Origin of the sequence: Microbacterium sp. (assembly GCF_041641055.1) — a bacterium.
Taxonomy (GTDB): domain Bacteria; phylum Actinomycetota; class Actinomycetes; order Actinomycetales; family Microbacteriaceae; genus Microbacterium.
Genome location: NZ_JBEPZB010000012.1, coordinates 57,672 through 101,096 on the forward strand (window position 1 = coordinate 57,672; position 43,425 = coordinate 101,096).

A 43,425-nucleotide genomic window follows, 5' to 3' on the forward strand; every position below is an offset into this window, starting at 1 on the left:
GCTGGCTGCCGGCTCGCCCCGGTCAACAGCTCCGCGAGGCTTGCCCCTTGTTGCCGAGCCTCCGCCCAGCTTTCGGTGCGTGTACCTGGACCGCCTTCACGAATCCGGGTGACCGCGTCACCGATACCGAACACGTGGGGGACGACAGTCCCTGCCTGAACGACGTGGCCGTCGACGTCGACCAACAAGGCTCCCTGGGTGAGGAGACCACTATCCTCCAGCCAAGCGACGGCAGGACGGGCACCGACGGCGCTGATGAGAACGTCCCCCCGGAGCACGGGCCCGTCTCGGAGCTCCACCTCCCACCCGCCGTCGGTGGCGCTGATGCGAGCAATGTCGGCTTCCCAGTGACATGCCACGCCTGCATCCGCAAGCCAAGCCGACGTCTCCTGGCCGAGGTGACCGGCCAGCAATCTCTCCAGAGGGCCGGCGGCTCGGTCCAGGAGCGCGACTTTGGACCCGCGGGCAGCGAGCGAAGAGGCGAGCTCGACGCCGATGGCACCTGCACCGATGACGACTGCGGACTCACCATTGGCAGTGCGTTCGCGTAACCTACGCGCATCGGCGGCGCTTCGCAGCACGGTGGTGTCTTTCGGCTCGATAGGCAGCCGTGCGGCGCTCGCGCCGGTGGCGATAACGAGCTGGTCGAACGGCACAGCACCTACCTGCCCGTTGGGGTACTCGACGCGTACAACCGATGATGAGGTATCAACGCTCGTAGCGCGCGCACGAACGAGCTCCGCATCCAGGTCGCTCCAGTCAACCGCGATATCTTCCGCCTCCCCCTCGATGAGGTAGTGCTTCGACAGTGGCGGCCTGTCGTACGGGGCGTCGGGATCGCAGTCGATGACCCTCACCTGCGTGCTGTTACCGAGTTCTCTCAGCCGTTCGATGAACGCCGTGGTCGCCACGGAGGCGCCGACCACGACCAGCGACTCGCTCACACGCCCTCCGTTTCGATGAGCTTGATGGCGCGCTCAGGGCAGTTTCGGATGGCCTTTCGCGTGTTCTCCTCCTCGAAAGCACCCTCCCGTCCTTCCACTACGTGTCCGTACCCCTCATCGTCGATGTAGAAGGTCTCGGGAGCGATCATGAAGCATCGCGCGTGCCCCTGACAGCGCGCCGGATCCACCCAGATCTTCGTCAAGTCACTCACCTCCCGACAGGCGCAACCGCAGCGGCCCGACGCCATGCCAGGGCTCGTCCTCGGCCAACTCGAACTCCGGGATAGTCGCCAGGAAGTGCTCAAGCGAGATCACGACTTCCTTGCGCCCGAGGTTCGATCCCAGGCAACGATGAATTCCGCCGCCGAAAGCGAGGTGCCGATTGTTTTCTCGAGTGATGTCGATCTCGTTCGGGTTGTCGTAGATCTCCGGATCCCGGTTGCCGGCACCGAACACCAGCACCACGCGCTCGCCAGCCTTGATCTCCTGCCCTCGAACCGTGGTGTCCTGCTTGGCGGTGCGCGCCATCGCCTGAACGGGCGACAGCGTGCGAAGGAACTCCTCAGCGGCATCCATGATTCGGTCGGGCTCGCGACGCAGAAGTGCCTGGGCCTCCTTGTTGCGCGCGAGGTACCACAGCGAGGAGCGGATCGCCCAGGCTGTGGTGTCCAGGCCCGCGAGGAACAGCAGATACCCGTACGAGACCAGCTCGTCATCTGTCAGCGGTCGCCCGTCGATTGTTGCGTTGAGCAGCTCGCCGGTGATGCCGTCGAGTGCCTTGCCGGCGCGCCCGTCGTCGATGAGACGCTGCACGTAGGCGACGAGGTCGTCCCCCGCGGCTTTGGCCTTCTCGGGCGACTTCGTCCGCTCGTAGATGATGTCATCGATCCACTGGTCGAAGAGAGGCCAGTCCTGTTCTGGGTACCCTGCGAGCCGACTGAAGATGATCGTCGGGTATGGACGAGCGAAGAGAGCAGACACGTCGACGACATCGCTATCCGCGAATGCCGACTTCACCTGGTCCGACAACTCGATGGCGGTGGTGTGCATCCCTGGTTCGAGCTTGTTGATTGCCATCGGAGTGAACATCGGAAGCAGCAGCTTGCGAAATCCCGCGTGCGTGGGCGGGTCAATGTCGATTGGGATGAGGGGCATCTCCGTGCCGAACGATGGCAACAGCATCGACGGACCTACAGACCACGTCTCGGGGTCCTGCTCCGCATCGAAGATGTCTTCGCTCTTGGAGATGTACCAGAACCCGCCGTACTTCGAGCTGTGCCCGACCGGCTTCGACTCATGCATCTTGGCGTAGTCATCAAAGATCGTGTCGAGGGCCTTGCCGTGGAAGTCGAATTCCGCGAGGGTCTCGTTGTCAGACATGAGCCGGTTTCCTTTCGGTATACGCGCTCGCCCGGCGAACGAGGTCGTCGAACAGAGCATGGTTGTCTGGTGAGGTAAGGAAAAGATGCTCGGGGTGCCATTGCACCGCGATGAGGTTCGCGGACGGGTCTTCGAACGCCTCGACCACTTCACCTGCACGAGCGGTCACTGTCAGCCCCTCACCAAGACGCGCCACTGCCTGGTGGTGATAGCTGTTCACAGCCATACGCTCTCCGACGATGCCCGCGAGGAGAGAGGTCGGCTCGACGGCGATCTCGTGATCCGCTTCGTTCGAGGGGCGGGTCTGCCAGTGACCGTCTAGGTGCTGGATAAGCGTGCCGCCGCGCAGGACGTTGATGAGCTGCAGGCCGCGGCAGATTGCCAGGATCGGCAGGCCCCTTTCGCGGGCGTCTCGGACGAGGGCTGTCTCAAATCGGTCCCGAAACGGGCTGACCCCGTAAACGGTCTCATCCGGGGCCTGCCCGTACATCTCCGGCGACAGGTCGCCGCCGCCTGTGAGAAGGAGCGCATCGAAGCCGTCGAGCAGGTCCTCGGGGATCGTCTCCGTCGCCGGAAGGATTGCTGGCCGGCCGCCCGCAGAAACCACGGCCTCGGCGTAACTGAGAACCTGGAGTGTGGAGTCCCGTGGACCGAACGCGGATTGCTGCACGCTCCGGTCGGCGGTGACTGCGATGAGTGGGCGAGGCATCAGTAGATCGTCCAACCACCATCGACGAACAGAGTCGTACCGGTCACCCAGCTCGACTCGTCCGAGGCGAGGAATGCCACGCCGTTGGCGACGTCCTCGGGCTTGCCGATTCGCCCCATCGGGGTGCGCTCGAGCAGCCAGTTGCGCACCTCTTCCTTTCCGAGCGCCTCCGCCGTGAACGGCGTTTCGATGAACCCCGGGGCCACGGCGTTGACTCGGATGCCCGAGGAAGCGGCCTCGACAGCCAGGGCGCGAGTCAGCTGCAGGAGGGCGCCCTTGGAAGCGTTGTAGTGGATCTGGGGGTGGCCGCTCGAGGAGATGACGATGTGCGCTTCCACCGAGGTGATGTTCACGATGGAACGCGTGTGGTCGCCTTCGCCCGCTCGCAGGAGACTGTACGCCTCGCGGGACACGATGAACGGACCGGTGGAGTTCACGGCGAACACCTGATCCCATTCCGCGACGGACAGCTCCTCAAAAGTGCCGAACTTCACAATGCCAGCGTTGTTGACCAGTACGTCGAGGCGCCCGAACTCGTCGGCGACCTTCGCGAAGCCGGCGCGAACGCTGTCCTCATCGGCGACGTTCGCCTGAATGTTGATGACGTTGTCTCGTCCGCCGAACACGGATTCGAGAGCCTCCAAGTTCAGGTCGATTGCAGCGAGCGACGCCCCCTCGTCGAGGAGCTTCTCTGCGATGGCGCGACCATTGCCAGATGCGGCTCCCGTGACCGCGGCGAAACGTCCTTCAAGTCGATTTCCCATATTCGTTCTCTTTCTTGGCTCGTTGTGGATCAGATGTGCTCGAGGTAGCGGGAGGTCTCCCAATCGGTGACAGCCTTGTGGAACTGCTGCACCTCCCACTGGCGGGTCTCCGTGTAGTGGCGCACGAATTCCTCACCGAAGTACTCCTTCGCCAGGTCGCTGTCCGCGAAGACAGCGGTAGCTGCTTCCAGCGTGTGCGGCAGACGGAGAGCGGCGTTGCCGTCTTGCTCGTACGCGTTGCCAGTCACTGCCGCCGGCGGGGTGAGTGATTTCTCCAGCCCGCTGAGACCGGAGGCGATGTTGGCGGCGAGGACCAGGTAGGGGTTGGCGTCTGCTCCCGCAATGCGGTTCTCTACACGGGCGGCAGCACCTGCGGACGGGATGCTGCGGATGGCGACGGTGCGGTTGTCCACACCCCATGTGGCGCTGGATCCCGCCCACTGCCCGCCTTCGACTCGCTTGTAAGAGTTGACGGTCGGCAGGTATAGGGCGGTGAAGTCGCGGGAGCCGGCGACGAGTCCGGCGAGGTACGCGCTCCCGATGCTGCTCAGCTCACCAGGCGTCGTCGGATTTGCGAAGAGTGCGTCCTCGTCCTCGGCGCTAACCAGGCTCTGGTGCACGTGGCCCGACGAGCCCGCCTGCCCCGGGTTGACCTTGGCCATGAAGGACGCGGTCATTCCGTGCGCTGCAGCGATCTCCTTGACGGTGTGCTTGAGGAGAAGCGCGCTATCGGCGGCTTGGATGGCGTCACCGTAATGGATGTTGACTTCGAACTGGCCTGCGCCATGCTCGCTGTTGCTCGCCTCGATGAACACGCCCTGCTCCGCCAATTGGTCGCGGATGAGGCCGATCACGTACTCGGTGCCCGAGTCTCGATAGACGCTGTACGTGTGGTTGCCATTGGTGATCGGCTCAAGGTCTCGCCAGTTGCGGCGTGCGAGTTCACGAGGAGTCCCCTCGAACAGGTAGAACTCGAATTCGTACGCGCAGATCGGGGTGTACCCGAGGGCTACAGCGCGGTCGACGACACGCCGCAATACGCCCCGAGGCGACTGCTCCAATGGAGTGCCATCGGGGTTGTGCAGGTCGCAGATAACCGATGCGACGCCCGGCTCACCGGGAACGAGTCGGAGGGTCGTCAGGTCAGGCCGCAGGTTCACGTCGGGGTAGCCGGTGTGCCAGCCAGTGAAGGTGAGGTTCGGGATGCTTGCATCCTCGATGTCCCAACCGAAAAGGATGTTGCAGATGTTCGTTCCGACTTCGTACGCGGACTCGACGAAGTACTTCGCAGACAGGCGCTTGCCACGCCAGAGGCCGTCGATGTCGGGTGCACCGATCTTGATGACCTTGATCCCGTGCTCGGCGACGAACTCCTCGACGTAGCGCTTCGGATCTTCGATCAGAACCTCATTGTTCATGTGCCCTGCCTTCCAGCTTGCATTGATGGTGAGTATGAAGAGCGTGCAGCGAGGCTATCGGCGCTGCTAACGCCTCGATATGTGCGCCGCGCACATCGTTCCTAGTTTCGCGGTGCACGCCGTACGGGGATCCCGCGTTGGGAAACGACGACGCCCGAGCGAGGCTGTGGCCTCGCTCGGGCGTCGTCATGACCGGTGCTCAGTGTCGAGCGGGAGCTTCTCCTCCGACCGTGGCATCGAGCGCGTCGGGCAGCTCCTCCTCGTCGTAGATCTTGCCAATCCGGGCATATTCCTCCGGTCGGCGCTTGCGCAGATAGAGGGCGTAGACGACGCCAGCAAGGGCGATGAGCAGAACGTACAGCGGAATCAGATTCACGACCACCACGTCCGCGCCGGCAAGGAATGGGATGTAGACGACAAGCAGTACCAGGACGATGGCTTGTGCGACGACACCGATAGCGGGGGCGACGAGCGTCTTCCACGTTGCGCCGGGGCCGGAACGGCCAACACGGTTGAAGTAGAAGATGACAGCGAGCGAGACCAGCAACTGCACGAAAACAACGCCGGCGGTGCAGAAGATCGGCAACCAGCCTCCCAATTGCAGAAGCGGATCCGCGCCGCCAAGAGCGAAGAGAAGGATGACGACGACCGCGATGGCCGCCTGGACTCCGTTAGCCACATAGGGCGACTTGTGCTTGTCGTGCGTACGTCCGAGAGCTGCGGGCAGGATGCGGTCGCGCCCCATGGAGAAGAAATACCGGGAGGCGTTGTTGTGGAAGGCGAACGCACACGCAAAGAAACCGGTGATGACGAGGAAGTCCATCAGCACCCGCATGAAATGCCATGTGTACATGTCGGCGAGGACGAAGTAATAGTCGCCGACGAGGCTTCCGGCCTGCTCCATGGTCTGATCACCGAATCCGACGATTCCGGCGTAGGCCGCGAAGCTGTAGAACACGCCCAGGGTGATCACAGCGATGTACGTTGCTCGAGGCACAGACTGCTTCGGGTCGGTGGTCTCCTCTCCGTAGATCGCCGTGGTCTCGAAGCCGATCCACGACCAGAACGCGAAGAAGAAGCCGATACCGATGGCTGGCGCTGCCAACCATCCTGCCGGGTTGAATACCTCTGGCATCTGCCCCTGGGCGCCGCCCTGCACGATGACCGCGGTCGCGACGAAGAACACCACGAGGACTTCGAGACCGAGGGCCACACCGAGGATCTTGCCGGTGAGGGTGACCTTGAAGTACGAGATCACGAACATCAGGATGACACCTGCGACGCTGCACACCCACCACGGGACAGCCCACCCGAAGTAGTTCTCCAGCATCGCCGAGGTGAAATACCCGAATCCGCCACTGATGGCGGGCACGATCATGCTGTAGGCGAGCATGACCGTCCACCCCGCGCCCAGCCCAATCGGTCGGCCGAGGCCTTGCGTCGTGTAGTTGTAGAACGCACCCGCAGCGGTGATCCGCTTCGCCATCTGGGCGAAGCCCACTGCGAAGACGAGCAGAATCAGGGTGGCTGCAACATAAGTAAGCGCCGTCGCCATCCCTGCGCCGTTCGCGAACGAGATCGGGATATAGGTGGATACCACCACCAGTGGCGCCGCCGCCGCGGTGACCATCAGGACGATGGTGAAGAACCGGATCGAGCCTTTCAGCAGGTCCGTTGAGACTTCCGCGGTCGCCCGCCGTGTGGAGTTTGTCGCCATTCGGGTATGCCTCTCAGTGCATGTTGCCTGAAACGTGGATACTCCCGTTCAAGAGACCTGAACGCTGTGAACGGCGTCGTTCACTCAATCGGGATGTGCGGAAAGCTACTGAGGCTTGAGACCGCGCGGAGTGTCCCCTACGCCCATGTCGAGGCACCCGTATGTGCGCCCCGCCTATGGATCAGACGCCCGTGTTGGCGGGCAGAGCCCCGCCACCCTCTGCCCGGGTGCGAACGATGTTCGCAAAGCGCTCGGCGAGGGCCTTCGATCCTTCCTTCACAGCGGAGTCGGAGGACTTGAACTCCTCCGTCTGGGAGTCATAGGCCGAGCGGTGCTCCTCTGGGATCAGGGAACGCCAGCTTTCGAAGCGCGCTGGAGAGATCTCTGGATGGAACTGCACCCCCCACGCGGACGAGAGGCGGAACACCTGATGACGATACTTCTCCCCCGTGCCCAGCAGTACCGCGTCTTCGGGCAAGCTCACGATGCCATCAAAGTGCATCGCGCCGGCAAGCAGCGGGCGAGGGAGTCCGGCCACGAGCGGATCGTCCTCGGCCGCCGGCGCCCAATCTACGGCGACGACGCCGCTCTCCAGGCCAGCCTCGCCGCGGCGAACGTGTCCGCCTGTGGCATCGGCCAGTAGCTGTGCGCCGAGACAGATCCCGAGGGTGGGCAGCTCCGTGGCCACGGCTTCGCGCAGCCGCTCCTTGATGCCCTCGAGCCACGGGAACTCGTGCACATCCATCGCCCCCATGCCGCCGCCGAGGACCACGAGTCCGTCCACGTTATCGAGGCTGGGAACGTCATCTCCGTCGTACGGACGCACCACAGAGACATCGACACCTTCCTCGGCGATCCACTCGCCGAGCCGCTCCAGGTCCGCCTTCACATCGGGCTGAATGACAAGCAGACGGGGGCGGCGAGATGTGGTGCTATCGGTCATGAGTGCTCCTTCAGACGCAAAGATGGGCTATCACACACTGCAGCACAAGAGGCCTGAGCGGACATGTGCGCGACGCACATCGTCGAGATGAATGCGGTGCCGATTGCACCGCGCTGAGGCCGAGCATGAGCGTGAGTATTCCTTGGAAGCCCATTGAAGAGCTCCAAGGAGGATGTCGCATGGCACGACTACCGGTCCGCGCCGCGGTACTGCACGCCCCCGGCGCGCCACTCGAACACCGCACGCTGCTCCTCGATGAGCCACTCCATGGTGAGGTGCTAGTGCGGACGGGCGCCATCGGCCTGTGTCACAGCGACCTGCACTACGCAGACGGCACCCTCCCCATGGACCTGCCAGCCGTCCTCGGACATGAGGTCGCCGGTGTCGTCGAGCGTGTCGGGCCCGGCGTGAACCGAGTGAAGATCGGGGACCGGGTCGTCGCCACCGTTACCCCCAACTGCGGGTCGTGCCCGAGTTGCGTGGCCGGTCACGCGACGCTTTGCGAAAGGACGATGCAGCGCCGTTATCGGGACCGGCCGAAGCTGGAAACCGAAGACGGTGCGCCCGTGTCGATGCTGGGCGGAATGGGAACATTCGCTGAGGCGTTCGTGCTCGATGAAGCCTCCCTCGCGGTGGTTCCAGACGCTGTTAGCCTCAATGTCGCTTGTCTCCTCGGCTGTTGCATCAGCACCGGCGTCGGTGCGGTCACGCATGGCGCACGGGTGGGCCCCCGTGACACCGTCGCCGTCATTGGATGCGGCGGCGTCGGTATGGCCGTCGTCCAGGCGGCTCGCATGTCCGGGGCGCAGCGAATCATCGCCATCGATCTACACCCTGAGAAGCTGCTGCTGGCCGCCGAGGTTGGCGCGACGGATGTCGTGGTGTCCGGACCAGCGCAGGAGGTCATCGACGCTGTGCGCGAGATCGCCCCGGAAGGGGTGACGCGTTCGTTCGAAGCGGTAGGACGACCGGAGACTGCCGAGCTTGCTTTCGATCTGCTTGCACCTCGCGGCATTGCCACGATTCTCGGACTCATGCCTGCCGGCAAGCGCATCAGCATCGACGCCGGCGCTCTCATCGAAGGTGACCGCCGCATCCAGGGCGCCTACATGGGAGCCAACCAGTTTCTCGCAGACGTGCCGCTGCTCGTCGAGCAGTACGAGCGCGGCGTCCTCGACCTGCGCGCGATGGTGACATCCGTCATTCCGTTCTCCGATATCAACGCAGGGCTGCAAGCGATGCGCTCCCCCGGGACCATCCGCACGGTGGTGTCATTCGAATGAGAGGAAACGATGTGACGGAGTCAGTACCGGTCGTCGAGACACGATCCTGGATCGATGGCCGCTGGGTCGTACCGGACCACGAAATCGGTTCGCTTCACGACCCGAACACCGGTGCGCGACGTGGCCCACAGCGGGAGAGCTCCCTGGAATCGGTGACAGCCGCCATCACCGCGGCAGACCGTTTGTTCAACGCTCAGACCCTCGACGACGTGGGCCCCGCATCACGCGCTGCAGCCCTCGGAGAGTGGGCGAAACTTCTCGATGACGCAGCCGAGGACATCGCGCTGCAGGACTCGCTGTCCACAGGCAATCCTCTCTCCACGACCCGCATGCTGGCGGGCTCACTCGGGGCACGGGTACGGTCACTGGCCGCTGAGGTGCTGAACGTCGGAGACGGTAAGAATTTGTCTGCATCCGGCCGCACCGTCCGCCTGCTGAACCGTTCCCTGGGGCCAACTCTGATTCTCGCGCCGTGGAACGCGCCGACCTTCGTCGCTGTCTCCAAGCTCGCCGCGGCCTTCGGCGCGGGCTCCCCCTCGATACTGAAGCCATCGGAGTGGACGCCGGCAGGAGCGCAGATCGCCTTCGCGTTGTTCGTCCAGGTAATGGATGCCCGCGGCCTCCCCGCCGCATCCCTGCAGCTGGTTCACGGCGGCGCGATGGTGGGCAGCGCGCTTACTTCGGATCCCCGGGTTCGTGTCATCACCTTCACGGGAGGTCTCGCCGCAGGCCGAGCCGTCGCCCGCGCGGCAGCTGAGTCTCTCGCGAACGTGCAACTTGAGCTCGGATCAAACAATCCCGCCGTCGTCCTCGATGACGCCGATGTGGAGAGAACCGCCACCGACCTTGTCGCCGGCATGACGCGCTTGAACGGGCAGTGGTGCGAAGCACCCGGCAAGATCCTCGTACCGAAATCCTTGCATGACGCGCTCACAGAAGCGCTCATCACCGAGGCGGAGCGCGTTCGGATCCGCCACTCGCTCGATCCCGATTGCGACCTCGGGCCTCTTGCCTACGAAGCACATCGGGACCGCCTCGAGGTCTCCATCGCTGAACACGAATCACGAGGCGCGACGGTGCGCCGCATCGGAACGAGGCCGACGGCCGATGGCTGGTTCTTCACCCCGGCCGTGATCACGGGTCTTCCTGCAGCCGCAGCTTCGGAGGAACTGTTCGGCCCGGCGGTCACTGTGCACTCCTACGACGACGTCGCTGACGCCATCTCCGACGCCAACTCCGCCGGCGGAGGATTGGACGCCTTCGTATTCGGCGCAGATGAGGAGGAAGCGTTGCACGTCGGAGCGCGTCTTCTCGCGGGCGAGGTCAGGGTGAACGGCACCAAGATGGCCGACTTGGCGGGGGAATCACAGCAAACCTTCTGGGGGATGTCCGGGGTGGGCGGTCACGGCCCGGCTCAAGGCGTCGCCTTCTATCAGGGGCGTCGTGTCGTCGGCGTCGACGACCCGTCGCTGCCCATCTAGATCTTCAATTCACAACATCAGCAGAGAAAGCAGAATCACATGATCATTGGCGTTCCCACCGAAGTGAAGAACAATGAGAACCGTGTCGCGGCGACACCTGCCGGCGTCGCTGAACTCGCGGCGCACGGGCACCGCGTCCTCGTCCAAGCCGGAGCTGGTGTCGGTAGCGCGTTCTCCGACGACGAGTACGCAGACGCTGGCGCCGAGCTCATCCCTGACGCGGAGTCGGTCTGGGCAGAAGCGGACATGATCCTGAAGGTCAAGGAGCCTATCCGCAGCGAGTACGCGCTCATGCGCGAGGATCAGATCCTCTTCACGTACTTGCACCTCGCCGCGGACGCCCCACTGACGCGGGCCCTGCTCGACAGCGGCACGACGGCCATTGCCTACGAGACCGTGCAGCTTCCCGACCGCAGCCTTCCGCTGCTCTCGCCGATGTCGGAGGTCGCGGGTCGGCTCTCAACCCAGGTGGGCGCGAACCAGCTCATGCGGTCCCAAGGTGGTCGGGGGCTTCTCCTCGGTGGCGTCCCTGGCACCCCGAAAGGCAAGGTCGTCATCATTGGCGGCGGCGTGGCGGGCGAACACGCGGCTGCGATGGCGCTGGGGCTCGGAGCGGAAGTTACGCTGCTCGACGTGAACCTCGGGCGACTGCGCGCGCTCGAAGCCCGCTTCGACGGGCGGGTCACAACTCTGCGTTCAAGCCCGTACACCATCGCTGCAGCGGTGGAAGACGCCGACCTCGTCATCGGATCTGTCCTTATCCCAGGAGCCAGTGCTCCCAAGCTCGTCACCGACGAAATGGTGGCGCGCATGCGCCCCGGCTCCGTCCTCGTGGACATCGCCATCGACCAAGGCGGGTGCTTTGAGGGTTCCCGCCCCACCACCCACGATGACCCCACGTTCCCCGTTCACGACGCTATCTACTACTGCGTGGCCAACATGCCGGGTGCCGTCCCCCGTACGTCGACTATCTCTCTGACGAACGCAACCCTGCCTTACGCTCTGGCTGTCGCTGACAAGGGATGGCGAGCGGCCCTGGCCGCCGATGCGTCTCTCGCTCGCGGCCTCAGCACTCACGAGGGCGTCCTCACGAACGCGGCAGTCGGCGAAGCTCTCGGGATTGAAAGCGCCGCTGTCGAACAGGTCCTCGCGGCCTGACCGACGTTGTTGCGGGGGCATCGAGCCCCCGCAACCTTGACCAAGGAGGTAACCATGAACCCACCTCGATTCGACGCCCGAGCCGACCTGGGTTTCGCTTGGAGTGTCAAGGACTCTTTCCTTCAATACATTCGCAGCATGCCGGACGGCTCTATCCGCTGGGGCGAGGGAGCATCGGTCACCCGGGACGGTCAGTTCTACTTCCCACTGACATCGGTCAGCCGGACGCCGGCTGGCTTGGACTTGCAGTTCGGCGGTGAGGTTCGGTTCATCGCTCATCGCGGACTGCTCGCTGTCACCCTTGGCAGCCCGCTCATCCGCGTCACTCGAGACACCGCGATCCTCATCAACGGTATCGACGGTGCACGTGACGAGTTGTGTCAGATCGATCTGCCTGCGCAGACTCACGATGATGACGTCCTCATGTGGTTGGACGCCCCTGCGAATCTGACCGCCGCTGGTTCCGAGATGTTCGCGGGAACATACGCGGTGAATGAGGTCATGGCTCCTGTGACGATCCGCATCCCCCTCGGGCAGGACGCGCCCGTCCCCGCAGGCACAACAACGTTGGCAGACGTCTGATCTTCCCGGGTCCTCGCGACCTTTGACCCGGGACCTAGAGGTGCAGCCTGCACCGCTGAGTGAAAGGGAGGGGGAGGTCACTCCCCCTCCTGGCGCTCAGCCAGGACTTGCGGAAAGCGCGGGCGAAACGGCGACCGGCGAGAGATCGGTAGTGACCGCACGGCGCCCTTCGATGGACGCGACAATATACCCCGGGGGTATATTGTTGCGTCATGGCAACAGTGGAAATCACGAAAGAGAATCTGGCCGAGACACTCAGCACCGGCGGCGTCGTCCTCCTCGACTTCTGGGCAGAATGGTGTGGCCCGTGCCGCATGTTCGGGCCGGTGTTCGAAGCCGCCTCAGAGGCGTACCCCGAGGTCGCGTTCGGCAAGGTCGACACCGAGATGCAGCGCGAACTCGCGGCTGGTTTCCAAATCTCTTCGATTCCCACCCTGATGGCATTCCGCGACGGCATCCTCGTGTTTAGCCATCCCGGCGCCCTACCCGCGGCCGGACTGAATCAGGTCGTCGACGCCGTTCAGGGCCTTGATATGGATCTCGTGCGAGCGCGTTTGGCCGAGCAGACGAAGGATGCCTCCTGATGAAGATTGTCGTCGTCGGAGGTGTCGCCGGGGGCATGAGTTTCGCCGCTCGAGCTCGCAGACTGGATGAGTCCGCTGAGATCATCGTGCTGGAACGCGGCAACCACGTGTCTTTCGCCAACTGTGGCTTGCCGTACTACGTCAGTGGAGAGATCACCGAGCAGGAGAACCTTCTCGTCCAAACTCCGGAACGGCTGAAAGCAAGTCTGAACCTCGACATCCGTGTGCGGCACGACGTCGTCGGTCTCGATGCACGAGTGCAGGAAGTACTCGTCCTTACCGATGCTGGGGAACACCGGATCAGCTACGACGCACTCGTCCTCTCCCCCGGTGCGTATGCTGCTCGCCCGGACATCGACGGCTTGGATTCTGCACGAGTGCGCACGCTGCGGACGGTGGAGGACGCTATCGCTCTTAGAGCGGAGGTAGAGGCCGGAGTTCGCAACGCGGTCGTCCTCGGCGCCGGCTTCATCGGCGTGGAAGCGGCTGAAGCTCTTGCCCTGAACGGTATCTCGACGACTCTCGTCGAGTTCGCACCGCACGTTCTTCCGCCCCTTGACGATGAGCACGCATGGCCTGTGACGCAAGAGCTGCGTCGCTTGGGCGTCGATGTTCGCACCGGTGTTGCAGCACAGCGCATCACCGCTGATGACGTCGGCGACACGGTCGAGCTCGAAGACGGCACACTCGTTCACGCTGATCTAGTCGTACTCGCAGTCGGAGTGCGCCCGGACACGGCGCCCTTCGAGAAGGCCGGAATCGCCTGCGAACGGGGCGCGATCATCATCGACGAGCACGGCCGCACCTCCCTCCCGCAGGTATGGGCGGTGGGCGACGCCACCGCGAGCACGGACCCCGTTACCGGCGTCAAGCGCCCCATTGCGCTCGCCGGCCCCGCCAACAGGGCCGGGCGCCTCGTCGCCGACCACATCTTGCGACCGGAACGCGCGCGCGCCATCCCCACCCCGTTGGGCACAGCTATCGTGCGCGTGGGCGAGGTGACCGCCGCGATGACCGGCGCCAACCGCGCGTCCCTTGAGCAAGCCGGAATCCCCTTCCAGACCCTGCACTTGCACCCGAACCAACACGCGGGATACTTCCCCGGAGCGACCGCAGTGCACCTGACGGTCCACATCCGGGAGAACGATGGAGCCATCCTGGGAGCTCAGGCGTCCGGAACCGACGGCGTGGACAAGCGCATCGACGTGATCGCTACCGCCCTTCGCAACCACATGCGCATAGATGACCTCATCGACCTCGATTTGGCTTACGCCCCGCCATACGGTCAAGCGAAGGATCCTCTTAACCTCGCTGGGATGCTCGGTTCCAACGTCCTCGACGGGACGCTGACTCTCTGGGATGCCCGGGATTTGGACCTTGTTCGTTCGACAGCGCTCATTCTTGACGTGCGGACCGACGCGGAAGTGGCCACGGGGATTGTCCCCGAAGCGCTCCACATCCCGCACACCTCGCTGCGCGAGCGCCTTTACGAGGTGCGGGACGCTGCGAACGGGCGCCCGGTGCGAGTGATGTGCGCATCGGGAGTGCGATCCGCGATTGCACACCGGGTTCTTGCGCAGAACGGGTTCGATTCGGCCTCGCTGTCCGGCGGTATGACAACGCTTCGCAGCATCCTTCAGGATCGCGCTGACGATGTCTTGGTCGTGCCGGAATTTGTTCATGGCTGAGAACATCCCGGGCGGGTTGACATGCTCCGCACGACCGGCGGAGCAGATCGCCCGCGGCGTGGTTGTCATGCTTGTCGGCACGTTCGCCGTGGCGCTCGGTTACTCCGCAGCGCCAGCCGTCGCCGTCGCCGCCGTGTCCGTGTCCGTAGGCATGGGATTCATCGCAGTGACGGGCTGGTGCCCGGGAGCATCAGCTCAACACCCTACGGATCGTGTTCACAAGGTAAGCACACGATGATCCCTTACCCGGACGGGCGCTACATCGCTGACCTACCGACACTCATCAACCGAAAGGCCCAACCTCATGACCGTTGACAATCAGGCCGCTCAACGCAAGGTATTGAATCGTCTGCGCCGCGCGCGCGGTCAGCTCGATGCGGTCATCGCCGCGGTGGAAGCCGAAGCGACGTGCCGTGACGTTGTCACTCAGCTCGCCGCGGTCACCCATGCCCTCAATCGCGCGGGTTTCGTCGTTGTTGCAACTGCACTTGAGGACTGCCTGGCGGACCCCGGAAATCCGGACGGCCCCACCGCCGAGGAGCTCGAAAAGTTGTTCCTCACCCTCGCCTGATCCGCTCTCCCCCATTACTACGCTCGCCCGCACGCGAACCGTGCTTGTAGCGATGGCGTACAGCGCAGGGTAGGTCCGCTCTCGGGGCGGTCGCTAGCCGGCACGCGGTCCGAGACCTCCGAACAACTACTCGTGATGCAGCGCGATGAGCGCCGCGTCGTCGCCCTCGGATTGAGCGGGCTCTTGAAGGAACGCTGACTGGTCCGATGTGTCCCGATGCCGCACCGTCTGAACAACGAAGATCGCGACGCCGAGCGCGATGACCGCGAACGACGCCCAGATGTTGGCGGGGATGCCGAGGGGAGCGTCGCTGGTCGGGTCGATACGGATGGCTTCGAGGAAACTGCGACCGATTCCGTACCAGATCAAGTAGACGGCGAAGCTGCGCCCCCAGCCCAGCCGAACACGTCGCTCGAGAAGAACGATCACCGTCGCCCCGATAACGTTCCACACGATCTCGTAGAGGAACAATGGGTGGAAGAGCGTTCCCTCCGGGAGTCCATCGGGGAACATCGAAGACGAGGAAGAGATCTCGAGGCCCCAAGGAAGGGTGGTCGGGAGACCGAAGAGCTCCTGATTGAAGTAGTTCCCGATCCGGCCCGTGGCTTGCGCTAAGAGGAGCCCCGGCGCGAGCGCGTCCGCGAAGGCCCAGAAGCGAACGTTCGCGCGCCGGCAGCCGATGTAAGCGCCGACTGCTCCGCCGATGAGGGATCCGTAGATGGCATTCCCGCCGTCCCAAATGGCGAAGATCGCCCACGGGTCGGCCCCAGGGTAGAAGTAGTCGCCTACGTGGGTGAACACGTGGTAAAACCGTGCGGCCACGATGCCGAGCGGCACGACCCACAGCGCGATGTCAATGACGGTCCAGGGCGGAACACCTCGCGCCCGCAGCCGACGGTCGGTCACTACGACAGCGAGGACGATGCCGGCGATGATGCAGAGCGCGTAGGCATGGATCGTCAGCGGACCCAATGGGAAGCTTGCCCATGACGGGTCGGGGCTCGGAATACTCAGGCGCATCACGTCATTCTCCTCGCTTACGCGATTGATTACCGCCGCAGCCTGGGACGCGCGAGGGAGAGTCTCGCGAAGTGCAGCTTCCCAGTTCTCCGCTGAGAAGTGTTGGGACTCTTCTCGCCCCCTGGGAGAAGAGTCCCAACCGGTAGGAGTTCGGGTCCCCCACCCCACGCGAGCTCCCCGGTACTCGCGCAGAACGTGCGCCGCGGGAAGCGCGTCGTCGCTAGTGGCCGGTGAGCGTTCCGGTCAAGCGTGCTTGTAGCGCCGCCGCGGTGTCGTTCAGCCCGGTGATCGCCACCGTCTTCCCTTGGCGCTCATACTTGGTCACGACCGCGTCCAAAGCAGCGACGGTGGACGCGTCCCAGACGTGAGAGCGGCTCATGTCGATCTCGATCCGGGCCGGGTCTTCCACGTACTCGAACTGGGTGGTGAGGTCGTTGCTCGAAGCGAAGAAGAGCTCGCCGTCGACGACATAGCGAGCTACCGCCGCGTCGTCGTCCACGGTGCGAGTAACGCTGGCGAAGTGCGCGACACGCCGCGCGAACATCACCATCGCAGCGATGACGCCCAGAACGACGCCAATGGCGAGGTTGTGCGTCCAGACCGTAGCGATGACGGTGATCAGCATGACGGCGGTCTCACTCTTGGGCATGCGCCGTAGTGTCCCGGGACGGATGCTGTGCCAATCGAAGGTCGCGACCGAGACGAGAATCATGACCGCGACAAGTGCCGCCATCGGGATGATCGCCACGATGTCACCGAGAGCGAGCACGAGGACGAGCAGGAAGACACCGGCGAGGAACGTCGAGATGCGGGTACGAGCACCCGACGCCTTGACGTTGATCATGGTCTGACCGATCATGGCGCAGCCACCCATGCCGCCGAAGGCGCCCGAGAGCATGTTCGCGACTCCCTGACCCCAGGCCTCTCGCGTCTTCGGCGAGTGGGTGTCAGTGATGTCGTCGACGAGCTTGGCGGTCATGAGGGACTCGAGAAGACCGACCACGGCCATCGCCAGCGCGTACGGGGCGATGATCCCCAGCGTCTCGAGGGTGAGTGGCACGTTCGGGATAAACAGCTCCGGAAGGCTCTGAGGAAGCTCCCCCTGGTCGCCGACATTCGGGACGCTCCAACCGAAGATGACGACCGCGGCGGTAAGGAGCACGATGGTCACCAGGGGCGCCGGGATGACCTTCGTGACCTTAGGCATAAGGAAGAGGATCAGAAGTCCGACCGCGACGAGCGGATAGACGAGCCACGGCACGTCGAACAGCTGCGGCAGCTGGGCAACGAAGATGAGGATCGCGAGCGCGTTCACGAATCCGACCATTACCGATCTCGGAATGAAGCGCATGAGCTTTGCCACCCCCAGCACGGCGAGCACGATCTGAATTGCGCCACCCATCAGCACAGTGGCGATGAAGTAATCCATGCCGTGGTCACGTGCGACCGGCGCGATGACGAGCGCGATGGCTCCGGTGGCCGCGGTGATCATCGCCGGTCGGCCGCCGAGGAATGCGATAGCGACGGCCATGACGAAGCTACTGAACAGACCCACCCGCGGGTCGACGCCCGCGATGATGGAGAAGGCGATGGCCTCGGGGATGAGCGCGAGAGCCACCACGAGGCCGGCGAGCACCTCACGGGTGAGCAGGCGCGGGTTCTTGAGCGCTTGCATCACCGTTGGTTCGATGCGGTAGCCGGACGCGGTCTCGCGGCGCGGGGTCACTGCAGTCAAAGGCCCTCCTCGGGCTCTGGGCCCACGAGGTGGGCGTCGGAAAGCGCATCAGTGCGCAGGTGTCGGTCAGCCCGACACGGAAGAATGGTGGTCGAGTGCGAGGTCCGCACCCTCACGACAGACTCTAACGTAACGTGAGGTTTGAGAGCGATTCATTGAGGGACGCGAGATGAATGAACAGCGAACAATGCGTATCGGCGAGGTCGCCGAGCAGACCTCGTTGTCGTTCCGTACGCTTCGCCACTATGACGACATCGGCCTCGTCTCGCCGTCCGCCCGCACGGAGGGCGGCTTCCGCCTGTACACCGAGACGGACGTCGCACGACTCATGGTCATCCGCCGCATGAAACCACTCGGGTACACGCTGGACGAGATGAGCGAGCTACTCGACATCGTCGACGCACTGCGAGTGCATCCATCAGACCCGAAGCTCAGGGATCGGCTATCCGACGCGATGGACGAGGCCCGGGAGCGTCGCGCCAAGCTCGCGACCCACCTGGACATGGCGGACGAGTTCATCGGACAACTCAAAGGCATCTGAATCCGGCTCTGCGGGCACACCGCGGGTCGGCGCAACACAGCCCCGCAACGCGTAAGCCGTGATCGCGGCAGCGTCCGTGCTCAGGGTTTATTCAGACGCATGCAACTAGAGTGGTCGGGAAATCGGCCCTATCTTTGGGTCGGAGGAGCGCCGCAACGGCGCAGCACGAGCAACGACCTGAGTCGAGGTGCTCGTGCATCGTCAGGGGAGAGACGATGTCTGAGCGCATCGCGCAGCGTTCGCGCGCGCACATTTTCGGGAACTGGGTCGCGGGAGTCATCGTCGCGCTACTCGCAGTAGGTGGAGTCAGCGCACCCGCACACGCGGCCGGCGGGACAGTGACCGTGTTCCCCGTCGAATCGAGTTCGACCCACAACGGGCTGCCCGTCCTCACCGAAGGCGACACCTACGCGTTCCAGCTCGGGTACGGGGACATGGACGACGGCGCCGTCGTCGACGTCGCCCTCCCGGAGGGGATCACCATCCCACCCGAGGCCCTCACCGTCCCGGCGGGTAACACGGCGGTCACGTCGCTCGCAGTTCGAGACGGGCAACTACGCGTGACCTTCGCTGCCCCGTTCCCGGCCGACGTCAACCAGGGCGTGTTGGACCTGAGCTTCACGGTGGACACCGTGGAGCGGTCCGAATCCCGAGAACTAGTGTGGAGTGTCGCCGGCGAACAGACGACTCAGCGAATCATCGTCGTCCAGCGCGGCGATTCACCCCGCTCAACAGAGACCGGCGTAACGAAAAACGTCACCTGGGTCACCATCCCGCACAGCATCGTTGACGGGACCATCGTGATGGACCCGGCTGCGACGACGACGAAGATCCCGTACACGGTCACCGTGTCCAGCACCGAGGCGCGGGACATCGTGATGGACGACGTGCTCGATCCTCGCCTTACGTATGTCGACGGTTCGCTCACTGCCTCGAAGGTCGTGCGAGATCCCGACGGCCTCAACCCGGCGAACACGCCGGTGACGGCTCTTCCCGAGATCTCGGGCGATAGCTTCACACACGCGTTTCATGCGGAAGCGAACTCGGTCTACACGTTCACGTATCAGGCGACCGTCGCCGAGTCTGCGGTCGAGACCGTGCGCGATGACTTCCAGCGAGTGTATGACGCGGTCGACAAGCTCGACGGCGGCCGGTACGAGATTCGGTTCACGAACGAGGTGACGGTAAACGGCGAGTCGCGCACCGCGTGGATGCCTGCATATGCAGATGTGCAGGGACAGGGTCGGCCGAATACCGCCGGCGCGTTCGCCATGACAGCAGACCCGACCACCGTGACCCTCGACAAGCCAGCCACACCCGGTGCGACCCTCGACACCGCCCTCCCGGTCACGTATGCACTCACTGCCGACCTGACAGCCTTCGATGGGTACCAGGGCACGCGCGCTGCTCTTGAGCGCAACGTCGTCATCCGAGACACTCTCGCCGAGCAGTCCGCGTGGCTCACCGACGCTCGAGACTTCGTCACGCTCGTAAACGACGACGGCACCGAAACAATGCTCGCCCCGGCCGCAGGGCTCGGTGGAAACCTCGAAGACGCTATTGCGGCCGACGAGTACATCAACACTTATGCGGTGTCCGGTACATCTCTGTTCATCAACATCGGCAAGGACGTCACGAAACGAATCACTGTCCACGCACGCGCGGAGGTGCGATCTCTTCCTACTACCCAGGCCGAGACAACGCAGTACGACGACCAGTACCGCCTCTTCAATGACACCTACTTCATCTACGCTTCAGGCCGGTACGAGCCGCGCGGCGCCACCACAACGGTGATCGTGCCGAAGAACGTGGACGGTGGCGTTGATGACCCCACCCGGTTCGCGAAGACCGCTCCGTCCAAGACGGTAACAGTGACGTCGGGCAGTGCTGCGATGGTGCCCTACACCTTCCGCATCGGAGCGAACGTCGGCGACGCGTCCTCCTCGCAGATCGTGGATGCCCTCGACCATTCGATCTTCGACGTCACCGAGGACACACTGCCCGAGATCGCGCAGTCGCTCACTGGGACCTACGGGGGCCAGCCGCTGACGGCAAAGAACTTCGATACGTGGCTCGACGGCGCCGGCGATCTGGTCATCGCGCCCAACGCGTCCTTCCCCGGAACGGCACCTCACCTCAGTGCGTGGGCGGTGACCGTCACGCTGCCGACGCACGTGCTGCAGGGAAAGCAGACCCTCGACGTGTCGAACTCCGCACGGTACGAAGGCTCGAGCTTGGAGACGACCTACACCTCGTCATCGGTAACGAGAGCAACGAGCTTCGGCAGCGAGCTCGAAGTGAGGAAGCGTGTGTACGACTCAGCGAACGATACCTTCACCAGCAACCTTCGTGTCGATACCACGCAAGGCGCTGAGCGTGCGAGCGACCGGTTCGTCTACCGCATCGAGCTCATCCCTCACGGAACGTTCTCCAACATGGTGCGAGACGTCGCCGACGTGCTGCCAGCCGGAGTGAGGTTCGAAGGATTTGTCGCGCCGGAGAACGTGGCATCGGGTGCCACCACAGCCGACAACCCGTACACGGTCCCGGGCTCACGGATCACTGTTGAATACGACGACACCACCAACGCCGTCACGATGAAACGGGGACGGTTGACCGCCGACCAGGCGGTGACCCTGTACTTCGCCGTGACAATCACGTCGCCGCAGGTGAACATCGGTATCACCAACAGCATCGGAGCCACCAGCGCCACGATCACACCGACGGACGACTACCCGCTCAGCTTGCTCGTCCGCGACGTCACGGATACAACGAAGCTCGTCACCGATTCCGGGTCGCGGTTCTCGGTCTTGGACGCGGAGATGCGCGTAGTTGACGACGGCCTTATGCTGTCCGGTGGTCGAATCGTTCACGCGGATGGGAGCACACCTGTCGTCACAGCCGCTGGAAACTACTGGCTGCGCGAAGATGTGGCGCCTGCAGGCTACGAGCGCACCACCAGCCTCGTTCGCATCACAGTACAACCGAATGGGACCTCCGCCGACGTGGTGCTGTTCACCGCCCCGGCCGCGGTCAGCGAGCCGGATGCAACCTATGCGGTGGGTGACGTCGTGTGGATCGACGCGGACCGCGACGGCATTCAGACAGGCGATGAACAGGTCCTTCCGGGAGTGACCGTGGAGCTCCTCCACGATGGTGCTGTCGTTGCCTCCACGATCACGGACGCCAATGGACGCTACGTCTTCGACGAGCGCGCAGCCGGTGCGTACCAAATTCGATTCGCGCTCACACAGCAGCAAAGTTCGACGTACGCCTTCACGAGCTGGTCCCCCGGCAACGGCGATGCTGTCGACTCGAATGTCGACGCAGGCACCGGGCTCACGTCGACTGTCATCTTGGGCCCCGACAACGAGAACCTCACGACAACGTATCCGTGGCGTCAGATTTCGGCGTCCGAAGGCATTGATCCGACATGGGACGCGGGCGTCGTCGTCATCAGTCCAGACTCCGTCGGCGACAACGATGCCGACCCCGGGACGGGTGGTGGAAAACCGTCCGGGCCCTCGGGCGGCGGCAGCGCCGTCAGCAACGGCCTGCCTTCGGACGCTGCGCGGCCGGGAACCCCTGCGGTTGACGCTCTACCCGCGACAGGCGCAGGAGTGCCGGTCATCGCGCTGGGCGTTGCCGGCATGCTGCTCCTTGCAGGCGCCGCCGCGCTGTTCTGGCGCCGCCGCAACCCCGGCACCTGAGGGAATCTGACGCGGCGGCTGAGTTCGAAGCGCTTGCCTCTGTGGAGTTGTCATGGTTGCGAACACTGGCCCCGGCGCGAGGACTCAAGCCTCCTGCATAGTCGCGGCCGCTCGGCAGCTCGGGGCTACTTCGACCGGGGACGTGTTCTCCGCGACTCCTTCTCTCCCATTACCCTGCGGCGGATCCGGGCCTCTGGCGAGGCATACAGGAAACTCACAGAAATCCTCGGCGCCCGAGCTGCCACACGGGGCCAGGCTCGGTCTAACTCCGGGGCACCCCCTTTCGATCCCACTCGGGAGAGTGCAGAGGTCGGTCTCGAGCGGAGGTTGCGAGGCACGGGGGTGTATTTGCGTAGAGACGTGAAACGAGCGCGCTGGTCGGCCACGGTGGACTTCTAGCCAGGTGCAGGGGTGGCAATTCCGAAGCAGTAGGGGCAGCGCTGGCCCGCCGAAGGGAACTTCCCAGTCGCGCAAGTGTGCTTCGTCGTTCGTCGCCGCTTCCTAGGCAGGCGAACTGATCCCCAACATCTCGTTCGAAGGTCAGGGAAACCGACGATTGGCAGATGCCAAGGCTGATGCCAAGGTAAGAACTGGAGAAAATCCCAGTTCATCGAGCATAAATGGGGGCGCCTGCCAAGGTTGCCAAGTGCATAGAGTGCCCTATAGGGATTCAGAGGAGTGCTCCCCCTCTTACTTACTTACTTACTTTTTGATCTCTATATGAAATACCTACTACTTGGCAACCTTGCCAACGTCCGCCGATCCCAGTCGAGAGTAGGGCACTCTTCAGCCAAGGTGCGGTTGGCAACGGCTTGCCATTTTCGCGAGATTGGCAGCGGGAGAGGCTACCGACGCCGAACGCCCCGAAATATAAGCGAAAGCAGCCTCGGATCGAGGCGCTTATAATTCGGCGGATATCGCGTGAGCCGCATAGGCTGATCCAATGTCGACCACCGCTCTCGAAGCCGTACGCCTCACCCGAGGCCTCACGCAGGGCGCTCTGGCATCCGCGACGGGGATATCCCAAGCGATGATCTCTCTTCTAGAGTCCGCACGCGCAAACGCGTCGACAACCGTGCTCGACTCTCTGGCTGATGCGCTTCAGATCCCCGCCGGAATCCTCCAGTTCCCCGCTCCGCCGGTTGACCTTCTGCACGCGATGAAAGATTCTGTCCCGGCGGCGGTGGTCAACCGTGTGAGGGCGGAGTTCACGCTTGCGTTTCTCCGGTCTGAACTTCTCGCTCCCGGCATCCGTCATGCGATCCGCGCCACGGGGTTCGGTAACACCTCTGGCGCAGCTCGAGCCGAGCGTCTTCGTCGCAGTTGGGCCATGGCACCCGGCCCCGTCCAGGACCTGGTCCACGTGCTCGAGTCTCACGGCATCGTCTGCCTGCGCCGAGACCTCATCGGCACGCGGAAGAACGCACTGGTGGCAACGTCCGGGCGGCGGCGCGCTGTCGTATTCATCGATCCCCGACCGGACCGCGAGGACGCATCTTGGGCGGTCGCGCACGAGCTCGGCCATCTCGTTTTACATGAGACCGCCGTCACCACCCAGGAGGAACAGTCTGACGAGTTCGCAGGCGAGTTCCTTGCTCCCCGCGCGGAGGTGACGAAGTTGATCGGCTCCGGTGTGGACGCGGAAGACCTTCCCGACCGCTTCTCGATGCCGCCTCCCGCGTTCGCAGTGCACGCTCGACGCAACAGCCTCATTTCACAGGCTGACTATCGTGCGCTGCGCAAGCAGTCAGTGCCGCCGTGGAACCGCACCACCATCCCAGGCCCGCGTCGAATCTCGGATGCGGTGCAGGAGCGTGTGAACGGCGGTGAGACGATCCGCGACGTCGCAGCGTCGGCGTTCCTCTCGGAAGACGAGTTGCGCCGCGATTACCTGTAGCCCGATACGGACTCAGCTACTCCACGCTGCCGCAGCGTGACGGGCGTCACGAAGCACGCCCTCGATCTGTCCGGCGAGAAGCTGTTCGATAGCACTGGACGCAACCTCCCCGGTCTCGTCATCGAAGGGCGAATTGAGCCACTGTGCCCACGTCCATGACGAACGAGTCCCGGTTCGGAGCACTCGAAGGACATCTCCGACACCGTCAACGACACGACCATCGACGATCTGGAACGCAGGGTAGAGGAGTACACCTTCCTCCGTCTCGAGTTCGAGAAGTGAGTGAGATTCGACGGCCGCGGCTACCTGCTCGGCCGTCCATCCGAGCGCGCGGGCGACGGACGTTTCGGTGTAGCACGGGCCGACGATCTGAGCCCAGGGGTTCGACTGCTCACCTTCGGTCACGGTGTGCCCTCTGAGTCATCCTGCGATTGAGCTTCTGGCTGACGGGTGTGCCGACGACGGACATCTTCGATGAGTTCGTCGAGTGAGCGGCGGCCGTCGATGTAGTCGCGGGCGTCACGAAGAGCTCCGGGCGACGGGGAGAGTCCGTCGACAGCCCATGAATCCATCGTCTGGGCCACACTCTTTTCGCGCCTCTCGCGCTCGAGGTAATCATCCTCCCAGCGATCCGCGAGCCCGCGAATAATGCGTAAGTTCGGCGTCGCCATCTTCAAAGTGCGCATGTCGAGGAACCCGAGGTTGCCTTCCTGGGCGTCTCGGCCGAGACTTGCGATCCGCCGACCGTCGTCGGTCTTACCTCCGCCCGGCGCGTGTAGGTGCCCGTGCACGAGCAACTCGGGTCTGACCGCATCCCACACCTCGCTGACTCGCACGCGTGATGCGGCTGACTCGACGAGGGCCGCCTTCGGGAACCTATGGGGATTGGTGCGAAGAACCTCGCGGACGGGACGAACGGGAGTGCCAGCGGGTGACTCGTGGGTCAGCATCAGATCCGCGGGGCCGCCGTCGATGGCTTCCGCCACATGCTCATCGGTGATTGCCTCATCCGGCCACCAGGTCCGTCCCTCGATGCGTGACTGACGGTCGACAGATACGGCGCCGCCCAGCGACAGAACCCGGCGGCCACCGATGGACAGGCGCGCAGGTCGCGGGAGCAACCAGACAATGTTGGAGACGCGGACCGCGGATCCTGGATGTCTGTCGAGGAGTGGCGTGATCTCGTTCCACGGTTCGTGGTTTCCGTTGGTGACGTAGATGCGGGTGATGGCGGTCTCGGCGAAGATCTGGTCGATTTCCGCCGGCGGCATCCACCAGTCCCCCAGATGCAGCATCGTCGTCACGTCCGGAGCGAGCGCAGGCAGCGCCCTCGACAGCATTCGCGCCCAGCCGACGTTGCCGTGCCAGTCACCGCACACCGCCACGCGGTTGTCAGGCAGCGCGATGCTCGACGCGTACTCGAGCGCTTCCATCAACCCTCCTCAAAGAAGTGGTTGCATCTTAGCGCAAATGCGGAAAGGATTCCGCACATGAGTATTTCGGCATGTCGGAGAATGGCGTGGATGTCGGCCTAGGGAGCGGCCCTATGCTCCGCCTGCCGCTGCTCTTGCGCCAAGCGTTCCCGCTTGCGCTGAAGTTCCCTCTCCATTGCGCGTATGTACTCCGCACTCTCGCCGCGCATCATCCAGTAGTCGAGCCGAGGTCCCACGAGCAGTCGGAGCCGAGCGAGGTCGACCATCTGCATGATGATCAGCCCGCCCAGCATCTTCTGCAGACGGTTGTACTCGATCTCGACCTCGACCGCGAGGTCGGTGATTTTCGTGATGCGGGGCTTCTGCATGTAGAGCTCACGCACCCCGTAAGAGATCTGGTGCTGCGATCTCGACGCGTCCAACTGAGCCCTCTGCTCCAGGCTCCAGTCGTCCCCGATTTCTCTCCACGCCGGGAGCGGGCGTCGCCCGAAGTCCCGAGGCTCGATGAGGAAGTCTCTCGGCACATATCGCGGATCCGACACGGTAAAGAGCCTATCTAAAAGACCGAAGAAGCGCGAAAAGACCTAAGAAATGGTCATTTGCGCCGCTCTAGGCCTCGCGTCTCAAAGCGAGGTGCATAGGAGCCGCATGAAGTACTCGACACTCTCTAAGACCCCTGGCGATGGGTTCGACCGCATCCAGTGGTACGACGCGAAGCTGAACACGCACACCATCCGCGCCGATGACCCTATCACCGCGCTGACGGTCGCGCCCGGCGAGCGGACGCGGAAGCCCGGCAAGTGGAAAGGTCAGAAGCCCTACCAGGGGCACTATTGGTGCGCGGGCTCCCGGACCAGCGTCTTCCACGAGTCGATGACCGAGTACGCGGGCATGATGCTCATCGACCATCTCTACGACATCGTCGAGGTCCACGCCCAGCCCATGCTGATGACGTTCTTCGACGGCCGGTTCTGCTATCCAGATTTCCTCGCTATCGAGGCCAGCGGGACCCGACACGTCATCGAGGTTCACCCGAAGGCGCTGATGAAGCCCGAGGACGAGGTGAAGTTCGCGCACGCCGCACGGGTCTGCGAGGTCCTCGGATGGCGCTTCACGCTCATCGACCAGCTCAGCGACATTGTCCGGATGAACCTGGAAATGATGAGCCGCTACCGCCACCACCGGTACACACCGGCCCCGGCTGTTGAGGAGCACATCCTCCGGACCGCCAAGACGAATGAGAGCTTCGGCGCAGTGCATCGCGCACTCGTGACCGACAAGCCCGGCGAGCTCACGCCGTTCCTCTTCAACCTCATGTGGCGTCGGGAACTCACCTTTGACCTCACTCGCGCATTTACCGAACACACACCGCTCGCGCTCGCCTAACCCCATCTAAGGAGAACAACCATGATTCCTCAGCGCACCGTCACCCTCGGACAGACTGTCCACCTCGAGGCGGGTGACTTCATCCTCACTGACTTCGCCAACGGCAGCTACCGTCTGTGCAACGAGCTGACCGGCGAGTACACCGTCATGCATCACCTCGCGCTCGCCAGCCAGCTTCCGCCAGGGATGCCGCTGGAGATGTCAGACCCGCTCGACGCTAAGCCCATCGACGAGGTTCTCGACGGCCTCGACGAAACCAAGCGTGCTCTCATCCCGTACCTGCAGCAGCTCATTGATGGCACTCCCGTCGACGGGGGCGAGTCGCTCCCCGAGTTCTCTACGCACGTGTCGAAGACCAAGCGCCTCGACTCGACAGTCCTCGCGCTCTCGAAGGCCGGCTTCGAGGTGCCCCTCGGCACGCTGAAGCGCCGCCTCACCGCGTTCGAACGAAAGGGCGCCGCCGGTCTCGTGGACCGACGCGAAGGCCGAAAGGAGAAGGCGTTTGCGCGGGTGCCCGAATCTGTGCAGACCGCGTTGGCGAAGCTCATCGTCAGCTACGAGGGCAAGTCGACGGTCACCTACACCGCCATCCGTGCGGAGCTCAAGGCGGTGCTGCTGGACCAGTTCCCCGACCCTGCAGACCGGCCGAAGGCGCCGTCACTGTCGACGGTGGAGCGCCTCGTCAAGCACATGGGCGGCGACCAGAACCCCGTTATTCCTGCGAAGAGGCGCGAGACAGCGGCCCTCTCTCCGCAGCACATGCACCGTCCACGTCTCGTGTTCGGACCGGGAGACGAGTGCCAGATGGATGCTACCGAACTCGACATCCTCGTCCGAATGCCGAATGGTGGCATCGACCGGCCGCACCTCACGGCGTTGGTCGACAAGCGCACCCGCGGTGTCATCGGACTGAACCTCACTGAGGCGGCGCCAAAGGCAATCGACCACGCGGTGCTTCTCGCGAACGCACTTGTTCCCCGCAAGCTCAGGTCGTGGTCGAAGGACTACGACGCATTCGGGCTTCCGCAGATGCCGTGGGCAAGACACCTGACCAAGGAACAGCTGGAGACCTTCGACGCGTACCGCCCCTACATCTTTCCGTCGCGCATCCTCATCGACAACGGGCAAGACTTCCGGGGAACGGTCTTCGGAGCGGGATGCGACAGGTACGGCATCTCGCTCACGCAGGCCCCCATTCACGACCCCACGGCGAAGGCAATCGTCGAGCGCTTCCTCGGCACCGTGAAGACGAAGTTCTGCCAGTTCGTGCCCGGCTACACCGGCGGCAACGTCGCGAACCGTGGCAAAGACGTCGCCAAAGGACCGCTGCTCACTCTGGCCGAGCTCTCCGAGCTCCTCGAGAAATGGGTTTGCATCGTTTGGCAGCACCGTCGACACGACGGGCTGGAAGACGACTACCGCAAGAACTGGAACCACTCTCCTAACTCGATGTACGCCGCGTGCGTGGAGCTGACGGGACACTTCGTCCTCGCCTACCAGGAGGAAGACTTCATCGCCCTGCTGCCTCGCGACGAGCGCACAGTCCAGTCCGACGGCATCGAGATGAACGGGCGCATGTATGACAGCCCGCACCTTGCCCCTCTCCGCAACCGAAAGCGGTCGAAGAACGTCACCCCCAAGGTCATCGTCAGCTTCGACCCCGGCGACGAGTACCGCATCTGGCTTCGCTCCTCCGACGACACCGGATGGATTACCTGCTACTGGACCGAGGAGCGAGGCAGGTCTCGTCCTCTTGCTGAGGCCATCAGCCTCGAAGCCCATCGACAGACGCTCGATGCCCTCACCTTCAGCGACGAGGAAGCCGACGACATGATGGTGCGCTTCCGAAACGAAGCGATGACCGAATCCATGAACCGCGTGACGTCGGCCGCGCTCGAACAGAAGAAGAAGAACAAGGAGAAGAAAGCCACAGAAACCCTCGCCGCCATTCTCACCCCCGACAACGACAGCAGCCACGACTTCGCGAACTTCGCGAAGTTGGACATCGGCTGACCATTACCACGGAAGACACAACTATGTTCAACCCCATCGGCCACTTCGACCAGCGCGAGCACCTGCTCGAGCTCCTCGAATCCGCCAGCAACATCACGCCCACCCTCGTCAGCCTCGATGAGTACAAGAGCTGGACTCGCACCAAGAGGCGGGCGTTCGACCAGGAGCGCAGCCAGCGCATCGCTGACTCCATCGTTATCGTCACTCCCGCCCTCCAGCAGCTGAGACTGGCATATCGACGAGCCGCCCGTGTCGCTCACCGGCCCGTGGGCCGAACCGGCATCATCTTGGACGGCCACCCGACCACGGGCAAGACCACCGCCGCGCTCTGGGTCATGGGCCAGGCGCACGCCGGACACATCGAACGTCATCCTCGGTGGAAGGAGGACGGGCACGTCCCCGTGGTGTACCTCGAAATTCCGCCGAAGTGCACCGGAAAGATGCTGATGGGGCGCATCCTCAACTTCTTCGGCGAGCCGGTCATCCCCCGAATGACACTCGAGGAGCGCACGCGACTCGTCACCGACCTGTTCGCCAAGGCACACACGTCCCTGGTCGTCTTCGATGAGATTCAGAATCTCGCGCAGTCAAGCATCGCAGGCCGCTTCGAGAGTGCGCAGGCCATCAAGAACCTCATGAACGCGGTCAAGGCGGTCCCGTTGTACGTCGGGTTCAATCTCGCCTCGTCGCAGTTCACGAACGATGAGCTCGGCGCGCAGTTCGCTGGCCGCTGCCCCTCGGTGCACCTCGGCAAGCTCGACATCTCCACCAGCGATGGACGGCAGGTGTGGGGCGGGGTCATCATGGCGTTCGAGAAGCAGCTGGGCTTGCTGGCGCACCCCCCGCAGTCGCTGCTCGAGCACGCCGTCTACTTGTGGACGCGAACTCGCGGGTCCATCGCAGCGCTGTCGCGGCTGCTGACGACCGCAGCGCTCGACCTCATCGAAGACGGCGACCCTGACGGTGAAATCATCACGAAGAACCTGCTCGACTCCATTCCTCTCGACCTGACCAGCGAGCGCCTGCTCTCCGAGGCCAACGCGGTTGCGGAGGGGGCCAGCCATGCTGCCTGACCGCACGTGGCCCTTCCCCGTCCGCCCGGGTTCGTTCGAGACGGTGGACAGCTATCTGCGACGCCTGCGGGCCGCGAACCTCGTCACCGATGTCACCTGGCGCGCATGGCTGACGTCGACCATGCGCAAGACCGGGATATCGCGTGTGGACCTGCTTCCGCTCCTCGCCGAGCGCGTCGGCGGGCTGCGTCCCGGACACTTCACCGACTCCTTCGCACCGGCCCACGCCGACGGTTCCACGTGTGAGAAGTGCGTGACGGGCCTCCACGCCCGCTTCGGATGCGCGCGCTGCACCCCGGGTGAGCGTGTCGAGCAGGGACCGCACGATGGTCCGCGCGTCTGCCGTCGCCACATGATGTGGGTCGGCCCCGGCACGGCACCGGAGGACCAAGCACCCGTGGCAGCGGAGGTGCTCCGCGCCGACCGGCAGTACCGCCGCCTGCGCCGGCAGGGACTGCTGGACGCCCACCGCCTCGCGGAGATTGAAGCCTCCATCGGGATGTGGGCCGCGGCCGAGGACAGGCTTGTCTCTCCGTCCGAGCGCTTCGTCATCGCAGTAGCCCTGGCCTCCTCCATCTTCCGTCCGCGCGCACTGGACGCATACATGTCTCGGGACGTCGACGCCGCCGACCGCTACGCGGCCCTTTCGGCTGTCGTAGCGAGAATCATCGGTCGCGAGGGCTGCGCCGGGCTCATCGACGCCTTGTGGCTTCTCGTGCGCTCCGCGGGACACCAAGACCAGTCCGACCCTCACTCGTTCGTATGCGCGCCGAAACCTGAGAATCAGGACGAGCGTGCCGAGCTTGAGCAGCTCCGCACGTCTGCGTACCCGCGGTGGCGCAACCTGCACCTGACGCAGTATGTCTCGTCGATGTTCGTCGGCACTCGCTTCGAGCGGATCGTGCAGGAAAGCAAGAAGTACCTTTACGTCTGCGCTCGCGGACATGTCTTCGAGCAGCGACTGCGGACGTTGAAGGCCACGAAGACGACCGTCGGCTGTGGTGTCTGCGCCAACAGAACGCTGCTGCGTGGATTCAACTCGCTCGCCGACACTCACCCCCACCTCGCGTCGGAGTGGCACCCGACCAAGAACGGCGACCTTCGCCCGCATGACGTCATCGCGGGTTCCCCCGACGAGGTGTTCTGGCTGTGTGAGTTGAACCACACCTATGAGACGAGTCTCAGCAAGAGGAAGAAAGGAGTGGGATGCGGCTACTGCGCCAATCGTCTGGTCGACCCGAGTATCAACGCCCTCTCCTTCACGCACCCCGCAGCCGCTGCGGAGTGGCACCCGGAGCGCAATGGGGAGCGCACCCCGGAGCAGATCGTCGCAGGGTCCAGCGATTTCGCATGGTGGACCTGCCCTGAGCACGACGCATACGAGATGAGAATCGCCAACCATGTCGTGCTCGGACACGGGTGCACATATTGCGGGCGCAGTAAGGTCCACCCAAAGAACTGCTTCGCAGTGACCCATCCGCATGCCGCGTCCCGGTGGCACCCGAGCAGGAACGGTTCACTCACCCCCTCCGATGTGCTCTCCGGCTCCGGCAAGAAGGTGTGGTGGCTGTGCAAGGAAAAGAACCACCACTACCGGTCCCGTATCCTGACTCAAAGCCGGGGCAGCGAGTGCAACATCTGCAACGGCCGCGTCATCGACGAGCAGAACTGCATGCGAACCACCCGGCCGGACCTTGCAAGGGAGTTCCACCCGACCAAGAACGGTCTGTTAACCCCCGACAACGTCCTCGCAACAACCACGAAGACCATCCATTGGTTGTGTGAGAACGGTCATGACTGGCCCGCGACCGGCCAGATGCGTGGGCTTCAGGGCACTGGATGCCGGTTCTGCTCGAACGCTGCCGTGTGGGTGGGGTGGAACGACATGGCCACAACTCATCCTCACCTCGCTCGAGAGTGGGATTGGGACGCTAACGGCGACCTCACTCCGCACGATGTCGTCGCCGGCACGAACAAGCGCATCGCCTGGAAGTGCAATGACTGCGGGCACCGCTGGCCCGCTCAGGGAGAGGACCGCAAAGCAGGCAGGGGGTGCCCGGACTGCGCGCGGAGGAAGAGGAGGAGGCGAGACCACTGATAAGTCGTCCACTCCACTCAGGCAGCGCCGTCGTGCTACGTCCCGCCGCTATCTGTATGGTGAGGCCATGAACGAGACCACCGCTACGTTGACCGCCGCGGTCATCGCCGCCAGCGTCGCAGCGGTCGGACTCGCTTGGTCGGTAGTCAGCTTCTTCATCACTCGCCACGCCCAGCGGTCTGACTCCGCGCGCCAAGAGTGGGCGAGACGATATGAACAGGCGCTCGCGCAAGCGCTGAGCACCGATGCACGCGAAGCTGCTGCCGGCCTGCTTCTCATCGAGAAGCTCTCGAAAGCCGAGTGGGCGACCGACGAAGACCGCGCCACAGCCGCAAGTGTTCTTACCGCGCTGTCCCCGGCGTCAGGCGAAGAAACAGCACACCTCCGCGCCACCATCATCGACGACATCAGCGACCGAGCGGTCGCTGACCAGCTCCGCAACGTTTCTGCTGGACCTCGAGCACGGTTTGAGATCTACCAAGACCGGGCAGGCAGCTACCGTTGGCGCCTGAAGGCAGGAAACGGGGAGATCCTCGCCGTGAGCGAAGGTCACTCTTCGAAGGAGGGTGCACTTCGCTCCATCGACATGGTGCGGCGCACTCTCGGCAGCACTGACTAGCGTTCGACTACGGTCCATTTCGCAAGCGAAGCCGCAGTAGACGGCGACCACAGCGTCGTGATCACGAGACGGCAGATTCGCCACCGCGTAGCCGAACGTGTCTGAAGCCGATGCGCCTCGCGCGCTTACCGTCGCGAGTAGAGCTCGACATTCAACGCCGATTCCAGGTTCCAGATCGTGCGAAGATCCGGCCACGACTCACCCAGCAGAATCTTTCTGATGGTCCCCTCATCCAAACCGGCGCTCCTCGCCAATGCTCGAACCGACCGACCCTCGATTGCCGTCCGCAGGTTCAGCGCGAAACGGCGCGCAGCTTCGCCGGCAGGGTCCGCGGACGCACCCTCGGGCCAGCCTGAGGACAACATGGCGGGCGTCGCCCTCACCCTCTCATGTGCCATCTCAGGGCCTCTCGATCCGGGATCCCTGTAAACACCGGGATCAACTATGTCGTTTTGGATCGACTTCGCTGAGTGGGTTCAACTTCGATTGAAGAGAAAGCACCTTCAGCGACGTCTCATACCTCACTCGACGAGCAGCGCGGGCTCCTCGAGCACGGATGCCACATCGGCGATGAACCGGCTCATGCCGTCGCCGTCGATCACGCGGTGGTCGAACGACCCTGCGACCGTGGTGACCCAGCGGGGGCGCACTTCGCCGTCGACGACCCACGGCTTCTGGCTGATCGTGCCCATGGCGACGATCCCGGCCTCGCCGGGGTTGATGATCGGGGTGCCGGCATCCATCCCGAACACCCCGATGTTGGTGATCGTGATCGTGCCGCCCTGCTGGTCGGCCGGGCTCGTCTTGCCCTCGCGGGCGGTGAGCGTAAGGCGGTTCAGGGCTCGAGCGAGGTCCTTCATGCTCAGGTCCTGGGCGTCCTTGATGTTGGGCACGAGCAGACCGCGCGGGGTGGCCGCGGCGATGCCGAGATTCACGTAGTGTCGCACCGAGATCTCGGCGCCGCCCTCGGTCTCGACCCAGGCGGCGTTCACCATCGGGGTGCGGCGCGCGGCCCAGATCACGGCGCGGGCCATGATCAGCAGCGGCGAGACGCGGATGTCGGCGTAGTCCGGCGACGCCTTGAGGCGCTTGACGAGCTCCATCGTGCGGCTGGCGTCGATCTCCTTCCACACCGTGACGTGCGGGGCGGAGTACGCGCTCTGCACCATCGCCGACGAGGTCGCCTTGCGCACGCCCTTCACCGGGATGGACTCGGTGCGGTCGTCGGATGCGGGAGCGGATGCCGGAGCCGGCGACAGCCCGCGGGCGAGCCCTGCCGGTGCGCTCTGCGGCGCGGGTACGGTCTCCTCGCGGACCTCTCCCCATTCGGGGGTCTCGATGTTGCGGAAGACACTGGCCTGCGAGGCGTGCGTCACGACGTCGTCGCGGGTGACCTCGCCGTCGGCGCCGGTCGGCGTGACGGTCGTCAGGTCGACGCCCAGGTCCTTGGCGAGCTTGCGGATCGGCGGCTTCGCGATCACGCCGACCGACGAGCGGACGGGCCGCTCCGCCGGGCGCTTGCGACGGGAGGTCGCGCCGGTGCCAGAGCCGTAGCCCACGAGCACCGAGCCGCCGCCCTCTTCGGGAGCCGGCGCCTCGGCGGTGGCGATGACCCCGGGACCGGCGTCGTCACGGGCATCCGTCACGAAGGTGATGATCGGCGAGCCGACCTCGACCGTCGTGCCCTCGGCGACCAGCAGCTCGCTGACGACCCCCGCATGCGGCGACGGCAGCTCGACCAGCGACTTCGCCGTCTCGATCTCGCAGATGACGTCGTTGATCGCCACGGTGTCGCCGGGGGCGACCTTCCACGCGACGATCTCGGCCTCGGTCAGCCCCTCGCCGACGTCGGGGAGGGTGAAGTTCTGCGTGCTCATGTGCGGTCCTTTCGGAGAGTGCCTCGTTCAGAACTCAGCATGAACCTGGCAGAAGCGACCCACCCGGGGCGAACCCGTCGGGGCTGCTCTGATTCTTGCTGAATTGTGAACATCGAACGAGGGTCAGTAGGCGAGCGAACGATCGACGGCCTCGAGGATGCGGTCGGCATCCGGGAGGTAAGAGCCCTCGAGCTTCGCGGGCGGGAACGGGGTGTCGTACCCCGAGACGCGAAGCACCGGGGCCTCGAGTGCGTAGAAGGCGCGCTCCATGACGGTGGCGGCGACCTCGCTGCCGACGCTGGTGAACCCCTGAGCCTCCTGGGCGTAGACCATGCGTCCGGTCTTGCGCACCGAGTTCAGGATCGGCTCGTAGTCGATCGGCGACAGCGAGCGCACGTCGACGACCTCGCAGCTGGTGCCCTCTGCCTCGGCGAGCGCCGCCGCCTGCAACAGCGTCGTCACCATCGCGCCGTGTCCGACGAGGGTCACGTCGGACCCGGTGCGCACGACCCGGGAGGCGTGCAGGGAGACCGCGGATCCGTCGAGGTCGACCTCGCCCTTGGTCCAGTAGCGGCTCTTCGGCTCCATGAAGATCACGGGGTCGTTCGATGCGATGGCTTCCTGGATCATCCAGAACGCGTCATTGGGCGTCGACGGCGAGACCACCCGCAGGCCCGGGGTGTGCGCGAAGTACGCCTCGGGGCTCTCCTGGTGGTGCTCGACGGCACCGATGTGGCCGCCGTAGGGGATCCGGATGACGATGGGCAGGCTGAGCTTGCCCTCGTGACGGTTCGTGAGCTTCGCCAGCTGCGTGGTGATCTGGTCGAATGCGGGGAACACGAAGCCGTCGAACTGGATCTCGATGACGGGCCGGAACCCGGTCATCGCCAGACCGATCGCGGTGCCGACGATGCCGGACTCCGCCAGCGGGGTGTCGAGCACCCGACGGTCGCCGAAGTCGCGCTGCAGGTGCTCTGTGACCCGGAACACACCGCCGAGCTTTCCGATGTCCTCGCCCATGAGCAGGACCTTGGAGTCGGCCTCCATCGCCGCCCGCAGACCGGCGTTGAGTGCCTTGCTGAAAGGCATCGTCTCGAGAGTCACCGGCCGCCTCCTTCGAACGACGCCTCATACCGCTCGCGCCAGGCCTTCTGCTCGGCGATGAGCGGGTGAGGGTCGCTGTACACGTGATCGAAGATCTTGTCGGCGGTCGGCGGCCCGAGCTCGACCGTGCGTGCGCGCAGGTCCTCGGCCGCATCGGCGGCCTCGGCATCCACGTCCGCGAAGAACTGCCCTGCCGCGCCGCGGTTCTCCAGGAACGCGCGCATGCGGTCGATCGGGTCGCGCTCCGCCCACGACTGCTCCTCGTCGGAGCCGCGGTACTTCGTCGGGTCGTCGCTCGTCGTGTGAGCGCCGAGTCGGTAGGTCACGGCCTCGATCGCCCGCGGTCCCCGGCCGCTGCGCGCCTCCTCGAGCGCCGTGCGCGAGACCGCGTAGCTGGCGAGGACGTCGTTGCCGTCGAGGCGGACGCTGGGGATGCCGTAGCCGGCGCTGCGCTCGACGAGGGGAACCCTCGACTGGGTCGAGACGGGCACCGAGATCGCCCAGTGGTTGTTCTGCAGGAAGAAGACGGTGGGCGCCTGGTAGCTCGCGGCGAACACCATCGCCTCGTGCACGTCGCCCTGGCTCGACGCTCCGTCGCCGTAGTAGACGATGACGGCCTCGTCCCGCTCGGGGTCGCCGGTTCCGGAGCGGCCGTCGAAGTTGAGGCCCATCGCGAAGCCGGCGGCGTGCAGGGTCTGCGAGCCGAGCACGAGCGTGTAGAGACGCGTGTTGCCGTTCTTGGGGTCGGTCGGATCCCAGCCGCCGTGCGAGACACCGCGCATGAGCTTGATGATGTCGAGCGGGTCGACGCCGCGGATGCGGGTCACGGCGTGCTCGCGGTACGAGGGGAAGATCGTGTCCTGCGCACGGGCGGCCCGGGCCGAGCCGACCTGGGCAGCCTCCTGCCCCCTGCTCGGCGGCCACAGGGCGAGTTGACCCTGACGCTGCAGGTTGGTCGCCTGTACATCGATGGCACGGATGACCACCATGTCGTGGTAGAACTGCTCGAGCTCGGCGTCGCTGATCGCCTCGATCAACGGCAGGTACTGCTCGGCGGACGCACTGGGCGCGAAGCGGCCGTCCTTATCCAGGACGCGGACGAGTTCAGTCTCTGACGAGGTCACGACCCCCACGCTACCCGCGCGCGCATGCCCGGTCACGCATACCTAGGACGTCCTCGTAACTGCCGGGAACCCGGAGAACAGGCGGGATCGCGGCGCTCACCGCAGGGTCGAGGCGACCTCCAGAACGCGGTCGACCGCTGCCTCCTCGCCGACGGAGATGCGGATGCCGTCGCCGGAGAACGGGCGCACGATGAGGTCCGCCGCGACGAACGCTGCCGCGACGTCGTCGGTGTGCTCGCCGGTGGGCAGCCAGATGAAGTTGGCCTGCGAATCGGGCACGTCCCAGCCCTGCGCGCGCAGGCCCTGCATCAGGCGGGTGCGCCGCTCGACGATGATCGCGACACGTTCGAGCAGTTCTGCCTCGGCGTCGAGGCTGGCGATCGCGGCGTTCTCGGCTGCTGAGGTGACGGACAGGGGGATGCCGGTGGTCCGCGCCGCATCCAGCACCTTCTCGTTCCCGATCGCGTAGCCGATGCGAAGGCCGGCCAGGCCGTAGGCCTTCGAGAACGTGCGCAGCACGATGACGTTCGGATGCCGCTCGAAGACCCGTTCCGCGAGTCCGTCCACGGCGCCGGACGCCGTGACGAACTCGGCGTAGGCCTCGTCGAGGATGATCAGCACGTCGGTGGGGACGCGCTCGACGAACGTGGCGAATTCGTCGCTCGTGATGATCGGCCCCGTCGGGTTGTTGGGGGTGCACAGGATGACAGCGCGAGTGCGGTCGGTCACGGCATCCGCCATGGCATCGAGGTCGTGGCGGGCGTCCGCCGTCAGCGGCACCTGCACGCCCGTCGCGCCGGCGACGAGCGGGAGGCTCGGGTAGGCCTCGAAGGAGCGCCAGGCGTAGACGACCTCATCGCCGACGGAGGCGGTGGCGAGGATGAGCTGATGCAGGATCGACACACTGCCGGCAGCGACGTGCACCTGGTCGGGTTCCACGGCGTAGCGCGCTCCGAGCCGGGCACGGAGTCGGCCGGCCGTCGCGTCCGGGTAGCGGTTGATCGGCGTGGTGTGCTGCAGCGCCGCCGCGACCGAGGGGAGCGGCTCGAACGGGTTCTCGTTGCTCGAGAGCTTGAAGGCGTCGGGGCCGGCCTGCTTCCCCTGGCGGTACGGCGCGAGGGCGGCGATGGCGGGGCGGATGCGCGGCAGGATCGGGTCGGTCACAGTGATGAGTCTAGATTCCGCGGCATCCTGGCGGCGAAGTGGGCGGAGTAGTACCATTTTGGTATGGCGATGACCGTGCGACTCCCCGAAGAACTCGATGCGCAGTTCACTGCGCTCGCCGAGCGGCGGCACACGTCGAAGCACGCCCTTCTGATCGAGGCCGCTGATCGCTTCCTTCGCGAAGAGGTCACGACCGAACAGGCCGTGACGATCGCGCGGGGGGTGGCAGACCGGTACTCCGAGCTGCTCAAGAAGCTGGAAGACGCGTGACCCGGTACCTCGAGCTCCCGCAGGCTGTCGGGATCCTCGAGGATCTGGGTCTCCACATCCGTGACATCGGCCTTCTCTCTTCGGCGCTGGCTCGTCCGTCGAGTTCGATGTTTGGCGTCGAGGCGTACCCCACCATCGAGGTGAAGGCAGCCTCGCTCCTGTCCTCACTGAGCCAGAACCATCCCCTCTTCGATGGAAACAAGAGGTTCTCGTGGATCATGACCATGACGTTCCTCGAGCTGAACGGCGTCCTCGTCGACATGGGTCTCGATGCGGCATTCGATCTGGTGCTGAGCACCGCACAGAGCAAGACTTCGCTCGACGAAATCGCTGCGGCGCTCCGAGCGCACACCCGTTGACTACCGCAGGCGTCTCGACTGACATCGAGTGACTCGCGTGGGAGACTTGTCGGACTATGCGCTTCATCATCCGAGTCGTCGTCAACGCGTTCGCCCTCTGGGTCGTGACGCTGATCCCCGCACTGCAGGTGCAGATCAAGGCCTTCGCGCCGGGCGAGACGCTGCAGCTGGTGCTGACCCTGCTGGCGGTCGCCGCGATCTTCGCCCTCGTGAACACCATCATCGGCACGGTCGTCAAGATCGTCGCCTTCCCGCTCTACATCCTCACGCTCGGCCTCATCGGATTCGTGATCAACGGGTTCCTGCTCTGGCTGACCGCCTGGATCACGAGCGGCTTCGGCTGGGGCCTGACCGTCGGCAGCTTCTGGTGGGGAGTGCTCGCGGCGCTCATCATCTCGCTGATCAACGGCGTCTTCGGCTTCATCCTGCGCCCGCAGAACAAGCGGTCCCGCCGCGACTGAGCGTCCAGCCTGACCGCGGGCGATCATCCGACCCGCTGCGCCTGGTACTCGGTGCGCTCGATCACCTCCGCCGTGTCGAAGTCGCTCCAGAATTCGCCCGCGGCGTCGACACGGGGATCACTCGAGGCATCAGCCTCCTCCGCAGTCTCGATATACGTGTCGAGGTGGTGCGCGTCGACAAGCCAGTCCTCGGGTGAGTCGAGCGGGTTGCCCTGGGTCGAGATGACCATGCTGTCCGCCGATCCCGTGCCCTCTGGCGATCCGCCGCCTCGGAGACCAGGGACCGGGTCATCGGTGTGCACGAGCTGGATGATCGTCTGGTCATCGTCGAGGGTGGGTTCGACAGGGCTGCCCGCGGTGATCTGCATCTGCACGTCGTACACGCTCTCCATCGCGAGGTGCGCGGCGATCATCCCGGATTGCGAGTGCGCGACGACATCGACCTCGTCACCGGGCTGGGCTCCCGCCGCATCGAGAGCCTCGAGCGTGGCCTGGTACGACGCCGAGTCATGCTCGGTGTACAGCTCGAAGTTGGACTCGCTGTCCCACGGCTCCGTCCCTCCCAATCCGACACTCTGCGTCCCTTTCAGATAGGCGACGTACTTCGTGCTGCCATCGGCGAAGGAGTACTTCTCGACTGCGATCTGCGCCCCCGCGGTGACCGGCATACGTTTCAGAGCGCCCGCTATGCCCGACGGTGCACCGCCGGGCGACGAGGTCTTCACCGGTGTGACCGAGACGCGATCGGTGGTGCCCTTCAGCGTCTCGCCGGGGTGTACCTTGCCGAAACCCGAGGTGATGCCCACCAGTGCTGCGATTCGGAACGCATCGTCGTAGATATCGGGCGTCACGATGTTGCCGATCAGCCCTTCGAACCGCTCCGCCCGCCACTGGTTTTCGAGCTCCTCGGCCAGACCGGCGATGCGGTCATCGGATGCCGCCAGCCGATCGGCACTTCGCATGAGTCGCTGCGCCGTACTCGGATCGGTGTGCGACAGCATCTCGGCCTCGGCCCGCAGCTCGACGTATTCGTAGGTGTCGGCCATGAGGAGCGCGGAGGTGGCGGTGTCCTGGCAATCCGAATGGAGGCGGGCCAGACGTTGCCGCGACGACCACAGCTCTCCCGTGTCGACCTGGGCGCTGAAGCCCGGGGTGTCGAGGATGACCCGGTGGGCGCGCATGAGTGCGGAGCGCGCGTCGTCGTAGCGCGCGGCCACGCCCTCGATTCGACGAGCGACGTCTCGGAGTGCGTCGGGGTCGACCGCGATGGCCCCGCCGTGGTCGATGGTCAGCCCTGTCACGAGAGGTCCGCTCCCTCTGCCTCGAATTCCCGGCTACGCGTCTCGGAGGACTCGACACGGGTCCGCACGCGCAGGTCATCGAGTGACTCCTGCATCGCGCGCACTCCGTCGGAATGCCAGTCGGTGTCGGAGGCGAGGACGGCGAGCGACGCGCGGACATCGTCGAGCGCATCGACAGCGGTGCCGAGCGCGGCGACGGCCTGGGCTTTCGCCCACGCGCCGTCGGCGGAGCCGGTCTGTGGGAGTGCAATGGAGTACATGCGCTCAGCATCCGCGATCCGTGCCGCCTGCGGAGGCCGAAAAGGCCCGCGATCGCAGAGATCGTGAGCAGCCCGTCGCCACCGTCATCCGTGCAGAAAGAGACGGTCGCCGCCGTCGCGCAGCACGCGGGCGTCGCGCGATCCGTCCTCGACCGGCAGAATAGGACGGTGACATCCCCGGATCCCTTCCGCGTGATCTTCGTGTGCACGGGGAACATCTGCCGCTCTCCGATGGCGGAGGTCGTCTTCCGCGATCTCGCCGAACGGCAGGGACTGGGGTCGCGCATCATCTCGCGCAGCGCCGGCACCGGCGACTGGCATCTCGGCGAGCGCGCCGATCACCGCACGCTCGACTCCCTCGCCCGGCGCGGGTACGACGGCTCCCAGCACCGTGCCAAGCAGTTCACCTTCGGATCCTTCGCCGAGAACGACCTGGTCGTGGCCCTCGACCGCACGCACGAGCGGATCCTGCGCGAATGGGCCGGCAACGAGGACGAGGAGGGCAAGGTCACCCTGCTGCTCGCCTTCGACCCCGATGCCGCGAGCCAGGACGTCCCCGACCCGTACTACGCGGGCGCCGAGATGTTCGATTCGGTGCTCGGTATGATTGAAACGGCGACTCGCGGGCTGTTCCGCCAGCTCGAGCCGGCTCTTCGCCAGCCCCGCACGCCCCGCCGCCCTGGGGCCCGATCAGGAGGACTCCCCTGACTTTCCAGCCTTCGCTCCCGCCGCAGCCCCTCAGCCCTCTCGACGGTCGCTATCGCGGCGCCGTCACGGGCCTCGCCGACTTCCTCTCCGAGGCCGGCCTGAACCGCGCCAGGGTCGAGGTCGAGGTCGAGTGGCTGATCGCCCTCACCGACCGGTCGCTGTTCGAGACCAGCCCGCTGTCGGATGCCGACAAGGAGCGCCTGCGCTCCCTCTACCGCGATTTCGGACAGGCGGAGATCGACTGGCTCGCTGAGAAGGAAGCCGTCACCCAGCACGACGTGAAGGCGATCGAGTACCTGGTGCGCGACCGTCTGGCCTCCCTCGGTCTGGATTCGATCGCGGAACTCACGCACTTCGCCTGCACGAGCGAGGACATCAACTCCGCCTCGTACGCCCTGACCGTGAAGCGCGCGGTCGAGGAGGTCTGGCTGCCCGCGCTCGACGTCGTCATCGCCAAGCTGCGCGAGCTCGCCGCGGAGCACGCCGACGCCGCGATGCTCTCCCGCACCCACGGACAGCCCGCCACCCCGTCGACCATGGGCAAGGAGCTCGCGGTCTTCGCGTGGCGCCTCGAACGCGTCCGCTCGCAGATCGCGGCATCCGACTACCTCGCCAAGTTCTCCGGTGCGACCGGCACCTGGTCGGCACACCTCTCGGCCGACCCCGACGCCGACTGGCCGACGATCTCCCGTGAGTACATCGAGGGCCTTGGTCTCGGCTTCAACCTGCTGACCACGCAGATCGAGTCGCACGACTGGCAGGTCGAGCTGTACGACCGCGTGCGTCACGCCGGCGGCATCCTGCACAACCTCGCCACCGACATCTGGACGTACATCTCGCTCGGATACTTCGCGCAGATCCCCGTGGCCGGCGCGACGGGCTCGTCGACCATGCCGCACAAGATCAACCCGATCCGCTTCGAGAACGCCGAGGCGAACCTCGAGATCTCCGGCGCCCTGCTCGCCTCGCTCGGGCAGACGCTGGTCACCAGCCGTCTGCAGCGCGACCTCACGGACTCGACGACGCAGCGCAACATCGGCGTCGCGTTCGGTCACTCACTGCTCGCGATCGACAATCTGCGCCGCGGCCTGGGCGCGATCTCGCTGTCCCGCGACGTGCTGCTCGCCGATCTCGACGTCAACTGGGAGGTGCTCGCCGAGGCCATCCAGACCGTCATCCGGGCCGAGGTGGTGGCCGGCCGCTCGTCGATCACCGATCCCTACGCGCTCCTGAAGGAGCTCACGCGCGGACACCGGGTGGGCGCGGCCGACCTCGCCGAGTTCGTCGAGGGACTCGAGATCGGGGATGCGGCGAAGCAGCGTCTGCTTGCCCTGACCCCCGCGACCTACACGGGTATCGCCGAGCAGCTCGCGAAGTAGTCTTCCTCGCCGGCCCCGTGGCGTCGCTGCTGCGGCGTCGCGGGCGCGCCTGCCCGCGCGCCGTGCGGGGCCAAAAGCGCATCGCCCACGCGTTGCGGGGCCAAAAGCTCATCGCCCACGCGTTGCGGGGCCAAAAGCGCATCCCAAACCGACGAATCCGATGCGAAACTGACCCGGCACCGAGCGAACCCGCACCGGACGCACGCTGGAACCCACGTCCGACCCACTCCTTCGGGGCCAAAAGCTCATCGCCCACGCGTTGCGGGGCCAGAACCGGATCCCTCACGCGCTGCGGGGCCAATAGCGCATCCCCGACGCACTGCGGGGTCAAAAGCGCATCCCAAACCGAGGAATCCGATGCGAAACTGACCCCGCACCGGACGCGAGCGGCACCGGACGGCCGCCGGGACCCAGGTCCGCCCTCACTCCTTCGGGGCCAAAAGCGCCTGGCCGCGCGCCGTGCGGGGCCAAAAGCGCATCGCCCACGCGTTACGGGGTCAAAAGCGCATCGCAAACCGAGGAATCCGATGCGAAACTGGCCCCGCACCGAGCGAACCCGCACCGACGGGACAGGGCGGCGGGACGGGAACGCGGACAGCGGCGCGCGAGCAGCGGCGCGCGAGACCCGGCGCGCGAGACCCGGCGCGCGAGACCCGGCGCGCGAGACCCGG

The 43,425-nt window shown here is 65.0% G+C and carries 40 protein-coding genes and 1 pseudogene (1 of these 41 cut by a window edge); 21 read left to right on the forward strand and 20 right to left on the reverse strand.

Features of this window, described 5'->3' with window-relative positions:
- The 8 genes from ACESK8_RS09630 to ACESK8_RS09665 all read right to left on the reverse strand — a co-directional run.
- Positions 1-944, reverse strand: the 5' portion of a protein-coding gene (locus tag ACESK8_RS09630) for an NAD(P)/FAD-dependent oxidoreductase (RefSeq protein ID WP_372968389.1). 205 nt of this gene lie to the left of the window's left edge; 944 of the gene's 1,149 nt are visible here — the first part of the coding sequence; the start codon lies at positions 942-944; its stop codon lies off the left edge, out of view.
- On the reverse strand, positions 941-1,192 hold the full coding sequence (locus ACESK8_RS09635; RefSeq protein WP_372968390.1) for a ferredoxin: 252 nt from the start codon (positions 1,190-1,192) through the stop codon (positions 941-943). Before ACESK8_RS09635 ends, ACESK8_RS09630 begins: the two co-directional genes overlap by 4 nt.
- Complete coding sequence (locus ACESK8_RS09640; protein WP_372968422.1) at positions 1,149-2,384, reverse strand: cytochrome P450; 1,236 nt, start codon at positions 2,382-2,384, stop codon at positions 1,149-1,151. Before ACESK8_RS09640 ends, ACESK8_RS09635 begins: the two co-directional genes overlap by 44 nt.
- Entirely contained in the window at positions 2,317-3,033 is a 717-nt protein-coding gene (locus ACESK8_RS09645; RefSeq protein ID WP_372968391.1) for a gamma-glutamyl-gamma-aminobutyrate hydrolase family protein, read from the reverse strand. The genes ACESK8_RS09640 and ACESK8_RS09645 overlap by 68 nt, the downstream gene beginning before the upstream one ends.
- Positions 3,033-3,860, reverse strand: coding sequence for an SDR family NAD(P)-dependent oxidoreductase (locus tag ACESK8_RS09650; protein WP_372968392.1), 828 nt, complete (start codon positions 3,858-3,860; stop codon positions 3,033-3,035). The genes ACESK8_RS09645 and ACESK8_RS09650 overlap by 1 nt, the downstream gene beginning before the upstream one ends.
- Positions 3,827-5,215, reverse strand: coding sequence for a glutamine synthetase family protein (locus tag ACESK8_RS09655; protein WP_372968393.1), 1,389 nt, complete (start codon positions 5,213-5,215; stop codon positions 3,827-3,829). The genes ACESK8_RS09650 and ACESK8_RS09655 overlap by 34 nt, the downstream gene beginning before the upstream one ends.
- A 199-nt stretch (positions 5,216-5,414) precedes the next feature.
- Positions 5,415-6,932 carry an APC family permease gene (locus tag ACESK8_RS09660; protein WP_372968394.1) on the reverse strand — a complete coding sequence of 506 codons (1,518 nt, stop codon included), beginning with the start codon at positions 6,930-6,932 and terminating at the stop codon, positions 5,415-5,417.
- A gap of 181 nt (positions 6,933-7,113) precedes the next feature.
- Positions 7,114-7,875, reverse strand: a complete 762-nt coding sequence (locus ACESK8_RS09665) for a type 1 glutamine amidotransferase (RefSeq protein WP_372968395.1) — start codon at positions 7,873-7,875, stop codon at positions 7,114-7,116.
- Positions 7,876-8,054: 179 nt separating this feature from the next.
- Here ACESK8_RS09665 and ACESK8_RS09670 point away from each other — a divergent pair, with 179 nt between their 5' ends.
- The 7 genes from ACESK8_RS09670 (at position 8,055) to ACESK8_RS09700 (ending at position 15,222) form a co-directional block, all read left to right on the forward strand.
- On the forward strand, positions 8,055-9,158 hold the full coding sequence (locus ACESK8_RS09670; RefSeq protein WP_372968396.1) for a Zn-dependent alcohol dehydrogenase: 1,104 nt from the start codon (positions 8,055-8,057) through the stop codon (positions 9,156-9,158).
- The gene (locus tag ACESK8_RS09675; protein ID WP_372968397.1) at positions 9,155-10,639 is read left to right on the forward strand and encodes an aldehyde dehydrogenase; all 1,485 of its coding nucleotides are present in this window, start codon (positions 9,155-9,157) and stop codon (positions 10,637-10,639) included. The genes ACESK8_RS09670 and ACESK8_RS09675 overlap by 4 nt, the downstream gene beginning before the upstream one ends.
- Before the next feature lie 39 nt (positions 10,640-10,678).
- Positions 10,679-11,797, forward strand: coding sequence for an alanine dehydrogenase (ald, locus tag ACESK8_RS09680; protein WP_372968398.1), 1,119 nt, complete (start codon positions 10,679-10,681; stop codon positions 11,795-11,797).
- 54 nt (positions 11,798-11,851) lie between these two features.
- The gene (locus tag ACESK8_RS09685) at positions 11,852-12,379 is read left to right on the forward strand and encodes an HtaA domain-containing protein (protein ID WP_372968399.1); all 528 of its coding nucleotides are present in this window, start codon (positions 11,852-11,854) and stop codon (positions 12,377-12,379) included.
- A 212-nt stretch (positions 12,380-12,591) separates the two neighbouring features.
- Positions 12,592-12,963, forward strand: coding sequence for a thioredoxin (gene trxA, locus ACESK8_RS09690; RefSeq protein ID WP_372968400.1), 372 nt, complete (start codon positions 12,592-12,594; stop codon positions 12,961-12,963).
- Entirely contained in the window at positions 12,963-14,651 is a 1,689-nt protein-coding gene (locus ACESK8_RS09695) for an FAD-dependent oxidoreductase (RefSeq protein WP_372968401.1), read from the forward strand. The genes trxA and ACESK8_RS09695 overlap by 1 nt, the downstream gene beginning before the upstream one ends.
- 304 nt (positions 14,652-14,955) lie before the next feature.
- Positions 14,956-15,222 carry a metal-sensitive transcriptional regulator gene (locus tag ACESK8_RS09700; protein ID WP_372968402.1) on the forward strand — a complete coding sequence of 89 codons (267 nt, stop codon included), beginning with the start codon at positions 14,956-14,958 and terminating at the stop codon, positions 15,220-15,222.
- A 126-nt stretch (positions 15,223-15,348) separates the two neighbouring features.
- Here the strand turns inward: ACESK8_RS09700 and lgt are convergent, their stop codons facing one another.
- Positions 15,349-16,242 carry a prolipoprotein diacylglyceryl transferase gene (gene lgt / locus ACESK8_RS09705; RefSeq protein ID WP_372968423.1) on the reverse strand — a complete coding sequence of 298 codons (894 nt, stop codon included), beginning with the start codon at positions 16,240-16,242 and terminating at the stop codon, positions 15,349-15,351.
- A gap of 220 nt (positions 16,243-16,462) precedes the next feature.
- On the reverse strand, positions 16,463-17,917 hold the full coding sequence (locus tag ACESK8_RS09710) for a SulP family inorganic anion transporter (RefSeq protein WP_372968424.1): 1,455 nt from the start codon (positions 17,915-17,917) through the stop codon (positions 16,463-16,465).
- A gap of 247 nt (positions 17,918-18,164) precedes the next feature.
- Here ACESK8_RS09710 and ACESK8_RS09715 point away from each other — a divergent pair, with 247 nt between their 5' ends.
- The 4 genes and pseudogenes from ACESK8_RS09715 (at position 18,165) to ACESK8_RS09730 (ending at position 24,125) form a co-directional block, all read left to right on the forward strand.
- Positions 18,165-18,518 carry a MerR family transcriptional regulator gene (locus ACESK8_RS09715; protein ID WP_372968403.1) on the forward strand — a complete coding sequence of 118 codons (354 nt, stop codon included), beginning with the start codon at positions 18,165-18,167 and terminating at the stop codon, positions 18,516-18,518.
- A 605-nt stretch (positions 18,519-19,123) separates the two neighbouring features.
- On the forward strand, positions 19,124-22,228 hold the full coding sequence (locus tag ACESK8_RS09720) for an SdrD B-like domain-containing protein (RefSeq protein WP_372968404.1): 3,105 nt from the start codon (positions 19,124-19,126) through the stop codon (positions 22,226-22,228).
- 943 nt (positions 22,229-23,171) lie between these two features.
- Positions 23,172-23,330: pseudogene (locus ACESK8_RS09725) on the forward strand (helix-turn-helix domain-containing protein); the annotation flags it as partial.
- Between the two features lie 228 nt (positions 23,331-23,558).
- Positions 23,559-24,125, forward strand: coding sequence for an ImmA/IrrE family metallo-endopeptidase (locus ACESK8_RS09730; protein ID WP_372968425.1), 567 nt, complete (start codon positions 23,559-23,561; stop codon positions 24,123-24,125).
- A gap of 12 nt (positions 24,126-24,137) precedes the next feature.
- Here the strand turns inward: ACESK8_RS09730 and ACESK8_RS09735 are convergent, their stop codons facing one another.
- From ACESK8_RS09735 to ACESK8_RS09745, 3 genes are all read right to left on the reverse strand, one after another.
- The gene (locus ACESK8_RS09735) at positions 24,138-24,530 is read right to left on the reverse strand and encodes a hypothetical protein (RefSeq protein WP_372968405.1); all 393 of its coding nucleotides are present in this window, start codon (positions 24,528-24,530) and stop codon (positions 24,138-24,140) included.
- Positions 24,527-25,558 carry a metallophosphoesterase gene (locus ACESK8_RS09740; protein WP_372968406.1) on the reverse strand — a complete coding sequence of 344 codons (1,032 nt, stop codon included), beginning with the start codon at positions 25,556-25,558 and terminating at the stop codon, positions 24,527-24,529. The genes ACESK8_RS09735 and ACESK8_RS09740 overlap by 4 nt, the downstream gene beginning before the upstream one ends.
- 98 nt (positions 25,559-25,656) lie before the next feature.
- The gene (locus ACESK8_RS09745) at positions 25,657-25,926 is read right to left on the reverse strand and encodes a hypothetical protein (protein ID WP_372968407.1); all 270 of its coding nucleotides are present in this window, start codon (positions 25,924-25,926) and stop codon (positions 25,657-25,659) included.
- A 223-nt stretch (positions 25,927-26,149) separates the two neighbouring features.
- On the opposite strand from ACESK8_RS09745, the gene ACESK8_RS09750 reads away from it, so the two are divergent.
- From ACESK8_RS09750 to ACESK8_RS09770, 5 genes are all read left to right on the forward strand, one after another.
- Positions 26,150-26,944, forward strand: coding sequence for a TnsA-like heteromeric transposase endonuclease subunit (locus ACESK8_RS09750; protein WP_372968408.1), 795 nt, complete (start codon positions 26,150-26,152; stop codon positions 26,942-26,944).
- Between the two features lie 21 nt (positions 26,945-26,965).
- Positions 26,966-28,957, forward strand: a complete 1,992-nt coding sequence (locus tag ACESK8_RS09755) for a Mu transposase C-terminal domain-containing protein (RefSeq protein ID WP_372968409.1) — start codon at positions 26,966-26,968, stop codon at positions 28,955-28,957.
- Positions 28,958-28,980: 23 nt separating this feature from the next.
- Positions 28,981-30,030, forward strand: a complete 1,050-nt coding sequence (locus ACESK8_RS09760; protein ID WP_372968410.1) for a TniB family NTP-binding protein — start codon at positions 28,981-28,983, stop codon at positions 30,028-30,030.
- Between the two features lie 352 nt (positions 30,031-30,382).
- Positions 30,383-32,128 (forward strand): zinc-ribbon domain-containing protein, encoded by a 1,746-nt coding sequence (locus ACESK8_RS09765; RefSeq protein ID WP_372968411.1) that lies wholly within the window; start codon positions 30,383-30,385, stop codon positions 32,126-32,128.
- Between the two features lie 67 nt (positions 32,129-32,195).
- Positions 32,196-32,747 (forward strand): YegP family protein, encoded by a 552-nt coding sequence (locus ACESK8_RS09770; RefSeq protein ID WP_372968412.1) that lies wholly within the window; start codon positions 32,196-32,198, stop codon positions 32,745-32,747.
- 125 nt (positions 32,748-32,872) lie between these two features.
- On the opposite strand, the gene ACESK8_RS09775 is transcribed toward ACESK8_RS09770, so the two are convergent.
- The 5 genes from ACESK8_RS09775 to ACESK8_RS09795 all read right to left on the reverse strand — a co-directional run bounded on the left by ACESK8_RS09775 (position 32,873) and on the right by ACESK8_RS09795 (position 38,016).
- Complete coding sequence (locus tag ACESK8_RS09775) at positions 32,873-33,145, reverse strand: multiprotein-bridging factor 1 family protein (RefSeq protein WP_372968413.1); 273 nt, start codon at positions 33,143-33,145, stop codon at positions 32,873-32,875.
- A 123-nt stretch (positions 33,146-33,268) separates the two neighbouring features.
- Positions 33,269-34,624, reverse strand: coding sequence for a dihydrolipoamide acetyltransferase family protein (locus tag ACESK8_RS09780; protein WP_372968414.1), 1,356 nt, complete (start codon positions 34,622-34,624; stop codon positions 33,269-33,271).
- A 123-nt stretch (positions 34,625-34,747) separates the two neighbouring features.
- Positions 34,748-35,713 carry an alpha-ketoacid dehydrogenase subunit beta gene (locus ACESK8_RS09785; protein WP_060928645.1) on the reverse strand — a complete coding sequence of 322 codons (966 nt, stop codon included), beginning with the start codon at positions 35,711-35,713 and terminating at the stop codon, positions 34,748-34,750.
- An 11-nt stretch (positions 35,714-35,724) separates the two neighbouring features.
- Entirely contained in the window at positions 35,725-36,852 is a 1,128-nt protein-coding gene (locus tag ACESK8_RS09790) for a thiamine pyrophosphate-dependent dehydrogenase E1 component subunit alpha (protein ID WP_372968415.1), read from the reverse strand.
- A 96-nt stretch (positions 36,853-36,948) separates the two neighbouring features.
- Complete coding sequence (locus tag ACESK8_RS09795; protein ID WP_372968416.1) at positions 36,949-38,016, reverse strand: histidinol-phosphate transaminase; 1,068 nt, start codon at positions 38,014-38,016, stop codon at positions 36,949-36,951.
- Between the two features lie 63 nt (positions 38,017-38,079).
- On the opposite strand from ACESK8_RS09795, the gene ACESK8_RS09800 reads away from it, so the two are divergent.
- From ACESK8_RS09800 to ACESK8_RS09810, 3 genes are read left to right on the forward strand one after another with little or no spacing between them, the layout of a single operon-like run.
- Positions 38,080-38,286, forward strand: coding sequence for a ribbon-helix-helix protein, CopG family (locus ACESK8_RS09800; RefSeq protein WP_372968417.1), 207 nt, complete (start codon positions 38,080-38,082; stop codon positions 38,284-38,286).
- Positions 38,283-38,645 (forward strand): type II toxin-antitoxin system death-on-curing family toxin, encoded by a 363-nt coding sequence (locus ACESK8_RS09805; protein WP_060928640.1) that lies wholly within the window; start codon positions 38,283-38,285, stop codon positions 38,643-38,645. Before ACESK8_RS09800 ends, ACESK8_RS09805 begins: the two co-directional genes overlap by 4 nt.
- A gap of 56 nt (positions 38,646-38,701) precedes the next feature.
- The gene (locus tag ACESK8_RS09810) at positions 38,702-39,106 is read left to right on the forward strand and encodes a phage holin family protein (RefSeq protein WP_372968418.1); all 405 of its coding nucleotides are present in this window, start codon (positions 38,702-38,704) and stop codon (positions 39,104-39,106) included.
- A 23-nt stretch (positions 39,107-39,129) separates the two neighbouring features.
- Here ACESK8_RS09810 and ACESK8_RS09815 read toward each other — a convergent pair whose 3' ends face one another.
- Complete coding sequence (locus tag ACESK8_RS09815; RefSeq protein WP_372968419.1) at positions 39,130-40,407, reverse strand: hypothetical protein; 1,278 nt, start codon at positions 40,405-40,407, stop codon at positions 39,130-39,132.
- On the reverse strand, positions 40,404-40,667 hold the full coding sequence (locus tag ACESK8_RS09820) for a hypothetical protein (RefSeq protein ID WP_372968420.1): 264 nt from the start codon (positions 40,665-40,667) through the stop codon (positions 40,404-40,406). The genes ACESK8_RS09815 and ACESK8_RS09820 overlap by 4 nt, the downstream gene beginning before the upstream one ends.
- Before the next feature lie 231 nt (positions 40,668-40,898).
- On the opposite strand from ACESK8_RS09820, the gene ACESK8_RS09825 reads away from it, so the two are divergent.
- On the forward strand, positions 40,899-41,375 hold the full coding sequence (locus ACESK8_RS09825; protein ID WP_245647486.1) for a low molecular weight protein-tyrosine-phosphatase: 477 nt from the start codon (positions 40,899-40,901) through the stop codon (positions 41,373-41,375).
- Positions 41,372-42,754, forward strand: coding sequence for an adenylosuccinate lyase (purB, locus tag ACESK8_RS09830; RefSeq protein ID WP_372968426.1), 1,383 nt, complete (start codon positions 41,372-41,374; stop codon positions 42,752-42,754). The genes ACESK8_RS09825 and purB overlap by 4 nt, the downstream gene beginning before the upstream one ends.
- Positions 42,755-43,425: the final 671 nt, after the last annotated feature.

Bases quoted from the DNA above. Each gene is read 5' to 3' on its own strand.
- ACESK8_RS09635 (WP_372968390.1), bottom strand. From the start codon at position 1,192: ATGGCGTCGGGCCGCTGCGGTTGCGCCTGTCGGGAGGTGAGTGACTTG.
- ACESK8_RS09640 (WP_372968422.1), bottom strand. From the start codon at position 2,384: ATGCTCTGTTCGACGACCTCGTTCGCCGGGCGAGCGCGTATACCGAAA.
- ACESK8_RS09645 (WP_372968391.1), bottom strand. From the start codon at position 3,033: ATGCCTCGCCCACTCATCGCAGTCACCGCCGACCGGAGCGTGCAGCAA.
- ACESK8_RS09655 (WP_372968393.1), bottom strand. From the start codon at position 5,215: ATGAACAATGAGGTTCTGATCGAAGATCCGAAGCGCTACGTCGAGGAG.
- ACESK8_RS09660 (WP_372968394.1), bottom strand. From the start codon at position 6,932: ATGGCGACAAACTCCACACGGCGGGCGACCGCGGAAGTCTCAACGGAC.
- ACESK8_RS09665 (WP_372968395.1), bottom strand. From the start codon at position 7,875: ATGACCGATAGCACCACATCTCGCCGCCCCCGTCTGCTTGTCATTCAG.
- ACESK8_RS09670 (WP_372968396.1), top strand. From the start codon at position 8,055: ATGGCACGACTACCGGTCCGCGCCGCGGTACTGCACGCCCCCGGCGCG.
- ACESK8_RS09675 (WP_372968397.1), top strand. From the start codon at position 9,155: ATGAGAGGAAACGATGTGACGGAGTCAGTACCGGTCGTCGAGACACGA.
- ald (WP_372968398.1), top strand. From the start codon at position 10,679: ATGATCATTGGCGTTCCCACCGAAGTGAAGAACAATGAGAACCGTGTC.
- ACESK8_RS09685 (WP_372968399.1), top strand. From the start codon at position 11,852: ATGAACCCACCTCGATTCGACGCCCGAGCCGACCTGGGTTTCGCTTGG.
- trxA (WP_372968400.1), top strand. From the start codon at position 12,592: ATGGCAACAGTGGAAATCACGAAAGAGAATCTGGCCGAGACACTCAGC.
- ACESK8_RS09695 (WP_372968401.1), top strand. From the start codon at position 12,963: ATGAAGATTGTCGTCGTCGGAGGTGTCGCCGGGGGCATGAGTTTCGCC.
- ACESK8_RS09700 (WP_372968402.1), top strand. From the start codon at position 14,956: ATGACCGTTGACAATCAGGCCGCTCAACGCAAGGTATTGAATCGTCTG.
- lgt (WP_372968423.1), bottom strand. From the start codon at position 16,242: ATGCGCCTGAGTATTCCGAGCCCCGACCCGTCATGGGCAAGCTTCCCA.
- ACESK8_RS09710 (WP_372968424.1), bottom strand. From the start codon at position 17,917: ATGCAAGCGCTCAAGAACCCGCGCCTGCTCACCCGTGAGGTGCTCGCC.
- ACESK8_RS09715 (WP_372968403.1), top strand. From the start codon at position 18,165: ATGCGTATCGGCGAGGTCGCCGAGCAGACCTCGTTGTCGTTCCGTACG.
- ACESK8_RS09730 (WP_372968425.1), top strand. From the start codon at position 23,559: ATGGCACCCGGCCCCGTCCAGGACCTGGTCCACGTGCTCGAGTCTCAC.
- ACESK8_RS09740 (WP_372968406.1), bottom strand. From the start codon at position 25,558: ATGGAAGCGCTCGAGTACGCGTCGAGCATCGCGCTGCCTGACAACCGC.
- ACESK8_RS09745 (WP_372968407.1), bottom strand. From the start codon at position 25,926: ATGCAGAAGCCCCGCATCACGAAAATCACCGACCTCGCGGTCGAGGTC.
- ACESK8_RS09750 (WP_372968408.1), top strand. From the start codon at position 26,150: ATGGTCATTTGCGCCGCTCTAGGCCTCGCGTCTCAAAGCGAGGTGCAT.
- ACESK8_RS09755 (WP_372968409.1), top strand. From the start codon at position 26,966: ATGATTCCTCAGCGCACCGTCACCCTCGGACAGACTGTCCACCTCGAG.
- ACESK8_RS09760 (WP_372968410.1), top strand. From the start codon at position 28,981: ATGTTCAACCCCATCGGCCACTTCGACCAGCGCGAGCACCTGCTCGAG.
- ACESK8_RS09765 (WP_372968411.1), top strand. From the start codon at position 30,383: ATGATGTGGGTCGGCCCCGGCACGGCACCGGAGGACCAAGCACCCGTG.
- ACESK8_RS09770 (WP_372968412.1), top strand. From the start codon at position 32,196: ATGAACGAGACCACCGCTACGTTGACCGCCGCGGTCATCGCCGCCAGC.
- ACESK8_RS09775 (WP_372968413.1), bottom strand. From the start codon at position 33,145: ATGGCACATGAGAGGGTGAGGGCGACGCCCGCCATGTTGTCCTCAGGC.
- ACESK8_RS09780 (WP_372968414.1), bottom strand. From the start codon at position 34,624: ATGAGCACGCAGAACTTCACCCTCCCCGACGTCGGCGAGGGGCTGACC.
- ACESK8_RS09785 (WP_060928645.1), bottom strand. From the start codon at position 35,713: ATGCCTTTCAGCAAGGCACTCAACGCCGGTCTGCGGGCGGCGATGGAG.
- ACESK8_RS09800 (WP_372968417.1), top strand. From the start codon at position 38,080: ATGGCGATGACCGTGCGACTCCCCGAAGAACTCGATGCGCAGTTCACT.
- ACESK8_RS09810 (WP_372968418.1), top strand. From the start codon at position 38,702: ATGCGCTTCATCATCCGAGTCGTCGTCAACGCGTTCGCCCTCTGGGTC.
- ACESK8_RS09820 (WP_372968420.1), bottom strand. From the start codon at position 40,667: ATGTACTCCATTGCACTCCCACAGACCGGCTCCGCCGACGGCGCGTGG.
- ACESK8_RS09825 (WP_245647486.1), top strand. From the start codon at position 40,899: ATGGCGGAGGTCGTCTTCCGCGATCTCGCCGAACGGCAGGGACTGGGG.